This is a genomic window from Piscinibacter sp. PDB5-1, from assembly GCF_056676035.1.
Genome location: NZ_JBWVZL010000001.1, coordinates 166,008 through 223,678, shown reverse-complemented (window position 1 = coordinate 223,678; position 57,671 = coordinate 166,008). Strand labels below are relative to the sequence as shown.

41 protein-coding genes and 2 tRNA genes (2 of these 43 cut by a window edge) are annotated in these 57,671 nt (G+C 67.9%); 14 read left to right on the top strand and 29 right to left on the bottom strand.

Going from position 1 to position 57,671, the window contains the following annotated elements; translation table 11 throughout:
* From AC1KAT_RS01040 to AC1KAT_RS01020, 5 genes are all read right to left on the bottom strand, one after another.
* Positions 1-1,195, bottom strand: the 5' portion of a protein-coding gene (locus tag AC1KAT_RS01040; RefSeq protein WP_480321879.1) for a TolC family protein. Its footprint begins 311 nt before the window's first position; 1,195 of the gene's 1,506 nt are visible here — the first part of the coding sequence; its start codon is at positions 1,193-1,195; its stop codon lies off the left edge, out of view.
* A gap of 133 nt (positions 1,196-1,328) precedes the next feature.
* Positions 1,329-9,761: an Ig-like domain-containing protein gene (locus AC1KAT_RS01035; RefSeq protein WP_480321877.1), complete on the bottom strand. Its 8,433-nt coding sequence runs from the start codon at positions 9,759-9,761 to the stop codon at positions 1,329-1,331.
* A 153-nt stretch (positions 9,762-9,914) separates the two neighbouring features.
* Complete coding sequence (locus AC1KAT_RS01030) at positions 9,915-10,481, bottom strand: phage tail protein (RefSeq protein ID WP_480321875.1); 567 nt, start codon at positions 10,479-10,481, stop codon at positions 9,915-9,917.
* 22 nt (positions 10,482-10,503) lie between these two features.
* A complete protein-coding gene (locus AC1KAT_RS01025; RefSeq protein WP_480321873.1) occupies positions 10,504-10,872 on the bottom strand; it encodes a DUF6916 family protein in 369 nt (122 codons plus the stop codon).
* On the bottom strand, positions 10,869-11,471 hold the full coding sequence (locus AC1KAT_RS01020; protein ID WP_480321871.1) for a GNAT family N-acetyltransferase: 603 nt from the start codon (positions 11,469-11,471) through the stop codon (positions 10,869-10,871). Before AC1KAT_RS01020 ends, AC1KAT_RS01025 begins: the two co-directional genes overlap by 4 nt.
* A 335-nt stretch (positions 11,472-11,806) precedes the next feature.
* Between AC1KAT_RS01020 and AC1KAT_RS01015 the strand changes: the two genes are divergently transcribed.
* Positions 11,807-12,973 (top strand): PA0069 family radical SAM protein, encoded by a 1,167-nt coding sequence (locus tag AC1KAT_RS01015; RefSeq protein WP_480321869.1) that lies wholly within the window; start codon positions 11,807-11,809, stop codon positions 12,971-12,973.
* Between the two features lie 287 nt (positions 12,974-13,260).
* Positions 13,261-13,389, top strand: coding sequence for a hypothetical protein (locus AC1KAT_RS01010; RefSeq protein ID WP_480321867.1), 129 nt, complete (start codon positions 13,261-13,263; stop codon positions 13,387-13,389).
* A gap of 48 nt (positions 13,390-13,437) precedes the next feature.
* Here AC1KAT_RS01010 and AC1KAT_RS01005 read toward each other — a convergent pair whose 3' ends face one another.
* The 7 genes from AC1KAT_RS01005 to hemH form a co-directional block, all read right to left on the bottom strand.
* Positions 13,438-15,183 (bottom strand): tetratricopeptide repeat protein, encoded by a 1,746-nt coding sequence (locus tag AC1KAT_RS01005; protein ID WP_480321865.1) that lies wholly within the window; start codon positions 15,181-15,183, stop codon positions 13,438-13,440.
* Positions 15,184-15,432: 249 nt separating this feature from the next.
* Positions 15,433-17,034, bottom strand: coding sequence for a response regulator (locus AC1KAT_RS01000; RefSeq protein ID WP_480321863.1), 1,602 nt, complete (start codon positions 17,032-17,034; stop codon positions 15,433-15,435).
* Positions 17,035-17,224: 190 nt separating this feature from the next.
* Positions 17,225-18,373: a molecular chaperone DnaJ gene (gene dnaJ / locus AC1KAT_RS00995; RefSeq protein WP_480321861.1), complete on the bottom strand. Its 1,149-nt coding sequence runs from the start codon at positions 18,371-18,373 to the stop codon at positions 17,225-17,227.
* Between the two features lie 119 nt (positions 18,374-18,492).
* A complete protein-coding gene (gene dnaK / locus AC1KAT_RS00990; protein ID WP_480321859.1) occupies positions 18,493-20,448 on the bottom strand; it encodes a molecular chaperone DnaK in 1,956 nt (651 codons plus the stop codon).
* Positions 20,449-20,567: 119 nt separating this feature from the next.
* Positions 20,568-21,101, bottom strand: coding sequence for a nucleotide exchange factor GrpE (gene grpE / locus AC1KAT_RS00985; RefSeq protein WP_480321857.1), 534 nt, complete (start codon positions 21,099-21,101; stop codon positions 20,568-20,570).
* Positions 21,102-21,195: 94 nt separating this feature from the next.
* On the bottom strand, positions 21,196-21,594 hold the full coding sequence (locus tag AC1KAT_RS00980) for an RNA-binding S4 domain-containing protein (protein ID WP_480321855.1): 399 nt from the start codon (positions 21,592-21,594) through the stop codon (positions 21,196-21,198).
* Positions 21,591-22,676 carry a ferrochelatase gene (gene hemH, locus AC1KAT_RS00975; protein WP_480321853.1) on the bottom strand — a complete coding sequence of 362 codons (1,086 nt, stop codon included), beginning with the start codon at positions 22,674-22,676 and terminating at the stop codon, positions 21,591-21,593. The genes AC1KAT_RS00980 and hemH overlap by 4 nt, the downstream gene beginning before the upstream one ends.
* A gap of 80 nt (positions 22,677-22,756) precedes the next feature.
* Here hemH and AC1KAT_RS00970 point away from each other — a divergent pair, with 80 nt between their 5' ends.
* Complete coding sequence (locus AC1KAT_RS00970) at positions 22,757-24,910, top strand: alginate lyase family protein (protein WP_480321851.1); 2,154 nt, start codon at positions 22,757-22,759, stop codon at positions 24,908-24,910.
* Here the strand turns inward: AC1KAT_RS00970 and AC1KAT_RS00965 are convergent.
* From AC1KAT_RS00965 to argA, 7 genes are all read right to left on the bottom strand, one after another.
* The gene (locus AC1KAT_RS00965) at positions 24,885-28,079 is read right to left on the bottom strand and encodes a hybrid sensor histidine kinase/response regulator (protein ID WP_480321849.1); all 3,195 of its coding nucleotides are present in this window, start codon (positions 28,077-28,079) and stop codon (positions 24,885-24,887) included. The genes AC1KAT_RS00970 and AC1KAT_RS00965 overlap by 26 nt on opposite strands.
* A gap of 164 nt (positions 28,080-28,243) precedes the next feature.
* Complete coding sequence (locus tag AC1KAT_RS00960) at positions 28,244-29,200, bottom strand: FHA domain-containing protein (protein WP_480321847.1); 957 nt, start codon at positions 29,198-29,200, stop codon at positions 28,244-28,246.
* A 113-nt stretch (positions 29,201-29,313) separates the two neighbouring features.
* Complete coding sequence (gene rpoD, locus AC1KAT_RS00955; protein ID WP_480321845.1) at positions 29,314-31,524, bottom strand: RNA polymerase sigma factor RpoD; 2,211 nt, start codon at positions 31,522-31,524, stop codon at positions 29,314-29,316.
* Between the two features lie 349 nt (positions 31,525-31,873).
* Positions 31,874-33,718 (bottom strand): DNA primase, encoded by a 1,845-nt coding sequence (dnaG, locus tag AC1KAT_RS00950; protein ID WP_480321843.1) that lies wholly within the window; start codon positions 33,716-33,718, stop codon positions 31,874-31,876.
* A gap of 91 nt (positions 33,719-33,809) precedes the next feature.
* A complete protein-coding gene (locus tag AC1KAT_RS00945; protein WP_480321841.1) occupies positions 33,810-34,115 on the bottom strand; it encodes an H-NS histone family protein in 306 nt (101 codons plus the stop codon).
* 118 nt (positions 34,116-34,233) lie between these two features.
* Complete coding sequence (locus tag AC1KAT_RS00940) at positions 34,234-34,506, bottom strand: oxidative damage protection protein (protein WP_480321839.1); 273 nt, start codon at positions 34,504-34,506, stop codon at positions 34,234-34,236.
* A 45-nt stretch (positions 34,507-34,551) separates the two neighbouring features.
* On the bottom strand, positions 34,552-35,892 hold the full coding sequence (argA, locus tag AC1KAT_RS00935; RefSeq protein ID WP_480321837.1) for an amino-acid N-acetyltransferase: 1,341 nt from the start codon (positions 35,890-35,892) through the stop codon (positions 34,552-34,554).
* Between the two features lie 42 nt (positions 35,893-35,934).
* Here argA and hrpA point away from each other — a divergent pair, with 42 nt between their 5' ends.
* The 3 genes from hrpA (at position 35,935) to AC1KAT_RS00920 (ending at position 40,068) form a co-directional block, all read left to right on the top strand.
* Complete coding sequence (gene hrpA / locus AC1KAT_RS00930) at positions 35,935-39,819, top strand: ATP-dependent RNA helicase HrpA (protein WP_480321835.1); 3,885 nt, start codon at positions 35,935-35,937, stop codon at positions 39,817-39,819.
* A 45-nt stretch (positions 39,820-39,864) separates the two neighbouring features.
* A tRNA-Pro gene (locus tag AC1KAT_RS00925) sits at positions 39,865-39,941 on the top strand.
* Between the two features lie 50 nt (positions 39,942-39,991).
* Positions 39,992-40,068: transfer RNA gene (locus tag AC1KAT_RS00920), tRNA-Arg, on the top strand.
* Between the two features lie 13 nt (positions 40,069-40,081).
* On the opposite strand, the gene AC1KAT_RS00915 is transcribed toward AC1KAT_RS00920, so the two are convergent.
* Together AC1KAT_RS00915 and AC1KAT_RS00910 are read right to left on the bottom strand one after the other, a co-directional pair.
* Positions 40,082-42,037: a serine/threonine protein kinase gene (locus AC1KAT_RS00915; RefSeq protein ID WP_480321833.1), complete on the bottom strand. Its 1,956-nt coding sequence runs from the start codon at positions 42,035-42,037 to the stop codon at positions 40,082-40,084.
* A gap of 154 nt (positions 42,038-42,191) precedes the next feature.
* On the bottom strand, positions 42,192-42,884 hold the full coding sequence (locus AC1KAT_RS00910; RefSeq protein WP_480321831.1) for a glutathione S-transferase N-terminal domain-containing protein: 693 nt from the start codon (positions 42,882-42,884) through the stop codon (positions 42,192-42,194).
* Between the two features lie 63 nt (positions 42,885-42,947).
* Between AC1KAT_RS00910 and AC1KAT_RS00905 the strand changes: the two genes are divergently transcribed.
* Complete coding sequence (locus AC1KAT_RS00905; RefSeq protein WP_480321829.1) at positions 42,948-43,706, top strand: hypothetical protein; 759 nt, start codon at positions 42,948-42,950, stop codon at positions 43,704-43,706.
* Between the two features lie 39 nt (positions 43,707-43,745).
* Here the strand turns inward: AC1KAT_RS00905 and AC1KAT_RS00900 are convergent, their stop codons facing one another.
* Positions 43,746-44,450, bottom strand: coding sequence for a Crp/Fnr family transcriptional regulator (locus AC1KAT_RS00900; protein ID WP_480321827.1), 705 nt, complete (start codon positions 44,448-44,450; stop codon positions 43,746-43,748).
* Positions 44,451-44,530: 80 nt separating this feature from the next.
* On the bottom strand, positions 44,531-45,310 hold the full coding sequence (locus AC1KAT_RS00895) for an oxepin-CoA hydrolase, alternative type (RefSeq protein ID WP_480321825.1): 780 nt from the start codon (positions 45,308-45,310) through the stop codon (positions 44,531-44,533).
* A 165-nt stretch (positions 45,311-45,475) separates the two neighbouring features.
* Between AC1KAT_RS00895 and AC1KAT_RS00890 the strand changes: the two genes are divergently transcribed.
* Entirely contained in the window at positions 45,476-47,326 is a 1,851-nt protein-coding gene (locus tag AC1KAT_RS00890; RefSeq protein WP_480321823.1) for a type IV pilus assembly protein FimV, read from the top strand.
* 10 nt (positions 47,327-47,336) lie between these two features.
* Here AC1KAT_RS00890 and AC1KAT_RS00885 read toward each other — a convergent pair whose 3' ends face one another.
* Genes AC1KAT_RS00885 through lptF form a run of 5 tightly spaced genes read right to left on the bottom strand, consistent with a single transcriptional unit; the run spans position 47,337 to position 52,039 of the window.
* A complete protein-coding gene (locus tag AC1KAT_RS00885; RefSeq protein ID WP_480321821.1) occupies positions 47,337-48,503 on the bottom strand; it encodes a pyridoxal phosphate-dependent aminotransferase in 1,167 nt (388 codons plus the stop codon).
* On the bottom strand, positions 48,503-49,453 hold the full coding sequence (locus AC1KAT_RS00880; protein WP_480321819.1) for a CysB family HTH-type transcriptional regulator: 951 nt from the start codon (positions 49,451-49,453) through the stop codon (positions 48,503-48,505). The genes AC1KAT_RS00885 and AC1KAT_RS00880 overlap by 1 nt, the downstream gene beginning before the upstream one ends.
* A complete protein-coding gene (locus AC1KAT_RS00875; RefSeq protein WP_480321817.1) occupies positions 49,450-49,824 on the bottom strand; it encodes a sirohydrochlorin chelatase in 375 nt (124 codons plus the stop codon). The genes AC1KAT_RS00880 and AC1KAT_RS00875 overlap by 4 nt, the downstream gene beginning before the upstream one ends.
* 11 nt (positions 49,825-49,835) lie before the next feature.
* Positions 49,836-50,945, bottom strand: a complete 1,110-nt coding sequence (gene lptG, locus AC1KAT_RS00870; protein ID WP_480321816.1) for an LPS export ABC transporter permease LptG — start codon at positions 50,943-50,945, stop codon at positions 49,836-49,838.
* On the bottom strand, positions 50,942-52,039 hold the full coding sequence (gene lptF / locus AC1KAT_RS00865; RefSeq protein WP_480321814.1) for an LPS export ABC transporter permease LptF: 1,098 nt from the start codon (positions 52,037-52,039) through the stop codon (positions 50,942-50,944). Before lptF ends, lptG begins: the two co-directional genes overlap by 4 nt.
* A 29-nt stretch (positions 52,040-52,068) precedes the next feature.
* Here lptF and AC1KAT_RS00860 point away from each other — a divergent pair, with 29 nt between their 5' ends.
* The 5 genes from AC1KAT_RS00860 (at position 52,069) to AC1KAT_RS00840 (ending at position 56,139) form a co-directional block, all read left to right on the top strand.
* Complete coding sequence (locus AC1KAT_RS00860; RefSeq protein WP_480321812.1) at positions 52,069-53,529, top strand: leucyl aminopeptidase; 1,461 nt, start codon at positions 52,069-52,071, stop codon at positions 53,527-53,529.
* 29 nt (positions 53,530-53,558) lie between these two features.
* Complete coding sequence (locus AC1KAT_RS00855) at positions 53,559-53,999, top strand: DNA polymerase III subunit chi (RefSeq protein WP_480321810.1); 441 nt, start codon at positions 53,559-53,561, stop codon at positions 53,997-53,999.
* Between the two features lie 8 nt (positions 54,000-54,007).
* Positions 54,008-54,379: a hypothetical protein gene (locus AC1KAT_RS00850; protein WP_480321808.1), complete on the top strand. Its 372-nt coding sequence runs from the start codon at positions 54,008-54,010 to the stop codon at positions 54,377-54,379.
* A gap of 169 nt (positions 54,380-54,548) precedes the next feature.
* A complete protein-coding gene (locus AC1KAT_RS00845; protein WP_480321806.1) occupies positions 54,549-55,748 on the top strand; it encodes a branched-chain amino acid ABC transporter substrate-binding protein in 1,200 nt (399 codons plus the stop codon).
* A gap of 157 nt (positions 55,749-55,905) precedes the next feature.
* Positions 55,906-56,139 carry a hypothetical protein gene (locus tag AC1KAT_RS00840; protein WP_480321804.1) on the top strand — a complete coding sequence of 78 codons (234 nt, stop codon included), beginning with the start codon at positions 55,906-55,908 and terminating at the stop codon, positions 56,137-56,139.
* A 25-nt stretch (positions 56,140-56,164) separates the two neighbouring features.
* On the opposite strand, the gene AC1KAT_RS00835 is transcribed toward AC1KAT_RS00840, so the two are convergent.
* Positions 56,165-57,367 carry an acyltransferase family protein gene (locus AC1KAT_RS00835; protein ID WP_480321802.1) on the bottom strand — a complete coding sequence of 401 codons (1,203 nt, stop codon included), beginning with the start codon at positions 57,365-57,367 and terminating at the stop codon, positions 56,165-56,167.
* Between the two features lie 147 nt (positions 57,368-57,514).
* Between AC1KAT_RS00835 and AC1KAT_RS00830 the strand changes: the two genes are divergently transcribed.
* Positions 57,515-57,671, top strand: the 5' portion of a protein-coding gene (locus AC1KAT_RS00830; protein ID WP_480321800.1) for a hypothetical protein. The gene runs 65 nt beyond the window's last position; the window shows 157 of its 222 coding nt (coding positions 1-157); it begins with the start codon at positions 57,515-57,517; its stop codon lies beyond the right edge, outside the window.

Sequence of the window (57,671 nt, the reverse complement as noted above, 5' to 3'; positions counted from 1 at the left end):
CCTGGTAGTCGAGGTGCGCCACGTGCACCTGCGTCAGCACGGCCATGTTGAGCGCGAGGCGCTGCTGCTTGGCGATCTCGAGCTGCGCGTCGGCCAGGCCGCGAATCTGCTTCGCGTTCAGCACGTTGAGCAGGTTCCAGCTCACGCGCAGGCCGGCGTCCCACCAGCGGTTGTTCACCAGGTACGAGTTGCTGTCGTAGTGGCCGCCCAGGCTCACCTCGACCCCCGGCAGCAGGCGCGCCAGTGCCTTGCGGGTTTCGAGCAGGCCGATGCGTTCGTTGTAGTGCGCCTCGACCAGCTCGGGCCGCTGCATCAGCGCGGTCTCTTCCATGCGCTCGGGCGCCAGGCTGATGCGCGGGGTGTCGAGCGCCTGCGTCGGCGCGACCACGCTGAAGCTGCGGCCGGGCTCCAGGTTCATCAGCGATGCCAGCCGCGGGCGCGCCTGGTGCAGTTCGTCGCGCACGCTTTCGAGCTGGCGGATCAGGTCGAGCAACTGGCGTTGGTAGCTCAGCGCTTCGAGCGGCGAGCGCAGCCGTTCGGTCTCGACCTTGCGGGCGTCTTCGAGCGCCTTCTGCGCCATCTGCAAGACCGGGTCGATGCGCGTTTCGAGCTGCTGCGCGCCCACGGCCTGCCAGTAGGCCTGGCGCGTCTGCTGCATCAACAGGTGCAGCACCTTGCGGCGGCGCTCTTGGGTGATGAGCACGCGGTCGGCGTTCTGCTGGGCCGAGTAGTAGCTGACGCCGAAGTCGAGCACGTTCCACGACAGGCCGAGGTCGTAGGTGGTGCGCTCGCGGTCCGACGAGGTCGACGGCACCAGCGACTCGCGCCCCGTCAGCACGTCACGCGACGACGAGGCCAGCTCGCTGTCGCGGGCGCTGTAGCCGGCCTGCGCCACCAGCTTGGGCAAGAGGTCGGTGCGCGACAGGTCGAGCTGGCGCTGCGACAAGGCCTCTTCCATCAGCTTCAGGCGGTGGTCGAGGTTGTATTTGATGGCGCGCGCCATCGCCTCGTCGAGCGTCACGGCGCCGGCCACCGGCTCTTGCTCGGCAAACATGCGGCTGCGGTCGGCCTGCACGACGGCCTGCCGCTCTTGCGGCGTGAGCGCGCGGGGTTGAACGGCGCAGCCCGTGAACGCGGCGCAGATCAGCGCGGCAAGCAGGGCGCGCTGGGGAAGTTCGTGGCGGGTGGATGACAAGGCAAGCCTCCTGTCGATTGGTTGTGGTTGTGTCGTTGTTGACGGGGTCTTCTTCGGGTGCAGTGCAGCTCACGCGGGACCTCGATACCTCGGTCCGAACGGAGCCGTGCAAGCAGTCTTTGGACGGGTCAGGTCAGCTCGCGCTGCGGGCCAGTGCCTCCAGTTGCACCAGCAGTGCCGCGCGCTCGGCCTGCCGGGCCTTGGCGCCGAACTGGTCGAACTGCACCGACAGCGCCGTGCGGCCTGCGGGTGCCGCCGATTCGTCGGCGCTGGCCTCGCCCTCGGCGGGCACGGCGTCGAGCAGCAGGGCCGCGAGTTCGGGCACCAGCTTCAGGCCGGCCTCGCGCACGTCGCCCCGCTCGAAGAGCTGGGCGCCTGGGCCGCGCTGCGGCACGGTGATGCGCGGCGCGCCGCCCTCGCGTGCGCCGCCCTTGACCTGCACGTCGAGGTGCGTCGTGGCCTGGCGGCCCTGGGCGTCGCGTGCGGTGATCTCGATCGACACCTGCAGGTTCGCGCCCGCAGGCGGCGTGCCCGAGATGACGCCGGTGCTCGGGTCGAAGCGCATCCACGAGGGCAGCGGCTGGCCGTTGGATTGGCGCGCCGACACCGCGACCTGCGCGCCGGCCTCAGAGTGGGTGAAGGTCGAGGCCGGCAGCGCGATGCGCAGCGGCTGGCCCGCGGTGACCGAGAAATCGCCGATGTCAGGCACGGCCCGCAGGCCGGTGCCACCACCGAGTGAGGTCGGGGGCCCGCCCAGCGTCAGGAAGCCGGGAAGGTTGGCGCCCGAGCCGGGACCACGGTCGGCTGGCGGGCCGGGTGGCAAGGCGGGCGGCGCCGCGGGTGGGTCGAAGCGCGGGGGCGGGGTGGGCTCGCCAGCGGACGGCGGGATCGGGTCGATCGTCACCGGTGGAATCACCGGCGGCTGCACGAATGGCGGTGGCGCTGCGGGTGGCGGCTCGGGCACAGGGGCGGGCGGTGGCACCACCGGGATTGGCACCAGCGCGTAAGCCTCGCCGACGAAGCCCGCCGAGGCCTGGTTGCCGGCGACGTCGGTGATGCCGGTGCCCCCCGTATTCAGGTCGAGCCGCACGGCGCCTTCGCCGCCCAGGTCCACCAACTGCACGGTGTAGGTCGTGGCATTGACCTGCGTGACCGCGCCGACGCGGCCGACCGCCGTGTTGCTGGTGAGTAGGGTGAAGTCGCTCGCATCGACGCCCGACACCGGTTCGCTGAAGGTGACGGTGTAGGCGACCGCGCTGTCGGGGGTGGGCGAGGTGTTGATGCGCACGATGCTCACGGCCGTGGGGGGCGCGGTGTCGAGCGCATAGTTGTTCGAGTCGGTCGTGCCCGTGCCCGTGTTGCCGGCCGCATCGGCCACGCCGGTGTTGGCGAGCGTGATGAGGTTGGTGGCGTTGGTCACGCCGGCCGTTGGCGTGAAGGTGGCCGTCCAGGTGACGCCGCCGTCCGACGAACTCACGGCCGAGAGTGAGCCGTTGGCCACGGTGAGGTCGGCGTTGGTGAAGCCGGTGACGGCCTCGCTGAAGGTGATGGTGACGAGCGAGGTCTCGCCCGCCGCCAGGGCCGTGTCGGCCACGACGATGCTGGCCGTGGGGCGCGTGGTCTCGATGGCGAACGCGTTCGAGTCGGTGCTGCCGCTGCCGCTGTTGCCGGCGGTGTCGCTCACGCCGGTGTTGGCCAGCGTGATGAGGTTGGTGGCACTGACGGCAACCGCCGTCGGCGTGAACGTGGCCGTCCAGGTGACCCCGCCGTCGGCGCTGCTGACTGGGCTCAGGCTGCCATTGGCCACGCTCAGGTCGGCGTTGGTGAAGCCGGTGACGGCTTCGCTGAAGGTGATGGTGACGAGCGAGGTTTCGCCCGCGGCGAGGGCCGTGTCGGCCACGACGATGCTGGCTGTGGGCCCGGCGGTGTCGATGGCGTAGTTGTTCGACTCGGTGCTGCCCGCGCCGGCGTTGCCGGCCGCATTGACCACGCCGGTGTTGGCCAGCGTGATGAGGTTGGTGGTGTCGCTGACGCCGGCTGCGGGCGTGAAGGTGGCGGTCCAGGTGACGCCGCCGTCTGACGAACTCAGCGCCGAGAGCGTGCCATTGGCCACGCTCAGGTCGGCGTTGGTGAAGCCGGTGATGGCTTCGCTGAAGGTGATGGTCACCAGCGAGGTTTCGCCTGCGGCGAGGGCCGCGTCGGCGACCACGATACTGGCCGTGGGTCGCACGCTGTTGATCGCGTAGTTGTTCGAGTCGGTGTTGCCGGTGCCGGTGTTGCCTGCGGCATCGCTCACGCCGGTGTTGGCCAGCGTGATGAGGTTGCTGGCGTCGATGACGTCGGCCGCGGGCGTGAAGGTGGCGGTCCAGGTGACGCCGCCGTCCGACGAGCTCACCGACGACAGCGTGCCGTTGGCCACCGTGAGGTCGTCGTTGGTGAAGCCGGTGACGGCCTCGCTGAAGGTGATGGTGACGGCCGAGGTTTCGCCAGCCAGCAGTGCAGCGTCGGCCACGGTGATGCTCGCCGTGGGCCGCAGCGTGTCGATGACGAAGTTGTTGGACGCCGTGCTGCCGGTGCCGGCGTTGCCCGAGCCGTTGGCCACGCCGGTGTTGTCGAGCGTGATGACGTTGGTGCTGTCGCTCAGGGCTGCCGAGGGGGTGAACGTGGCCGTCCACGTGATGCCGCCGTCGCTCGACGACACCGTGCTCAGCGTGCCGTTGGTCACCGCGAGATCGGCGTTGGTGAAGCCGGTGACGGCCTCGCTGAAGGTGATGGTGACTGCTGAGGTTTCGCCGATCGACAGGCTGGTGTCGGTCACGCTGACGGTGGCCGTGGGGATCGACGTATCGACCGCGTAGGGGGTCGAGTTCGAGGTGCCCAGGCCTGCGTTGCCGGCCGCATCCTGGATGCCGGTGTTGTTCAGCGTGATGGTCTGCGGCGTCAGGTCGGTCACGCCGGGCGCGGGCGTGAAGGTGGCCGTCCACGTGATGCCACCGTCGGCGCTGCTGACCGTGCTCAGCGTGCCGTTGCTCACCGTGAGGTCGGCGTTGGTGAAGCCGCTCACCGCTTCGTTGAAGGTGAAGGTGACCAGTGTCGTTTCGCCAGCGGTCAGCAAACCGTCGCTCACCACGATGCTGACGGGGCCGGGCCGCTCGGTGTCGATGGCGTAGTTGTTCGAGTCGGTGGTGCCGGTGCCAACGTTGCCGGCGGCGTCGGTCACGCCGTTGTTGGTGAGGGTGACGACGTTGGTGGCGTCGGCCAGCGGGCTGCTGGGGGTGAGGGTGGCCGTGTAGGTGATGCCGCCGTCCGACGACGACAGGCCGCTGATGCTGCCGTTTTCGACCATCAGGTCGGCGTCGGTGAAGCCGGTGACGGCCTCGCTGAAGGTGATGGTGACGGTCGAGGTTTCGCCGGCGGCCAGGGCGGTGTCGGCCACGACGATGCTGGCCGTGGGTCTTGCGGTGTCGATGCTGAAGTTGTTCGAGTCGGTGCTGCCCGCACCGGCATTGCCGGCCGCATCGGTCACGCCGGTGTTGGCGAGCGTGATGAGGTTGCTGGTGTCGGTGACGCCAGCCGTGGGCGTGAAGGTGGCGTCCCAGGTGATGCCGCCGTCCGAGGAGCTGACTGCCGACAGGCTGCCGTTGGCCACGGTCAGGTCGGAGTTGTCGAAGCCGGTGACGGCCTCGCTGAAGGTGATGGTGACCGAGGAGGCCTCGCCGGCCAGCAGCGCGGTGTCGGCCACGACGATGCTGGCCGTGGGCCGCGCGGTGTCGATGGCGTAGTTGTTCGAGTCGGTGCTGCCGGTGCCGGCGTTGCCCGCCGCATCGGCCACGCCGGTGTTGTCGAGCGTGATGACGTTGGTGGCGTCGGTCCAGGTGGCGGTGGGGGTGAGGGTGGCCGTCCAGGTGATGCCGCCGTCGGATGACGACACCGCGCTGAGCGTGCCGTTGGCCACCGTGAGGTCGTCGTTGGTGAAGCCGCTGACGGCCTCGTTGAAGGTGATGGTGACGAGCGAGGTTTCGCCGGCCGCCAGCGCCGTGTCGGCCACCACGATGCCGACTGTGGGGCGCACGCCGTCGATGACCAGGGCCCGGTTGGCACCCAGCGAGCCAGCGGCACCGGGCGTGGGCAAGGTCAGCGCGGCGTTGATGCTCAGTGCGTCGCGGATGGTGCCGCCGTTCAGTGCCAGTGCGCCGGTGGTGGCGTAGTCGAGGTCGGCGCTGCTGTCGCCCGCCTGCACGGTGTACTCGAAGGTGAGCGTGTTGCTGCCCGAGCCCGACACGTAGCTGGCCGTGCGGTCGGTGCTGCCGGTTTCGAGCGTCAGCGAGGGCGTGCCGCCGGTGGTGTTGACGGTCACCGCGTTGTCGAAGGTGACGGTGACGCTGATCGTGCTGCCGATGGCGTAGGTGCCGTTGGCCGTGGCCGACGACACCCCCGTCACCACGGCCGGCACGGGGGCAGTGAGCGTGATGTCGTTGCCGGTGGCGCCGATGTAGCTCGTGGTGAGCACAGTGCCGTTGCCACCGGCCGTCACGGTGGCGCCTTCGGCCACGCCGCTGAAGCTGCCGGTCACGGCGTCGGCGGCGTCGTTGACGACGATGTTGTAGATGTCGCCGGCACCCGCGGTGTAGCTGTGGGTGGTGGCGAGCGTGGCGCCGCTGACATCGACCGCACCGGTGACGATCACCTGGTCGTAGCCGCTGCCGGCGGTGGCGCCAGCGATCTCGATGGCCAGCGAGCTGCCTGAGGCCATCGTGAGGTCGCCGTTGATCGTGAGCGTGCCGGCCCCGCCCGCGCCAGGCGAGAGCGTGCCGCCGCTGTTGACGGTGGTGTTGCCCGTGATGCTGCCGGTGCCGCCGAGCGTGGCGCCAGAGGCGACCGTCACCCCCGACGTGGCGCCCAGGCTGCCGTTGACGAGCGTGGTGCCGGCATTCAGCGCGGTGGCGCCGCTGTAGGTGTTCGTGCCGCTGAGCGTGAGGGTGCTGCTGCCGGTTTTGGTGAGGCTGTTGCTGCCGCTGATGACGCCCGAGAGCGTAACGGCAGCGGTGTTGTTGACCGTGGCCGCGCCGCTGAGCGCGATGGCGTTGTCGATGGTGGTGGCACCAGTGACGGCCAGTGTGGTGCCGGAGTCCAGCGTGACTGTGCCCGAGCCGAGATTGGCGTCGCTGGCCACGCTCAAGCTGCCAGCGCTCACCGTCATGCCGCCGCTGTGGGTATTGGTGCCCGAGAGCGTGAGGGTGTTGGCTCCCGCCTTCGTGAGCGCGCCGCTGCCACTGACCACGCCTGAGAGGGTCGCGTCCGACGAAGCGCTGATGGTCGCTGCACCGCTGAGGGCGATGGCGTTGTCGATGGTGGTCGCGCCGGTAATGCCAAGCGTGGTACCGCTTCCCAAGGTGACGGTGCCGCTGCCGAGGTGGCTGTCTGAGTTGACGACCAGTGTGCCCGCGCTGATGGTGGTGGCCGCGTAGCTGTTCGTCCCCGAGAGCGCCAAGGTTCCCGCGCCCGCTTTGGTGAAGTCGAACGAGCCGGTGATGTCGCCCGACAAGGTGGCCAAGCTGGAGACAGAAACGGTCGCTGCGCCGCTCAGCGCGATGGCGTTGTCGATCGTGACAGCACCCGTGACGGCCAGCGTGGTGCCGCTGTCCAGCGTGAGCGATCCACTGCCCAGGTTGCTGTCGCTGGCGACGCTCAGGGTGCCAGCGCTGACGGTGGTGGTGCCGCTGTAGGTGTTGCTGCCGCTGAGGGTGAGGGTGCTGCTGCCGGTCTTGGTGAGGCTGTTGCTGCCACTGATCACACCCGAGAGCGTGACGGCGGCGGTGTTGTTGACCGTGGCCGCACCGCTGAGCGCGATGGCGTTGTCGATGGTGGTGGCGCCGGTGATGTTCAGCGTGGCGCCCGCTGCGAGCGTCACGGTGTTGCTGCCGAGGTTGCTGTCGCTGGCCACCGACAGCGTGCCGGTCGACACGGTGGTCGTGCCGCTGTAAGTATTGGTGCCCAACAACGTCAGGGTGCCGCTGCCCTCTTTTACCAAATTGCCCGTGCCGGAGACCACGCCCGAAACATTGGTGGTGGTGTTGTCACCGCCAGCGCTCAGGGTGAAGCTGCCGAGGTTGACTGTGGCAGTCGCGCTGTTGCTACCCAGGCTGCCAACCGTCTGGTCCGACAGCAGTGTGATCACGCTATTGCCATTGGCGCGCAAATAGCTGCTGCTGGAGACAGAGGCATCGCCATTCAGTCTTAGCGAGCCGAAATTCAGCGCAGTCGTGCTGCCGGTGTAGGTGTTGGTACCCGACAGGGTCAGCGCGAAAGTCGCCGCCCCACTCTGGCTGACGCTCAGGCCACCCGTACCGCTGATGCTGCCGGAGAAGGTGGTATCGGCCGTGATGATGCTCGTGAGCGTATTGCCGCCAAGCGTTATGGCTCCGGCACCGGACAGGTTGCCGATGACTTCATTGGTGGACAGCGCCAGCGTCGCGCCGCTGGCTACCGTGACGCTGCTGTTGCCGGAAATGGCATCGCCGCCGCTGACGGTCAGGGTGCCGGCGGAGACCGTCGTGGCGCCGGTCCAGGCGTTGACGGCGGACAAGCTCAGGCCGCCCGCGCCCGCCTTGGTCAGCGCGCCGCTGCCAGTGATGGCGCCGGTGATGGTGGCGGTGTCGCCGCTGCCATTGGTGAAGGTTTGCGTGGTGGCTGCGCCGAGGGTGAGCGTGCCGCTGGTGAGCGACATGCCGCTGGCCGCGTCCATGTCGAACGTGAGGCTTTCGCTGAGGCTCACGCTGTTGAACGTCAGCGCGGTGGCGGCCAGCGTGCTGTTGAACACGATGGTCTGGCTGCCCGTGGCGTCGGCTGCCGCAATCGCTACGGCTTCGCTGAAGCTCACGCCGTTGCTACGGTCGATGGTGGCCGTGTCGGTGGTGTTGGTGACGTAGATCGTGTCGCTCGTCACCGTCACGTCGGCCGTGGCGGCGGCGGCCACGCCGTCGCTCAGCGAGAAGCGCACCGTCGCGTCGCCCGAGGGCGTGTCGTTGCGGTAGGTGATGCGCTGGGCCACGTCGTTCACGAGCGCCGTGGTGGCCGTGGTGGCACTGCTGGTGTAGCTGATGGTCAGCACGCCGCCGGTGTTGGTGAAGGTGGCGAAGGTCTGCCCGCCCGATTGCAGGTCGCTGCCGCTCACCGTGAAGAGCGCACCCGAGGTGTTGAAGCCGAAGGTGTCGGCGCTGATGGCTGTACCCGAGCGTTGCACGGTCAGGCTGCCGCCCGACCAGTTGCCGTTGCCGCTGTTGAGCGCGCCGAAATCGGCGTCGGCCAGCGTCGCGTTCGTGCCGGCGTCGAGCACCACGGTGTTGCCCACGCCGGCCCAAGCGGCGCTGTCGCCGCCGACGTTGCCCAGGGTGGGGGCGCTGTTGGGGACGACGGCTGGGCTGAAGTCGAGGTCGTCGATGTCGACGTCGAGGTCGGCTCCGGTGATGCGTACCTCGTCGATGTATTCCCAGGCGCTGCTCGCGCTGACGTTGAGCGTGGCGGTGCCGCCAGTCACGTCCACCGTGGTCGAGGTGACCTGAACGCTGTTGCGGTACCCCGCGATCGTCAACGTGTTGTCCGAACCGAAGCCGCGATCGACGACGAAGCCGTTGAGTTTGAATTCCGAACCGTCGGTGGTTCTGAACCCGACCTCGGTGGACAGGTTCGGACCGCTGCTGCGGAATCCCAGCGCATGGTCGGCACCGGCCGCGATGAAGCCGTCATTGACGATCGCGATGTTGAAGTTGTGGTTGTTGAAGTAGGTGAGGTCACCGATGACAACCGTGTTGCTGCCCAGGCCGGCGACGCCTTGCGCGTCGAAGTTCTGGTCGGTGGCCAACAGGCCTCGGTAGCCCGCCAGATGAAATGCCGCCGTCTCTACAGCGCCCTGCTGCATTTCGAGGTTCCAGTCGCCGCCTTGGGGCGCTGCGCCTGTGAGGTCGCTCGAAGCAGCGACATCGGCCTGCGTCATCGCTGCCAGCGATTGGACGAACTGGACGCCGGCCGCTTGAGCGCCCACGTTGCAGCCGTAGAGGAGGATGTCGCCATCTGCGGCAAGCGATTGGCCGATGCTCGCCAGCAATGCAGGCTGGGCCGCGATGTCGGTGCTGTCGATCCAGTCGTTGCCGAGCTGTATGCGTCCGGTATCGCCGTGGCTGAGCACATGGATGGCATCGACCCCCGTGCGGCCGGCCAGCGTGTCGGCCATGAGCTGAAGACCGTTCTGCCCGGAATTCACGAGCACGACTTCGATGTTCGGCCCCAAGCCCTCGACCAGCGACGCGTAGTTGCTCACCGAGGTATCGACAAAGGCGATCTCCTGCCGCGTTTGGGGCGGCGGCACGGCAGACGAGACATCGTCAACGGTGGCGGTCTCGGGGGCATCGGCCACAGGAAGCGGTGGCTCGGCGTGGGCCACGTCGATGGCCGTGGCGCCAATGGCCGCGTCGAACATGATGCGCGGCTCCAGGGCCCGCATCATCGCCAGCGGCCGTGTGGCAGGGCTGGGGCGTTGGGACGCTTGGCGGTTCGTGGGCTTTTTCATCCGGCACTCCAGCTGGCTGCATTCACTTCACGGGGCCGGCGTCTCGGTGTCGGGCGCCGGCCCGGGGTCTTGCGTCGCGACACGGCATCCAGCCGCGTCGCATCGGCTCGTGCGGGCGGCGCGCGATCGCGCCCGCCCGCTTCGTTCAGGGCGTCATGGCCGCGAGGGGAAGATGCCTTCCATCGCGATGATGAAGTTGGTGCCGAGGAACGGGTTGCGCAACGGCACCGGTTGGCTGCCGCCTGCGGCGCCCACCGTCACGGGCGGGCTGAAGGGCAACAGTGTCGTGTCGGCCGCATCGGTCGAATACAACGTTCCCGCACGGCCCGCCGCGCCGACCGGCCCCAGCACGCTCGTGGCGCTGGGTGCGCCGGTCACGTTGGTGCTGGCCGCGACCGCCGGAATGGCGACCGTCGCGCTGGCCACGTGCGTGTGCATCGGCATTTGCGTTGACAAGAGGGTCACGTTCTCGGTGCCGGCCACCTCGCCCTGCACGATGGGCGTCAGCCCCGGGCCGTTGCCCATGCCCACCGGGCTGCGGCCCTGGAAGTCGGGCAAGCCGAAGGTGGTCTGCCCGTTGCCGCCGAAGGTCGTGCCCAGCAGCGAAAACAGCGCGGTGTTCTGTGCGATGGACATCTGCTGCCCTTGGCACGACGCCCAGCCGCGCGGCGCGAAGTTGAAACCCACCATCTTGATCTCGCCGAGAAACGGATCGCTCATGTGTTGCCCTCTCCTGGTTGAGTCACTCGCGTGACGATGAAGCGTCGGTGACGCCTGACTCCTCGTGTTCTTGTTTCTTCACATGGAACAGCGCTTCGAGCAGCGGCTCTCCGTCTTCGTCGGGTCCGATGGGGACGAGCAGCAACGCCCATTCGTCGGTGCCCGAACGCACGGCATAGAGCCCCTGGGGGCAGGGCCGCGTCGCTGCCAGTTGCGCGGCATAGCACTCGTAGCGCCGGCTCATCGCCGATGCACGGCGGACGTAGCGCAATTCGGCGCCCAGGGCGGCCTGCCCGTCGAGGGGCACCAACTGGTAGATCTGGCCAAGGTCCGCCTGCAGGCGCGCGAAGCTGGGCACCGCTGATGCGGCGGTGACTTGACGTTCGCTCATGCGCTGCTCGCTTCGAGGGCCACCGACGCAGTGCCAGGCAGGGCATGGCGCCGGTGCATGTGCAGGTACACGCCGTTGTCGGCATGCACGCCGAAGCCCAGCCGGCGGTACAGGCGTCTCGCCGGGTTGTGCGGTTCCACGTGCAGGGCAATGCCGCGTTGATGAGTGTCGGCCCAGGCCGTCAGGTCACGCATCAACGCGCTGCCCAGGCCCTGGCCGCGCCACCCGGGCACGAGGGCGATGTCGATCAGCTTGACCGGGTCTTCGCGTTCGCACCAGTACAGGCGGCCGATGGGCTCGGCCTGGTGACACAGCACCAGGAAGTGGGCGTCCTCGTAGTGCTCGTGGTAGTAGCTGTGCTGGGCGCTGAACTGCTGGGCGAGAAAGGCCGCGCACCGATCTTGTGGCCAGCCGGTCAGGGCCATTTCTTCGGCGCGCGTGTCAGCGTAGAGCGACGCCAGAAACGGCAGGTCCGCATTCGTGGCACGCCGCAGACGCAGATCGCCATGCGCACAGTGCACAAAGGGCTCGGTGCCCAAGGGGCGGGTGAGGGCGGTGTCGGCCCCGACCATTCGCCACTGCTCACAGGGAGGTGTCATCGTTGTGGATGCGAGGCTGCTGAGCCCATGCCTGGGCGCTGGGCGATCCTAGGTGCCGCCTCTGTTTTGAACAACGATGTTTTTTTGGCACGTGCTTGTCTCCGTGAAATGCCAACGAATCCGCGAGGCGGGCGCAAGGAGGCGATGCTCGGCCCGACGCGCCGCCCCTCGCAAGCTGACAAGGTTTGCAGGTTGTCCGCTGGCCGGCTTTCGTGGGTGTGGAAAAGCGGGCTTGCACAGCACTTGTTCGGTATTGCCTTTTTTCTTGCCCTGGGGTGACGCCTGCGTACGCCCGCGCTTGTGTGAAATAACTGTATGGATATACAGTATTCGTCATGAAGCCTCGCTCGCCCCTCGGCGCCCCCCCGACACCCGCCAGCAAGCCGGGTGCGGCGTGTGCGCCACGTCCGCTCGACCCGCTGGCGGCCCTCAAGGGGCGGGGCACGGCGTGGGCCATCGACCATCGGTTCACCACGCGGCAAGGCGAGTCGTTCGATGACGGCTGGGGCTCGCTCGACCAGCACGCCAGCGAAGAACAGCTGCCGCCGGCCACCCAGGTGATCGAAGAAAAGGTCAAGAGCATCCTCACCGGGAACGACTCGCCCGACATCTCGTTCGACCTGTCGATCAATCCCTACCGGGGCTGCGAACACGGCTGCATCTACTGCTTCGCACGCCCGACGCACAGCTACCTCAACATGTCGCCGGGCCTCGACTTCGAAACCCGCATCGTCGCCAAGGTGAATGCCGCCGAGCGGCTGCGCGAGGCTTTCGCCAGTCGCAGCTACGAGCCGCAGTACATCAACATCGGCTCGGCCACCGACGCCTACCAGCCGGTCGAACGCAAGCTGGGCATTACGCGCGGCATTCTTGAAGTGATGAGCGAATGCCGGCACCCGTTTTCGCTGGTCACCAAGTCGTCGGGCATCGAACGCGACCTCGACCTCGTCGGCCCGATGGGGCGCGAGCGGCTGGCGGCGGTGTACGTGTCGGTGACCTCGCTCGACACCGGGCTGTCGCGCATCCTTGAGCCGCGTGCCGCCTCACCGCAGCGGCGGCTCCAGACCATCGAGGCGCTGGCGAAGGCTGGCGTGCCGGTGGGGGTGAGCGTGTCGCCGGTGATTCCCTTCATCAACGAGCCCGAGGTCGAGCGCATTCTCGAAGCGGCCACGGCGGCGGGCGCCACCCGTGCCTTCACGGTGGTGCTGCGTTTGCCCTGGGAGGTGAACCCGCTGTTCCAGCAGTGGCTCGACACCCACTTTCCCGAGCGCGCGGCCCGCGTGATGGCGCGTGTGCGCGAGATGCGTGGCGGCCGCGACTACGACGCCAGCTTCGGCTCCCGCATGCGCGGCGAAGGGGTGTGGGCGCAGTTGTTGTCGCAGCGCTTTCACAAGGCTTGCGCGCGGCTGGGTTTGAACCGCGAGCGCATCGGCCTCGACCTCACGCAGTTTCAGCCGCCGGCGCGACCGCCTGCGCCGAGTGCACAGGCCGAGTTGTTCTGATCCGGCCCAGGCCCTGCGGCAAACGGCCGGCCCGGGCGGATGCCCCAGCTGGGCAGCATTTCACGCAAAAGCGGTTTGCCTTTGCGCGCCGCCCGTCAAGCTGGTGCGGGCACGGGGGCGCGTCACCGAGAATTCGGCCCGCCCCTCATCCACCCTGTTTGCACCGTTCTCAAGCTATGTCGGTTTCAGCGCTGGGCAGTGCGCTTCCTCGATCGCTCGATGCCTTCATCAGCCGCACGGTGGCTCACGGGGCGGCGCCGGTGCCCAATGTGGAGTTGGAGACCCGCGTGCCTGACCTCGGGCCCATCGTGCTCGACATGGGCAATGCGCAGTTCAGCTTCACCGTGTACCCGGGGCCGCGCATGTGGTTCGAGGCGCGCGCGGTCACCGGCACGCAGCTCAACACATCGGCTTGACGCACCACCGCGGGCGCGGGCCCGGCTCGTGCGTTGCCTCGGGGCGGGTCAGGCGGCTTCGAGCCCGCCGCCCTGGCTGGTTCCGGGCAGGGCCGAGGTGCCTTTGCGGAGGAGCGCCGACACATCGCCCAGCGCACTGGGCAGCTTCGGTTCTGCGTTCGCGGGCCGCCCTTCGCGGATGGTCAAGGCCCCGGCCTGCCGGCTGGTGTTGCCCAGGTTGGGCAAGTTGATCGCGGCGCCATAGGTGCTGCGCATGCGCTCGACGCGCAGGGCGAGCTCGGTCGAATCTTCGATCTTGTCGACGTGGCGCTGCAGCGTCAGGCGGGCCAGGTCGATGAGCTTGGCGTTCAGCGTTTCTTCGCCGTGCTGGATGAGCATCTCGACCGCCTTGCGGTGGTAGCCGCGCAGGCCGAAGGTGACCGACTCTTCGGCGAGCTCGCTCACACGCTGGTGGCTGGCACGCACCACGTCGGCAAAGGCTGGAAAGGGCGCTGCGCTTCGCACCAGCAACTCGGTGAGGCTTTTCGAGCAGGCGTGGCGCATCGAGATCGCTTCGATCCAGCCCAACGCTTCTTCGAGCTTGAGCTCGGCCGAGGCCATCAGCGCCAGCAGGGCGACGGCGTTGCACGAGGCCTCGATGTCGAAATCTGCCGCGCGCAGCTCGCTGCCGATCTGCTTGGCCGCCGCGGATGCCGGGCCGATTTGCTTGAGCAGCAGCAGGTTGAGCACGCGCACCACGTCCGTGAAGCGGCGCAGGCGCACGCTCTGCGAGGCCTTCTCGGACGCGTGCGAGAGGTTGTCGAGGCAGCGCTGCAGGCCTTTGCTGTCTTTCTGCAGGAAGCGGCAGAAGCCCAGGATCACCAGCGATTCGTAGTCGAACATCTTCGAGCTGATGCCCAGGCTGGCCGCGCGGTCGAGCATCTTGGAAGCTTCGTCGCGTTCGCCCGAATAGAAGGCCAGCATGCCGAGCTTTTGCAGCCGCGTCAGCGAGCCGGGAGTCATCTGCGTGGCCTGCCGGTAGGTGACCAGCGCCTGTGCGAAATCGCCCTGTTCGACCTGCACACGGCCCATCACGTCGTAGGCATCGACGTAAGTTGGGTGGTCGCCGATCAGGCTTTCGAGTGTGCGGATGGCTTGCTTGGGCTGGTTGGCTTCGATCTGCGCGCGGGCGATGCCCAGCTTGGCCCAGGGCAGCGCGCCGGTTTCGAGCACGGCTTCGTAGAGCTTCTTGGCGGCGTCGTGGTTGCCCTGGCGCAGCAGCAGTTCAGAGCCGATGCGCGCGGCGTACAGCCAGTACTGCTGGCGCGTCGCAAAGCGCTTGAGGCACAGCCGCGCGGCTTCTTCGAAGTCTTGCTCTTCGATGGCGTTGAAGATGTCGGCCAGCGCCTTCTTGCGCGCGCGCGCCTGCAAGATGCGTTCGCCCAGCGCGGTGGCGGTGTGCGGCTTGATCAGGTAGCTGTCGAGCGCCGACTCGGCGGCCTCGGCCACGATGGCGTAGGTGGCGGTGCTGGTGACCATGATGAACACGGTGGCCAGCGGCAGCATCTGGTTGCGGCGCAGGTCGTCGAGCAGGTTCTGCCCCGAGTAGCCGCCTTCGTTGAACTCGTGCTCGCACAGCACCAGGTCGAACGTGCGCGTTTCGAGCTGGCGGCGGGCGTCGGCGATCTTGCTGCACTGCACGACCTGCGCGACACCGAAGTCGCGCAGCTGGTTGGCGAGGATGCTGCGCGATGTCGGGTTGGCGTCGATCACCATCGCCTGGCAGTCTTGAATGTCTCGGTCGAGCAGGCGCACGGCGGCTCCCTCTGCGAAATTGCCGGCTCGGGCCCAACTGCGTCATCGGGCCGGCATGGTCGTTTCGATGGCAGTGCAGACCCCAACAGAAGGCCCGCCTGAGTGCCTTATCGGCGCGAGGGCGCACCACTTGAGTACACGGCGTGGTACGGCGCGGTTTCCGGGCGCCTTTTGCCGTGAAACCCGCGCCAATGCGAGAGATTCGCCCGGAAGGGTCGTGGCCGGGCCGGCGTGGCAGGGGGCTCCTTTTCAGTGCTGCACGCCCTTGCCCAGCCGCACCTGCGTGCCATAGCTGCAGAAGCGGTCGCGCAGGCGGATGGCGCGCAGCTTCATGGCCGCCTCGTCCCGGATCTCGGGACGATGAAGTTCGAGCGTGTGCAGGGCCAGGTCCACCAGCTTGGCGTTGAGTGTCTGTTCGGCAGCCGTCAGCAGCAGTTCGACGGCCTCGCCCGGTTGGCCGCTGAGCGTGTGAGAGACGGCGTCTTCGGCCTGCCCGGTGATTTCTGCGTAGGCCGTGTGGATCACCAGGGTCGCCTCGGGCCGCGACCCGGCCGCGCGGCACAGCAGTTCGGTGGTCGTCTTCGACACGGCGAAGCGCAGGGTGAGGGTCCGCAGGTGCTCGGGTGCTTCGTCGAGGCGCACCTCGTGGGCTTGCAGGCGCGCCATCAGCATCAGCGTGTTGGTGGCGGCCTCGAACTCGAAGCTGGGCTCCTTGGCTTCGGACAGCAGGTCGCGCAGCGCCTGCACGGCGTCGCCCAGGCGCTTTTCGCGCAGCGCCGAAAGCGCCAGGCCGATGGACTCGAAGCGGCGCAACCGGTCGCTGTCGGGCGCGTTCTCGCGTGCGTTCGTGATGAGCCGGCGCGTGCGAACGACCCCGCGCGAGTCGGCCGCATCGAATTGCAGCAGGCACAGCAGCACGAGGCTTTGCAGGTCGAAGGCGCGAGAGTTGAGGCCCAGCACCGAGGCGCGTTCCAAGGCTTGCAGCGCGTCCTGATGCTCGCCCTCGAAGAAGGCCAGCATGCCGAGCTTTTGCATCCGCCCGACGCTGCCGGGCGTGAGCGCGCTGCCGCGTTTCATTGCTTCGAGCGCCTTCGGAAAATCGCCCTGCTCGACGAGCACGCGCGCCATCACGTCGTAGGCGTCCGCGTAGCCCGGCTGGTCGGTCAGCAGGCTTTCGAGCGTGCGCCGCGACTGCATCACCATGCCGGCGACGTACTGCGAGCGCGCGATGCCGAGCTTGGCCCAGGGCAGGGCGCCCGCTTCGAGAATCGCTTCGAACAGCGTCTGCGCCTGCGCGGGCTTGTCCAGCCGCAGATAGCACTCTGCGCCGATGCGCGCGGCCGTGAGCCAGCTCTTGTCGCGCGCGTCGAAGATCTTCTGGCAGACGGCAGCCGCCCCGGCAATGTCGCGCAGTTCCAGCAGCTTGGTGATCTCAAGCAGCGCGTGCTTGCGCTCGCGGGCGCGCTTGAGCCGTTCGCGCAGCGCCTGCTCGGTGTGCGGGCGCAAGAGGTAGCCGTCGAGCGCCGACTCGCAGGCCTCGGCCACCCGCGCGTACCCGGCCTCGGTCGTGATCATCACGAACACCGTGGACAGTGGCAGCAACTGCGCAAGCCGCAGGTCGTCCACCATGTCCTGCCCCGTCATGGCCTCGTCGGGGAAGTAGTAGTCGCACAGCACGACGTCGAAGTGCTGGCTCTCCATCAGCCGGCGCGCTTCCTTGACGCGGCTGGTCTGCACGATGTCGCCGAGGCCGAAGTTGCGCAGCATGCCCGCGAGCATGCTGCGAGAGCTGGGGTTGGCATCGACGATCAGCGCCTTGGCGCGGGTGATCTCGGCATCGAGGAGTTGCATGGGGCCTCCGCTGCAGGCGCGGTGGCAGTTCCCTGCACGCCCGCCGGCGCGCGCCCGGGAAGGGCCCACGCCGTTGGCCGACTATGTGCCGCCAGATCACGCCCATGCAAATAACAACGACGCCGCAAGGGCGTCGTTGTGTGCAGTTGTGGCGGACTTTGCGACCGCGTGGCGAGCTACGCGGGCCGGGTCACTTGAAGAGGTCCTTCACGCGGTTCGTCCAGCTCTTCGCATTGGGCGAATGCCGGTCGGACGACTTGGCGAACGACTCGTCCAGCTCTTTGAGCAGCTTGCGCTGGTGCTCGGTGATCTTGACCGGCGTCTCGACCGACACGTGGCAGTACAGGTCGCCCGGATAGCTCGAGCGCACGCCCTTGATGCCCTTGCCGCGCAGGCGGAAGGTCTTGCCGTGCTGCGTGCCCTCGGGTAGCTCGATCTCGGCCTTGCCGCCCAGCGTGGGCACCTCGATGCTGCCGCCCAGCGCCGCCGTGGTCAGGCCGATCGGTACCGTGCAGTGCAGGTCGTCGCCGTCGCGCTCGAAGATCTCGTGCTGCTTGATGCGGATCTCGATGTACAGGTCACCCGGCGGGCCGCCGTTGGTGCCCGGCTCGCCGTTGCCGGCCGAGCGGATGCGCATGCCTTCGTTGATGCCGGCGGGGATCTTCACCTCCAGCGTCTTGTTCTTCTTGACCTTGCCCTGCCCGTGGCAGGTCGTGCACGGGTCGGGGATCACCTTGCCCGTGCCGTGGCAGTGCGGGCAGGTCTGCTGGATGCTGAAGAAGCCCTGGCGCATGTGCACCGTGCCCGAGCCATTGCAGCTCGAACAGGTCTTGGCGCTGGTGCCGGGCTTGGCGCCGGTGCCGCTGCAGGTGGTGCACTCGTCCCAGCTCGGGATGCGGATCTGCGTCTCTTTGCCCTTGGCCGCCTCTTCGAGCGAGATCTCCATCGCGTAGCTCAGGTCGCTGCCGCGGTAGACCTGCTGGCCCCCGCGCCGACCGCCCTGGCCGCCACCGCTGAAGATGTCGCCGAAGATGTCGCCAAAGGCCTCGGCGAACCCGCCGAAGCCCTCGGCCCCCGGGCCGCCGGGGCGGAAGCCGCCCACGTTCGGGTCCACGCCCGCATGCCCGTACTGGTCGTAGGCGGCCCGCTTTTGCGCGTCCGAGAGCATCTCGTAGGCCTCTTTGACCTCCTTGAACTGCTCTTCGGCCACCTTCGCACCCTCGCCCTGGTTGCGGTCGGGGTGGTACTTCATGGCCAGCTTGCGGTAGGCCTTCTTGATGTCGTCGTCGGAGGCGTTCTTCGCCACGCCGAGGACTTCGTAGTAGTCACGCTTTGCCATGTCGCTTGCGCTTCAAAAAATGGAAAGCCCCCGGGGGCTGGGCCCACGGGGGTCGAGTCGCCGAGCCGAGAGCAACGGCGCCGCTTTCTGCAGGTGGGCAGACGTCCCGGGACCGGGGCTTACTTGTTGTCCTTCACTTCCTTGAAGTCGGCATCGACGACGTTGTCGTCGGCCGGCTTGCTCGATGCCGATTGCGCACCGCCCGAGGTCTGGGCCGATTCCGGCTGTGCGCCGGCCGCTGCGGCCGCCGCTTGCGCGTCGGCGTAGACCTTCTCGCCCAGCTTCTGGCTGGCGCTGATCAGGGCTTCGCTCTTGGCGTCGATGGCGGCCTTGTCTTCGCCCTTCAAGGCTTCTTCGGCTTCGGTCAGCGCGGCTTCGATCTTCTCTTTCTCGCCGGCATCGAGCTTCTCGGCATGCTCGGTCAGCGACTTGCGCACGCTGTGCACCAAGGCGTCGAGCTGGTTGCGCGACTGCACGAGTTCGAGCTTCTTCTTGTCCTCGGCCGCGTTCAGTTCGGCGTCCTTCACCATCTTCTGGATCTCTTCTTCCGAGAGGCCCGAGTTCGCCTTGATGGTGATCTTGTTCTCTTTGCCGGTGCCCTTGTCCTTGGCGCTCACGTGCAGGATGCCGTTGGCGTCGATGTCGAAGGTGACCTCGATCTGCGGCGTGCCGCGTTGCGAGGGCGGGATGCCTTCCAGGTTGAACTCGCCCAGGCTCTTGTTGCCCGAAGCCATTTCGCGTTCGCCCTGGTAGACCTTGATGGTCACGGCCGGCTGGTTGTCCTCGGCGGTCGAGAAGGTCTGCGCGAACTTGGTCGGGATGGTCGTGTTCTTCTGGATCATCTTGGTCATCACGCCGCCCAGGGTCTCGATGCCCAGGCTCAGCGGGGTGACGTCGAGCAGCAGCACGTCCTTGCGGTCGCCGGCCAGCACTTGGCCCTGGATGGCGGCGCCGACGGCCACGGCTTCGTCAGGGTTGACGTCCTTGCGCGGCTCTTTGCCGAAGAATTCTTTGACCTTGTCCTGCACCTTGGGCATGCGGGTCATGCCACCGACCAGGATCACGTCGTCGATCTGGCTGACCTGCACGCCGGCGTCCTTGATGGCCGTGCGGCACGGCGCGATGGTGCGCTCGATCAGCTCTTCGACCAGCGATTCGAGCTTGGCGCGCGTGAGCTTGATGTTCAGGTGCTTCGGGCCCGAGGCATCGGCCGTGATGTACGGCAGGTTGATGTCGGTCTGCGCGCTGTTGCTCAGTTCGATCTTGGCCTTCTCGGCGGCTTCTTTCAGGCGCTGCAGGGCCAGCACGTCCTTCGACAGGTCCACGCCTTGTTCCTTTTTGAACTCGGCAATGATGTAGTCGATGATGCGTTGGTCGAAGTCTTCGCCACCCAGGAAGGTGTCGCCGTTGGTCGAGAGCACTTCGAACTGCTTCTCGCCATCGACGTCGGCGATCTCGATGATCGAGATGTCGAAGGTGCCGCCACCCAGGTCGTACACGGCGATCTTGCGGTCACCCTTGCCGGCCTTGTCGAGGCCGAAGGCCAGCGCCGCGGCGGTCGGCTCGTTGATGATGCGCTTGACGTCGAGGCCGGCGATGCGGCCGGCGTCCTTCGTGGCCTGGCGCTGCGCGTCGTTGAAGTACGCGGGCACCGTGATCACGGCTTCGGTGACCGTCTCGCCCAGGTAGTCCTCGGCGGTCTTCTTCATCTTGCGCAGCACTTCGGCGCTGATCTGCGGCGGCGCCAGCTTCTGGCCACGCACTTCGACCCACGCGTCGCCGTTGTCGGCTTGCGCAATGGTGTAGGGCATCAGGTCGATGTCCTTCTGCACTTCTTTCTCGGTGAACTTGCGGCCGATCAGGCGCTTCACCGCGTACAGCGTGTTGCGCGGGTTCGTGACGGCCTGGCGCTTGGCCGAAGCGCCGACGAGGATCTCGCCGTCTTCCTGGTAGGCAATGATCGACGGCGTGGTGCGCGCACCTTCGCTGTTCTCGATCACCTTGGTGGTGTTGCCTTCCATGATGGCCACGCACGAGTTCGTGGTGCCCAAGTCGATGCCGATGATTTTTGCCATTTGAGTTCTCCTGAAAGCCTGAAATCTGGATGTGTTCGAGTTGTGGACAAGTGCGGGCTTTTCAATGGGCCGGCGCTTGTGGATGAGTGTGTTGCTTGATCTGCCTCAGCGGGGTGGCCTCACTTCGGCGCCGAGACCGTGACCAGCGCCGGGCGCAGCACACGTTCGGCGATGAGGTAGCCCTTCTGCAAGACGGTGACCACCGTGTTGGCCTCTTGCTCGGCCGGAATCACGCTGATCGCCTGGTGCTGGTGCGGGTCGAACTTCGTGCCCGCGCCGGGGTTGATCTCGATGACCTTGTTGCGCTCAAGCGCCTGGGCCAGCTGGCGCAGCGTGGCGTGCACGCCTTCGAGCAATTGCTCGGGTGTCGCGGCCTGGATGGCGATGGCGGCCTCCAGGCTGTCTTTCACCGGCAGCAGGCTGTCGGCAAAGCCCTCGACGGCAAACTTGCGCGCCTTCGACACTTCTTCTTCGGCGCGGCGGCGGGTGTTCTCGGCCTCGGCCTTGGCACGCAAGTAGGCGTCGGACATCTCGGCCAGGCGGCCTTCCAAATCTTTCACCGGGTCGGCCAACGCGGCGCCCAAATTTGAAGTTTCAGTTTCGGAAGTTGCCGTAGCTTGTTGATCTGGTTGCATGTTTTCGGGGTTTTGCATGTCGTGAAGCCTTTCCGGTTGGCCGGCACATGGGGCCGGCGCGGAACAATTCAAGGCCCGATCGACTCTCGGGCCATCCGCTCGGTGACGGGGGTCAAGTGGAGGTGTCGTCGATCGACGCGCTCCAGCGGTTCCAGTCCGCCAGCTCGCGCCGGTTGCGTTTGGTGGGCCGGCCCTGCGCGATGCTGCTGGCCGGCTCGGGCGCGAGCTTGCGTTGCGCGGCTGCCTGTTCGCGCTGCGCGATGCTCTCGGGCGTCTCTTCGTACAAGGCCTGGGCCACCGGCGCCGGCCCGCGCACCTGGCTCAGGCCGCGCACGAGCACCGTGCGGCGCGCCGGGCCTTGCGGCAGCTCGACGGTGTCGCCCAGGTGCAGCTCGCGTGAGGCCTTGGCGGTCTGGCCGTTGACCTCGACGCGGCCCTTGCCGATCTCGTCGGCCGCGAGGCTGCGCGTCTTGTAGAAGCGCGCGGCCCACAGCCACTTGTCCAGCCTCATTGCGCGGCCCCGCGTTCGAGCGCGCGGCGGCGCGACGCCTCCAGCGCGGCGGCGTCGGGCGCCGTCGGCCAGCCGGCCATGTGGCGCAGGGCGATGTCGGCCAGTGCGGCCATCCACGCCGGGCTGTCGTTCAGGCAGGGCAGGTAGTGGAAGTCCTGCCCGCCGGCTTTGAGGAAAGCCTCGCGGGCTTCCATGTTGATTTCTTCGAGTGTTTCCAGGCAGTCGGCGGTGAAGCCGGGGCACATCACGTCCACCCGCTTCGCACCTTGCTTGGCCAGCTCGACCAGGGTCGGCTCGGTGTAGGGCTGCAGCCATTCGGCCTTGCCGAAGCGGCTCTGGAAGGTCACGACGATCTCGCCCGGCTTCAGGCCCAGGCGTTCGCCGACCAGGCGCGCGGTCTTCAGGCATTCGCAGTGGTACGGGTCGCCCAACAGCAGCGTGCGCTTGGGCATGCCGTGGAAGCTCATTACCAGCTTGTCGGGGCGGCCGTGGCGCATCCAGTGGTCGGTGACGCTCTTGGCCAGCGCGTTGACGTAGCCGGCGTCGTCGCCATAGCGCGCCACGAAGCGCAGCTCGGGCACGGTGCGCACGCGCTGCGCCCACCCGTGCACCATGTCGCCCACGCTGGCGGTGGTCGCGCCGCAGTACTGCGGGTAGAGCGGCAGCACCAGCACGCGGTCGGCGCCGGCGGCCTTCAGCTCGTCGAGCACCTGCGGGATGGCGGGCGAGCCATAGCGCATGGCGTGCCGCACCATCACCGGGTGGCCGCGTTCGCCCAGGTAGCCGGCGAGCAGCTTGGCCTGCTTCTCGGTCCACACCGCGAGCGGCGCGCCCTCGGGCATCCACACGCTGGCGTACTTGGCGGCCGACTTGGCCGGCCGCACGCGCAGGATGATCCCGTGCAGGATGGGCCACCACGCGAGCTTCGGGATCTCGATGACGCGCGGGTCGCTCAGAAACTGCGCCAGGTAGCGCCGCACCGCCGAGGGCGTCGCCGCGTCGGGCGTGCCCAGGTTGCACAACAGGATCGCCGTGCGCGATGGCTGGCCGTGGGGGCGGGCGGGCTCGCGTTGAAAGGGCATGACGGGCGTCGGCACAGGCGGGACAGGGTGGGGCGGCGATTATCGGCCGTGCCCAAGCCCCTCGGCACAATCGCCCCGACATGACCGCCACACCTGCTTCTGCCGACGACACGCAGCGCCCGCTGGAGTTCGCGCTCTACCGCATCCTCGGCAACAGCCTGCCGCCGCGCCACGGGCCGGGCGACACGCTGGCGCTGCTGCGCTTCACGCTCGAACACGAACCCGCGCTCGACGGTTGCCGCAAGCACTGGGTGCTCAACCGCATCGCCGACCCGCAGCTCGAAGCGGCCTGCATCGCGCTGATCGAGGCCGCGCAGCTGCCCTACATCCGCCTGCCTTTCGAGCTGCACCGCTACGCGCGCCGCTTCAACGACATCTCGGATCTGCCCGCCGGCTACGAACGCCTCGACCCCGCGCACAGCGACGCGGCCTTCAGCGCATCGACCTTCGCCCTCGAATGGAAGCTGCGCCACAAGAGCCTCTACGCCATCGGCCTGAACGAAGCGCGCAACGCCGCGCTCGACGCCGGCCGGGCCATCGCCCGCTGGACGCTGCCCTGGGACGGCGCCTGCTTCCTCACCGCCGAGGCCTGGCAGCACGTGCGCGAGGGCGCGCGCCAGGCCGACGCGGCGGCGCTGCACCTCGTCGTGCCGCTGGCCCGCGTGCGCGATGGCTCGGCGCTCTTGAAGCCCGGCTTTCGTGCCGAAGGCCTGACCGAACCGCAACTCGGCTTTCGCTTCGACAGCCGCGAACGCTTCGACGAACACCTGCGCTACGGCAACCTCAACAAGGCGGCCTTGCTGCAGCGCCTGGGTGTGCCCGGGCCCTGGCAGAACTGGCGCGGCGCCGGGTGGGACACCGTCTCGGCCGAGGCCCTGCAGCGCCCAAGCCCCGAGCGCCAGCGCTTCGTGTCGGTGGGCTGGGTGGCGCGGCTTCCGTCCGGTGGCGACGAGCGCATCGAAGCCCACGAGCGGCTGCGCTGGCGGGCGCGCTTCCTCGGCGTCGAAGGTCTGTGCCGCAAACTCGATGCCCGCGTCGTGGCGGCCAACATCGGCCCCGGGCGCTTGCTGTGCCACGACGAATCGGCCCTGGCGGCCGCCACGCACGGCCCCTGGGCCACCGCGCTTCTCGCCCGCGTGCGGGCCGCCGCCCAGGATGCGCCGCCCTCGGTGCGCGACAAAACCGGCTGCGCGTCCAGCGGCGATGCGGCGGACTATTTCAGCGTCGCGCCCTACTTCCATGCCGACGCGGGCACGGCGACGGTTCAGCTGCGCGACGGTGTTCGCAGCGAGGCCGCCACGGCGGGTACTGCCGCCAGCCAGGCCACCGACCGCCCCGCGCTCGACCGCTTCGTGCGCGGGGTGTGCACCGCCGCGCTGGCCGGGCGGCTGAGCGACGACGCCCAGGCCTTTGCGCAGGCCGCGCGCTGGCTGCGCGCCTGGTTCATCGACCCGGCCACGCGCATGAACCCGCACCGGCGCCACGCGCAGGTCGTGCCCGGAGCCACGGCTGGCCAAGTCTGGGGCGTGGTGGAGTTTCGCGGCCTCGTGCCCGTGCTCGATGCCATCACGCTCACGCATCGGGCTGGCGCTTTGAGCGATGCCGATCTGGCCGCCATCCACGCGTGGTGGGCCGAGTTTTCAGCCGACCTCGCCCGCAGCCGCGCGGGCCAGGAGCCGAACAACATCGCCGTCTGGCACGACCTGCTCGCAGCGGCCGTGGCGGCCTTTCTCGGCGACCCCGCCGGCGCGGCGCGGGTGCTGTCCGACGTGCCGCTGCACCTGGCCACGCAGCTCGGCCCCTTCGGCGCGCCCGTGCACGAGCTGCGCCGCACGCGGCCGCTGCACTACGGGCTGTTTCTCGCGCACGCGCTGGCGGCCACGGCCTGGCTCGGCCGCCGCTTGGGCATCGACCTGTGGCAATGCGCGGCTTCTCAGCACCGCAGCCCCGCGATGCTGGTGCGCTTTCTTGCGCTGAACGGCCGGCTGCTCGGCGACCACGCCGACGACCCGGCTGGCTTTGCGCGCCGCGTCGCGCAACTGCGTGCGCTGGTGCCGGCCGATGCGGTGCATGCCGAGGCCTTGCCCGACCTCGCGCTGCCGCTGCCCGCGCCGCAAGCCGGCGCAGACGACCTGGCCCGCGACCTCACCGAAGGCCTGCTGCCCTTCTTCGCAGCGTTCGGCGTGCCCGCTACGGGCGCCGCCGACCTCAGCCGGGCGGCGGCGAGCGGCTGATCAGGGCTTCGATCTCGGCCAGCACGGCGGCGATGTCCACCGGCTTCGTCCAGTAGCCGATGAAGCCGGCCTCGTAGGCCCGCTGCACGTCGTCGGGCATCGCGTCGGCCGAGCACATGTAGGCCGGCGTCGTGGCCAGTCCGGGCAGGGCGCGCAGCTCGCGCAGCACGTCGAAGCCCGACATGCCGGGCAGGTGCGCGTCGAGCACCAGCACCTCGGGCAGCCACTCGCGCACCAGTTCGAGCGCCTCTTCGCCGTCTTCGGCGATGCGCAGCTCGATGCGATGGCTGTGCACGCGCAGCGCCTCTTCGAACAGCAGGGCGTTGATGCGGTTGTCTTCGACGTAGAGCATGCGCAGCGGCGCGCGCGGGGCCGCTGCCTCGGTGGGGATGACGTCGGGTGGGGGCATGGTGTCCGGGGTCGATGTGGGCAGCGCGTCGCGTTGCAAGACGATGCGCACGCGGGTGCCGCGCTTGGGCTGGCTGCTCACTTCGAGCCGGCCCCCGATCGCCTGCGTGAGGCTGCGCGCGATGATGAGCCCCAGGCCCGTGCCCTCGACGCCCGAGGTCTCGTAGCCCAGCCGCTCGAAGGGCTGAAAGAGCCGGCTCATCTGCTCGGCGGTCATGCCCACGCCGGTGTCTTCGATGTTCAGGGCGATGCGGCTCTTGCCGATGGCTTCGCTCTCGATGCGCACCTTGCCGCCAGTTCGGTTGTATTTGATGGCGTTCGAAATGATGTTGAGCAGCACCTGGCGCAGGCGCTGGGCATCGGCCCGCACCCAGGCGTTGCTGGGCAGGCGGATGTCGAATTGCACCTCGTGCTCGCGCGCCATCGGCGTGATCAGCTCGACCGCGCCGGCCACCGCTTCGTCGAGCGCGAGCGGCCGCATGTCAAGCGCGAAGGCGCCTTCTTCGACCTTCTGCAGGTCGAGCACGTCGTTGATCAGGGCCAGCAGGTGCTGCCCGGCGGTCAGCACGTGGTCGGCATAGGCGCGCAGCTTGTCGGGTTCGATGTGGTTCGCGTCCAGGCGCAGCAGCTGCGAAAAGCCGATCACCGCGTTCAAGGGCGTGCGCATCTCGTGGCTCATGCGTGAAAGAAATTCGCTCTTGGCCTGGCTGGCGAGTTCGGCCGCCTGCTTGTCACGCAGCACCTGTTCGGCCTGGCGGTCGTGCGTGATGTCGGTGCGCGTGCCCACCAGCCGCAAGGGCATGCCCTGCGGGTCGCGCTCGACCACCTTGCCGCGGTCGAGCACCCACAGGTCGTGCCCGTCGCGGTGGCGCAGCCGGTGTTCGGATTGGTAGAACGGCGTTTCACCCCGCAGGTGACGGCGCAGCTCGCTCATCACGCGCTCGATGTCGTCGGGGTGGACGCGCGAGGTCCACTCTTCGATCGAGCTGCCGATCTCGTCGTCGCTGCAGCCGATCATCTGCTTCCAGCGCGGCGAGTAGAACATGGTGTTCGTGCGCGCGTCCCAGTCCCACACGCCGTCGCCCGAGCCCTCGAGCGCGAAGTTCCAGCGCTCTTCAGCCAGTTTCAGGGCCTGCTCGGCGGCGCGCTGCTGGCTGATGTCGCGCGTGACGTAAAGCACCCGCTTGCCGGGCATCGGCGAGATGCGCGCCTCGAACGAGCGGTTGACCCCGTCGAGCGTGGTCAGCGCGTATTCGATGCGCTGCACCTCGTCTTCTTTCAGCGCACGGGCGATGGCGGGCAGCGCGAGGTCGGCCACGTACTGCGGCACACCCGCGGTGAAGGGCTGGCCCTTCACGTCGTGCCAGTGGTGGGCCAGCAGGGGGTGGTGGTCGTCGCTGCATTCGAGGTACACGCCCTCGGCGTCGAACACGAACCACAGGTCGGGCACCGCCTCCACCACCGCGCTCAGCTTGGCCTGCCACTCGCGCAGCTGCGCCTGCCGCTCGGCGAGGGTCAACTCGGCGCGCTTGCGCGCGGTGATGTCCACCGACAGGTGCACGACGCTGCCATCGGGCAGGCGCCGCGCGCTCACCAGCACCCAGCGGTCGCGCCAGCGCACTTCGTGCTGCTCGCCGGCCGTCGAGACGATCCCCAGCCGCCAGGCGATGAATTCTTCTTCGCGGCCCTTGGCGTCCGGGTAGTCGCCTGCGTAGACCATCTGGCGGACCATCTCGCGCCAGTTGGCCTGCCCAGGCAGACGGCGCAGGCTCGCGCGCCAGATGGCGTTCGAGCGCAGCACGCGGTCGTCGCGGTCACTGATCATCACGCCTGCGCTCAGGCTTTCGAGCGCGTCGCTCAGCAGTTGCTCGGCGCGCTGGGCCGCACTTTGCGCCTTGAGTTGTTCGGTGATGTTGGTGGTGGCGCCGCGGTAGCCGCGAAACGCGCCGCGGCTGTCGAACACCGGCACGCCGCTGATGCGCGTGGCGACCACGCCCTTGGGCGTGGTGCGTTCGGTGATCAGGTCGCGGAAGGGCTCCTGCTTGGCGCGCCGTTCCATGAAGTGGTCCCACGAGCGCGACGGGTCGGCATCGCTCGGGCGGTTGATCTCGGGCATGGTCAGCCCGATGTCGGCCGAGGGCGGCCGGCCGGTGTGGGCCTCGATGCTGTCCGACACCCAGGTGACGCGGCCATGCTCATTCGTTTCCCAGAGCCAGTCGCTGCTCGACAGGCTGGCGGTGCGCAGTCGTGCGTTTTGCAGCCGCAGGCGGCGCTCGCGCAGGCGCGCTTCGAGCAGCCCGCTGGTTATGCGGGCGAGTTCTTGGAGCGACTTGATCTGCGCTTCGCCCAGGCGCTGGGCCGCCAACCCGGCCACGGCAAGGCCGCCCACGCGGTGGCCTTCGGCCTCGACCGGCAGCCCCAGGTAATAGCGCAAGCCCGGCGCGCCAGTTACGAGCGGCATCGACGCAAAGCGTGGGTCGTCGCGGCAGTCGGGCACCTCGAGCACGTCGGCCACGTGCAGCGTGTGGTTGCACAGCGCCAGGCCGCGCGGCACTTCGGTGGCCTCGAGGCCGCTCTTGGCGACCAGCCACACGTGGGCGTCGTCCACCAGAGCGAGCCAGGCCATCGGCAGACCGGCTTGCTGAGCTGCCAGTCGGGTCACGGCCTCGAAGGCCTCGGGCGTTTCGCCGCCGACGAGGTGCAACTCGTCCACGACACGCAGGCGTTCCGATTCGTCGGACGGTGCAGTGGTGTCGTTCATGAACGGCGGGGGGTGAACAGAGCCCATCAGGGCGCCGAATGTATCGGAGGGCCTTGGGGCGATCTCTTGGCGCTTGCCCTCGGTTGTTTCACGTGCAAGCCGCAAATGTGTGAAACCTAACGCGGTGCTGCTTCAGTGGCGCAAAAGGGGAGCTGCCAGAAGGGTCAGGCGAGGATGTCCAGCGGCGACTGCGGCTGCGTGTCCGAGAACTTCAGCACCTCGAAGCGCACGCACGGGGCCGTCGGGTCGAGCAGCGAGGCACCCAGCCCGAGCGAGCCGCTGCCGTGCAGCGTGCAGGTGCCCCGGCGCAGCACGACGATTTCGGAGTCGTTGTCGAAGCGCACGTAGGTGCCGTTGAAGCTGAGGTCGGTGAGCTGGAAGGTGCCGCCGTGCCAGTCGATGCGTGCATGCGAGCGCGACACGCGCGAGTCGTCGATGCAATAGGTCGCCTGCGGGCTGCGGCCCAGCACCACCGGCAGGCTCGGGCCGGCGAAGATGCGGTTGATGTCCAGCCACACGAGGCGCACGCCTTCGGGCTCGGCCGTGGGCACAAGGTCGCCGTACGCGGTGGCGGCGGTGTCGCCGAAGCGCCGGCTCTCGATGAGAAACACGTGCACCGGTTCAACGCGGCCACGCAGCTGCATGCGGTCCAGGCTGCGAAAGCGCGAGCGCGTGTCTTCGTCCTGCTCGCCGAGCACGCTGACGGTGGCCAGCGTTTCGTTGTCGCCCGCGTGGTCGAGCAGGCGGGCAGCCACGTTGACGGCGTCGCCGAAGCAATCGCCGGCCATTTCGATCACCTCGCCCTGGGCGATGCCGACCTGCAGCTTGAGCACTGGTGCTCGCGTCAGCGCGACCGGCTCGTTGCCGCTGCCGATGCGGTCGAGCGAGTCGTGCATCTCGTCGGCGGCGGCCACGGCCTGGGCGGCGTTCGCGAACACCGCCATCAGGCCGTCGCCCAGCGTCTTGACGACCACGCCGCCATGCGCCACGACGATCTGCCCGACCAGGGCCACGCTGCGGGTGACGACCGTGGTCGCCTCGGTGTTGCCGAGCGTCTCGTACAGCGAGGTGCTGCCGCGCAGGTCCGCAAACAGGACGGTGCGCTGAAGAATCTGCGTCATGCGTTCGAGTCTATCGCCGTGAAACGTGAAAAAGCCCCGGTATTGCTACCGGGGCTTGGCGTCAGCATCTTGTCAGGCTTGAGGGGGGCAGCCGAAGACTGCCCTGAAGCCAATCAAAGATTGTCGAGATAGGTCCTCAGCTTGTCCGAACGGCTCGGGTGCTTGAGCTTGCGGATGGCCTTGGCTTCGATCTGGCGAATCCGCTCGCGCGTCACGTCGAACTGCTTGCCGACTTCTTCGAGCGTGTGGTCCGTGCTCATCTCGATGCCGAAGCGCATGCGCAGCACCTTGGCTTCGCGCGGGGTCAGCGAGTCGAGGATGTCCTTCACCACGTCGCGCAGGCCGGCCTGCATGGCCGCTTCGATCGGCGCGGTGTTGTTGGTGTCCTCGATGAAGTCGCCCAGGTGCGAATCGTCGTCGTCCCCGATGGGCGTTTCCATCGAGATCGGCTCCTTCGCGATCTTCATGATCTTGCGGATCTTGTCCTCGGGGATCTCCATCTTCGCGGCCAGCGTCGGGGCGTCCGGCTCGAAGCCGAACTCCTGCAAGTGCTGGCGGCTCAGGCGGTTCATCTTGTTGATCGTCTCGATCATGTGAACCGGTATGCGGATCGTGCGCGCCTGGTCGGCGATCGAGCGCGTGATGGCCTGGCGGATCCACCACGTGGCATACGTCGAGAACTTGTAGCCGCGGCGGTATTCGAATTTGTCCACCGCCTTCATCAGGCCGATGTTGCCTTCTTGAATCAGGTCGAGGAACTGCAGGCCGCGGTTGGTGTACTTCTTCGCGATCGAGATCACCAGGCGCAGGTTGGCCTCGATCATTTCCTTCTTGGCGTCGCGCGAGGCCTTTTCGCCCTCGTTCATGCGCTTGTTGATGCCCTTCAGGTCTTCGAGCGGCACCACGGCGCGCGCCTGCTGGTCGATCAGCTTCTTCTGCAGCTCCTGGATCGGCGGCAGGTTGCGTTGCAGAACGGCAGCGTAAGGCTTGCCCGACGCAACTTCCTTCTCGGCCCACTTCAGGTTGAGGATGTTGGGCGGGAAGTTCTTGATGAAGTGTTCCTGCGGCATGCCGCACTTGTCCACGATGATCTTGCGCAACTCGCGTTCGTAGCGGCGCACATCGTCCACCTGCGAACGCAGGATGCCGCACAGCTTCTCGATGGTCTTCACCGTGAAGCGGATCGTCATCAGCTCGGCGCTGATCGCCTCTTGTGCCTTGCTGTACGAGGGCGACTGGTAGCCGTCTTTCTCGAAGGCCTTGCGCATCTTGTCGAAGTTGGTGCGCAGGTTGTCGAACTTGGCCAGCGCCGCGGTCTTCAGCTCTTCGAGCTTCTTGGTCAGCGCCTTGCTGCCACCCTGGCCATCGTCGTCGTCTTCGTCGTCGAAGAAGTCCACGTCTTCTTCGGCCACGTAGTCGTCGGCTTCGCCTTCCGACACAAAGCCATCGACGACTTCAGAGATCTGCATCTCACCGGCGCCAATGCGGTCGGCGTAGGTCAGGATTTCGGCGATGGTCGTCGGCGATGCGCTGATCGCCAGCATCATGGCCTGCAGCCCGCCTTCGATGCGCTTGGCGATTTCGATTTCGCCTTCGCGCGTCAGCAGTTCGACCGTGCCCATTTCGCGCATGTACATGCGCACCGGGTCGGTCGTGCGGCCGAATTCCGAGTCCACCGTCGAGAGCGCGGCTTCGGCGGCTTCTTCGGCTTCTTCTTCGGTCGCCGTCGTCGTGTTGCCACCGGCGATCAGCAGCGTGGCGGCGTCGGGCGCCTGTTCGTAGACCGCGATGCCCATGTCGTTGAGCATCGACACGATGGCTTCGAGGATTTCCGCGTCGACCAGCTTTTCAGGCAAGTGGTCGTTGATTTCCTGATGCGTCAAGAAGCCACGCGTCTTGCCCATCTTGATGAGCGTCTTCAGCTCCTGGCGGCGCTTGGCGACTTCTTCTTCTGTCAGCGCCGTTTCGTCCAGGCCGAATTCGCGCATCAGCGCGCGTTCTTTGGCGCGCGACACCTTCATGCGCAGCGGTTTGGCCTTGACCTGCTTGTCGTCGGTGGCCGCATCGACCTCGGGCTCTGCTTCACCTTCGAGCTCGGCTTCGACGTCAGAGAAGTCTTCTTCGACGATCTCTTCCTTCTTGTCGGCACCCGCCTTCGGCTTGCGGCCGGGCTTGCCCTTCGCCTCAGGTGCCGCCGTCTTGGCCGCAGCCTTGCCAGCCTTGGCGGCGGGCTTCTTCTGTTCGTCCAGCTCAGCCTTCGTGGCCTTGGCCGTCTTGGCCGGGGTGGCGGCGGTCTTGGCAGGAGCGGTCTTCTTTGCGGTCATGCAAATCCTCGGATGGTGGAAGTCAGGGCGGCTTTGCGAGGCGTAGGCGGCAAAGATGGGGCCTGAACGGCTGCGCTCAATGACGAGCGCAAACCATTCCGGCGCAACTTGGCGGCGTGCGGAAACAAAGCGAGCCGACCACGCCGGCGGTTCACCGGAGTCGGGTCAGCAAGTGCGGGCAAGGTTCGCGTGACCATCGTGGAGTGCAGTCCTTGCGGGGAAGGTTGGCCGATTTGACCCTGGTCGAGGGTGGCCGGGGCCCGGAGGTGCTGCTGTCACTCTTGCCGCAACAAACCGGAAATTATCGTCGAAGGATGTAATTTCGTCAAAACCTGTCCGAGCACGCGCTTTACAGGGCGTTCGGAGGCGTTTCGGCGGCCTTCATGCGCAACTTGCGCTGGTCGTCCAGTTCGCGCCAGCGGCGCAGGGCGTTCGGGTCTTGGCTGGCCTGCAGCAGAACCCGTTCCTGCTCAGCGGCGATCTGTCGCACCCACAGGCCGTCGAGCACGCGCCGCAGGTCGGCGAAGTGCATGTCGTCTTCGAGCGCGCTGGGCGGCACCAGTCGGCCGACGACCTCGGCCCATTCGGTTTGGGCCAGGGCCGTGGCTAGCACGGCCCACGGCGTCGGGCCTTGGTCGAGCAGGTGGCGTTCGAGCCAGGTGCTCAGTTCGCCGTGGGGCGCGGGCAGGTGGTGCAGCAGGTCGTGGTCGTCGGCGTCGAGGCGGTCCCACCAGTCGCTGTGCAGCAGCAGCATGCGCAGCGCGTGGTCGGCCGGCCCGGGCGGCGCGGCGCGGTTGGGGCGTCGACTGGGGGCCGGCGAGCCACCTTCGCGGGGCGGGCGCGGTGGGCGGGGGACGGACGGTTGCTCGGCCGAGCGGCGAGGCGGGGCCGAGCCACCACCCCACAGCTCGGTCAGCTGGGCCGGATCGAGGCCGCCGGTGCGGGCCAGTTCGCCGAGCAACTGGCGCTTGAGCGCGCCGTCGGGCAGGGCCGACCACATCGGCTTGGCATTCGCCAGAAAGTGCGCGCGGCCTTCGGCTGAGGCGAGGTCGCAGCCCTCGCGGGCGTTTTCGATCAGTTGACGTGACAGCGGCACGGCTTCGGCCACGCATTGCTCGAAGGCTTCGGCGCCCAGTTCGCGCACGTAGGAGTCGGGGTCGTGCTCGGTCGGTAGAAACAGGAAGCGGACGCTGCGCGTGTCGGTCGCATGCGGCAGTGAAGCTTCGAGCGCGCGGCCTGCCGCGCGCCGACCGGCGGCATCGCCGTCGAAGCTGAACACCACGGCATCGGTGAAGCGAAAGAGCTTCTGCACATGCTCGGCGGTGCAGGCCGTGCCGAGCGTGGCGACCGCATTGCCGAACCCCGACTGGGCGAGCGCGACGACGTCCATGTAGCCCTCGACGACCAGCGCATAGCCGCGCTGGCGCAGCGCCGTGCGGGCCTCGTGCAGTCCGTACAGCTCGCGTCCCTTGACGAACACCGGCGTCTCGGGCGAGTTGAGGTATTTGGGCTCGCCCTTGTCGAGCACGCGGCCGCCGAAGCCGATCACCTCGCCCTGCACGGAGCGGATGGGAAACATGATCCGATCGCGGAAACGGTCGTATCGCTTCTTGTCGGCCTCGTCGTCGCCCTGCGCAATCACGAGGCCCGACTCTTCGAGCAGCGGGTCGTCGTAGCTCGGGAAGACGCTCGCCAGCCCGCGCCAGCCTTCGGGTGCGTAGCCCAGGCCGAAGCGCAGGGCGATCTCGCCGGTGAGGCCGCGGCCCTTCAGGTAGTCCTTCGCGCGCTCGTTGCGCTTGAGTTGCTTGCGGTAGTGGTCGGCCGCCTTGGAGAGCACATCGGTCAGGGTGGACTGGCGTTCTTTCAGTTCGGCGGCGCGTTCGCGCTCCTGGGGCGAGCGCTCGTCTTCGGGCACGACGAGGCCGGCTTCACCGGCCAGTTCTTTCACCGCGTCGATGAAGCCCATCGCCGAGTGCTCCATCAAGAAGCCGATGGCGTTGCCGTGCACGCCGCAGCCGAAGCAGTGGTAGGTCTGGCGGCTTGGGCTGACGGTGAAGCTGGGCGACTTTTCACCGTGGAAGGGGCACAGCCCCTTGTGGTTGATGCCCGCCTTCTTGAGTTGCACGTGCCGGCCGACGACTTCGACGATGTCGATGCGCGAAAGCAGCTCTTGGACGAAGGACGGTGGGATCACGGGGGGAGTCTAGCGAGCGGGTCGGCCGGGGCCGGCCCCAAAACAAAACCGCCACCTGAACGGTGGCGGTTTCAGTGCTGTCAGCGGCAACTCAGACCGCGAAATCTTCGAGTTTCTTGCCCGAGGCCAAAGCCGCCTTGAGCCATTTGGGTTGCAGGCCGCGGCCGCTCCAGGTATCGCCGGTGGCGGTGTTTCGATACTTGGCGGCCACTTTTCCGCCTTTGCCGCTGGACGCCTTGGGCGAGCTTCTGCCCGAGATGTCGGCGGCGGTGAGGCCATATTCGGCCATCAGCGACTTCACCTTGGAAATCGCTTCCTGGCGCTCACGCTTTTGCGTGGCCTCGATTTCCTGTTCGAGGGCGGCCTTCTTGGCGAGCAAATCTTGCAGGGTTGTCATGGTTGGTTTCCTTCAGTGCTCACGGGCTGGAATCGCCCGCTGCCGGGGATTCTATCCAGCCTCGAATTCCGCACGCTGAGGGAAGATACTGGGCCAACCCCGCTGGTCAAACCCGGTATCAGGCCGAGGGCGGGACGTAGCCGGCCGGCTGCTCGGCGCCTTCACCGAAGAAAAAGCGTTCCATTTGGCGGGCGAGATACTGCCGGGCGCGCTGATCGGCCAGGTTGAGTCGGTTTTCGTTGACCAGCATGGTCTGGTGTTTCATCCACGCGGCCCAGGCCTCTTTGCTGATCTCGTTGTAGATGCGTTTGCCGAGTTCGCCGGGATAAGGGGCGAAATCGAGGCCTTCGCCTTCCTTCTTCAAATAGGTGCATTGAACGGTTCGTGCCATGGGAATCTCCGCAGGTTGGTTTTCAGTCGCGCGGGGCGGCTGGAATCAGGTCAGTTTCTTGACCAGCACTTGCGAGCGCCGGTCCCAGTTGTATTTGCGCTTGCGCGCTTCGGGCAGCCAATCCGGGTCCACGGGGGCGAAACCCCGTTTGATGAACCAGTGCATGGTTTGCGTCGTGAGCACGAAGAGGGTATCGAGCCCCATTGCCTTGGCGCGCTGCTCGACGCGCTTGAGGATGCGTTCGCCGTCGCCCTGGCTTTGCACCTGCGGCGAGATGGTCAGCGCGGCCATCTCCGCGGTGCTGGCTTCGGGGTAAGGGTAGAGCGCCGCGCAGCCGAAGATCACGCCGTCGTGCTCGATCACCGTGTAGTGGCCGATGTCGCGCTCGATCTCGGTGCGGTCGCGCTTGACGAGAGTGCCGTTGCGCTCGAAGGGCTCGATCAGCTGCAGGATGCCGCCGATGTCGTCGGCCGTGGCCTCGCGCAGGCTCTCGAGCTTTTCGTCCACGATCATGGTGCCCACGCCGTCGTGGGTGAACGACTCGATCAGCACCGAGCCATCGACCGCCATCGGGATGATGCTGACCCGCTCGACGCCCGATTCGCAGGCCTTCACCGCGTGCTGCAAATAGAACGCCGTGTCGGTGGGTTGCACCGGGTTGGGCAGGTTGGCGAGCAGCTTCTTCGCGTCGGCCAGGGCGAGTTCGGAGTCGATCTCGCTTTGCGGGTCTTGCGGGTCGAGCGGGATGCCCTTGACCTCGGTGACGTAGATCAGCTTGTCGGCCTGCAGGGCGATGGCGGCGCTCGCGGCGACGTCTTCCATGCTCAGGTTGAAGGCCTCGCCGGTGGGCGAAAAACCGAAGGGCGACAGCATCACCAGCGAGCCGATGTCCACTGCACGGCGAATGCCCGTCGCGTCGATCTTGCGCACGAGGCCGGTGTGCTGAAAGTCCACGCCATCGACGATGCCCACGGGGCGCGCGGTGATGAAGTTGCCCGAGACGACGCGGATCTGGCTGTGCGCCATCGGCGTGTTGGGCAGGCCTTGCGAAAACGCGGCTTCGATCTCGTAGCGCATCTGGCCGGCGGCCTCTTGGGCGCAATCGAGCGCCACCGCGTCGGTGATGCGCATGCCGTGGCTGAAGCGCGAGGTGTGGCCCTTGGCCTTCAACTGCTCTTCGACCTGCGGGCGAAAGCCGTGCACCAGCACGACCTTGATGCCCATGGCGTAGAGGATGGCGAGGTCTTGCGCGAAGGTCGAAAGCCGGCCGGCCGCGACCAGTTCACCCGCGATGGCGACGACGAAAGTCTTGCCCCGGTGCGCGTGGATGTACGGGGCCACCGAACGGAACCACGGAACGAAGGTGTGGGGAAAGACGAGGTCCATGCAGGCGCTTTGAAATAATGGACGATTTTGCACGAAGGACCGATGGCTTCTTCCCCGCGTGGCGGTGCCCAGACCGAGGCACGAACGGCCGCGAAACCCGCGGCGAATCCCATTCCGCCGATCAGCTTTCCCGAGGCCCTGCCGGTCAGTGCGCGCCGCGATGAAATCGCGCGGGCGATCGCTGCGCACCCGGTGGTCATCGTCTCGGGCGAGACCGGCTCGGGCAAGACCACGCAGTTGCCGAAGATCCTGCTGTCGATGGGCCGTGGCCGCGGCGCGGGTGGCAAGGGGCTGATCGGCCACACGCAGCCGCGGCGCATTGCCGCATCGAGCGTGGCCAAGCGCATCGCGCAAGAGCTGAACACGCCCCTCGGCGAGCACGTCGGCTTCAAGGTGCGCTTTCAAGACAAGCTCTCGCCGGGCGCCAGCGTCAAGCTGATGACCGACGGCATCTTGCTGGCCGAAACGCAGACCGACCCGCTGCTCAAGGCCTACGACACGATCATCATCGACGAGGCCCACGAGCGCAGCCTGAACATCGACTTCTTGTTGGGCTATCTGCGGCAGATCCTGCCGCGTCGGCCCGACCTGAAGGTCATCGTCACCTCGGCCACGATCGACGCCGACCGTTTCGCGCAGCACTTCGCCAGCATCCACGGGCCGGCGCCGGTGATTGCGGTGTCGGGGCGGCTTTTTCCCGTCGAGCAGCGCTGGCGGCCGTTCGAAGAGTCGCGCGAGTACGGGCTGAATGACGCCATCGGCGATGCGGTCGATGAGTTGTGGCGCGAGGGCTCGGGCGACGTGCTGGTCTTCCTGCCGGGTGAACGCGAAATCCGCGAAGCCGCCGAGCATTTGCGCAAGCACCACCCGCCGGGTGTCGAGGTCGTGCCGCTTTTCGCGCGCCTGAGCCAGCAAGAGCAAGACCGCGTGTTCGAGCCGCACAGCGCGCCACGCGTGGTGCTGGCCACCAATGTGGCCGAGACCTCGCTCACGGTGCCGGGCATTCGCTACGTGATCGACGCGGGCACGGCGCGCGTCAAGCGCTACAGCTACCGCAACAAGGTCGAGCAGTTGCAGATCGAGGCCGTAAGCCGCGCCGCCGCCAACCAGCGTGCCGGGCGCTGCGGGCGCGTGAGCAACGGCATCTGCATCCGGCTGTACGACGAGAAAGACTTCGCTGCACGCACGGCCTTCACCGACCCTGAAATTTTGCGTTCGTCGCTGGCGGGTGTGATTCTCCGGATGAAGTCGCTGGGCCTGGGGCTGGTCGAAGACTTTCCGTTTCTCGAACCACCGCCGAAGCGGGCGGTGGCCGACGGCTACCAGCTGCTCGCCGAGCTGGGCGCGGTCGATGAGCAGAACGAGCTGACCGCCATCGGCAAAGAACTGGCCAGGCTGCCGCTTGACCCGCGGGTCGGCCGCATGATCCTGGAGGCGCGAAACCGCCAGGCGCTGACCGAGGTGCTGGTGATCGCATCGAGCCTGAGCGTGCAAGACGTGCGCGACCGGCCACTCGAACAACAGCAGGCGGCCGATGCCGCGCACAAGAAGTTCGACGACGACAAGTCTGAATTCGTCGGCACGCTGAAGTTGTGGAAGTGGCTCGAAGACGCCAAAGGCGGCCAGGGCGAACACAAGCTCTCGCACCGCAAGCAAGAACAACTGCTGCGCGAGAACTTCATCTCGCCGCGCCGCGTGCGCGAGTGGCGCGACATCCATTCGCAGCTGCACACCGTCATCGCCGAACACGGCTGGCGGCTCAATGGCTCACCCGCCACCTACGAGCAACTGCACCTGTCGATGCTGGCCGGCCTGCTGGGCAACATCGGCTGCAAGAGCGATGACGACGACTGGTACCTCGGCGCGCGCGGCATCAAGTTCTACAAACACCCGGGCGCCAACCTCGCCAAGAAGCCGGGGCGATGGATCGTCGCGGCCGAGCTGGTCGAGACCACGCGGCTCTTCGGCCGCGGCATCGCCAACATCGAACCGCAGTGGCTGCCGGGCATCGCTGGCCACCTGATCAAGACGCAACTGCTGGAGCCGCACTGGGAGAAGAAGGCCGCCGAGGTGATCGCGCTGGAGCGCGCCACGCTCTACGGCATCGTCATCTACAACAACCGGCGCGTGAACTTCGGCAATCTCGACCCGAAGGCCGCGCGCGAGATCTTCATCCGCGAGGCGCTGGTCAACGGCGAGTGGGACAGCCGGCTGCCGTTTCTCGCGGCCAATCGCAAGCTGATCGCGCAGGTCGAAGAACTCGAACACAAGTCGCGCCGGCAAGACGTGCTGGTGGACGACGAGCTGATCTTCGGCTTCTACGACGCGCAACTGCCGGCCGAGGTGTGCAGCGGTGCATCGCTCGAACGCTGGTACCGCGAGGCGAGCAAGGCAGAGCCCAAGCTGCTGCACCTGACGCGCGACGAACTGATGCGGCACGAGGCCGCAGGCATCACGAGTTCGGCCTTCCCGAAGACGATCCGCCTCGGGGGCATCGACTGCTCGGCGACCTACCTGCACGACCCGGGCGACGCGAAAGACGGCGTCACCGTCAGCGTGCCCTTGTATGCGCTGAACCAGGTCAACGAAGACCGTTGCGACTGGCTCGTGCCCGGCATGCTGCGCGACAAGGTGCTGGCGCTCGTCAAGAGCCTGCACCAGCGCCCGCGCTCACGCCTGGTGCCGCTGCCCGACTACGCGGCCGAGTTCTGCGAGCTGGTGCCTTTTGCGCAAGGCAACCTGATCGACGTGCTGCTGAAGGCGGTGCGCGATCGCACGCAGCTGGCCATCCAGCGCAACGACTTCAAGCTCGAACAGGTGCCGCCGCACCTGTTCATGAACTTCCGCGTGGTCGATGAACACGGCCGACAACTCGGCATGGGCCGCAACCTCGCGGCACTGAAGGCCGAGTGGGGCGGTCAGGCGCGCTCGGCCTTCCAGGCGCTGGCGTCGCTGCGCACGTCTGCCCCGGCGGCGCCCGAGCCGGCCCCTGTCGCGGCGACCACCGCCGCGCCGGGTGTGCGGGTCGTGAAGGCCGATGCGGCCCCCGCGCCGGCCGCATCGGCGGCGCCCGCGGCCGAGCCCGAATACACCGACTGGACCTTCGGCGAACTGCCCGAGCTGATGGAGGTGCGCAAGGGCAACCAGACGCTGGTGGGCTTTCCCGCCTTGATCGACAAGGGCTCGCACGTGGTCATCGAGGTCTTCGACGAGCCCGACGTGGCGGCGGCCAAGCACCGCGCCGGCCTGCGCCGGCTGGTCGCGCTGCAGATCAAGGACGCGCTCAAGTACCTGGAGAAGAACATCCCCGACCTGCAGAAGATGGCCGCGCTCTACATGCCGCTCGGCACGCAGGACGAACTGCGCGCGCAGATCATCGACGTGGCGCTCGACCGTGCCTTCCTCGGTGACCCGCTGCCCACCGACACGATGGGCTTTCGCCGACGCATCGACGAAGGCCGGGGCCGCCTGACCCTGATCGCCAGCGAGATCGCCCGCAGCGCCTCGGCCGTGATGCAGGAGTACGCCACCGCCGCCCGCAAGCTCAAGGACTCGAAGCCGCCGAAGGACGTGGCAGACGACGTGCAGGCGCAACTGGCGCGCCTGATGCCCAAGCGCTTCTTGGCGAACACGCCCTGGGCGCAACTCGCGCACCTGCCGCGCTACCTGAAGGCCGTCACCTTGCGGCTCGACAAGCTGCGGGCCGACCCGGCACGCGACGCCACGCGTCTGGCGGAGCTGCGCCCGATGGAGCAGCGCTACGTGCGCCTGCTGGCCGACCGCAAGGGCCAGCACGATGCGCGGCTGGATGAATTTCGCTGGTTGCTGGAGGAATTGCGCGTCAGCTTCTTCGCGCAAGAGCTGCGCACGCCGCAGCCGGTGAGTGTGAAGCGCCTTGAAAAGGCCTGGCAGCAACTGTCTCAGTGAGACGGCGCAAGGAAGGTCGCGGGTGCTGGGTACAATGCGCCGCTTCGGGGTGTAGCGCAGCCTGGTAGCGCAACTGGTTTGGGACCAGTGGGTCGGATGTTCGAATCATCTCACCCCGACCATCTTCTTCTCTCGCTTGAATGGCCGTCGTCGCTCGACGACATCGCCCTCGCTGCCCGTAGCTCAACTGGATAGAGCAGCTGCCTTCTAAGCAGCAGGTCGGGGGTTCGAGTCCCTCCGGGCAGGCCAACGCTTCACCACTTCACCCGCCAAGATCCCCGCTGCTTTTGAATCGCAGGCAGCTCGGGTGCTTGCTCCATTGCGCGCGAGCGCATTGCACCTCCATGCACCGGTACAGCGAAAACTGCGTGCGGTTGCCGCAGGCGTCGCGCGGGTTCTTCACCGTGGGCTGCTGAGCGCGGGTGCGTCGCTGTTTCGGCGTTGCGGGCTCTTCGTCGGCAACAGCAGCGGCGGGGCCCGCGGCGGTTGGCTCGGACGGCAGCGAGACCTCGGCGACGCTGCGGCTGCTCGGCAAGGCCGATGGCGGTGTGACGGCTGTTGGTGGGGTGGCGCCGGCTTGCGGCGTGATCGCCTCAGCCACCGGTGGCGGGGCGGGCGCGACGGCGGCCGTGGGCGCATTCAGCGCGGGCGAGGGGAAGGGCTGGGTTGGCAGCGCGCCTGCAGCGACGTCGGCACTGGGCACCGACGCCGCCGGGCCGAATTGCGGAGGTGGCGCGTTCTTGGCGAGGTCCACCAGCAAGCGGTCGTAGTGCTGCTGTTCTTGCATCTGCCAGACCGCGAGCACCGCCAGGCCGATCACGCCGAGCGCGACGCCCCAGGGCATCAGGCGCGAAGGCTTGGGTCTGACTGGCGCGCTGCGAGGGCGGCGCGCATCGCCCAGTACCGAGTGGCCGTCGTGCAGCGCAGGGTCGCCGAAGTCGCTGTCGAAGCGCGAATGACCTTGCGACGGCCTGAACGCCGAAGACTGGAACTGAGACGACTGGAATTGAGAGGGCCGGGCCGTCGAAGGCTCACGCTGCGCCCCGGCGGCGCGGGCACGGCCCGAACGGCTGCTGGGCCGCGGTGGCACCGGCGCATCGATGCCCGGCCGCTGGCCAAAGCCGGGAAAGAACTCGATGCGCGCGTCGTCTTCACCCGTCGCATCGGACGGTTGCGAGGCGAGAGGCTCTGCTGCACGCCGGCCGGTGGCGGGCACTTCTCGCGCAGCGGCGGGATCGGTGGGCCGAGCCTCGGGCGCCGGGCTTGCGGCCCGCGCTTCTGTGCGCAACCAATCACGGAATTCGGCCACGCTTTGTGGCCATTGCTCAGGGGCGGGATGCAGGGCGCGGTCCACGGCCTGCACCAGTTCGCGGCTGTAGTGCACCGGTGCCGGCCCGGTATGCAGGCGCGTGAGCACCTGTTCGAGCGAATCGCGCCGCGCTGTGTCGGCGCCCTTCAACGAAGGCGGCTGGCCCGTGACGCAGAAATGCACCGTCGCGGCCAGCGCGTGCAGGTCGCTCGCGGCCGTTTGCGGCAGGTCGGGGGTGGGCGACTCCAATGCGAGCGCGGGGTCGATGGCCGCCATCAAAGACTGGGTCTTGTCGCTCATCAGCGCGTGGCGCACGGCATCGAAGTCCATCAGCACCGGGCGGCCGTCTGTTCGCACGACGATGTTGCCCGGCAGGACGCGGCGGTGCACATAGCCAGCGTTGTGCACGGCATCCAGCGCCCCGAGCAGGTCGTCGATCATGGCCCGCAGCCAGGCTTCGTCGGGCGGCGCGCTCATCGCATGGCGCATGGCCAGCAGCGAGCGGCCGGTGTACAGCGGCATCACGCGGTACGCCGTGCCGTGGCTTTGCCACAGGCGTGTCACGCGCACGAGCGCCGGGTGATCGCAGCGCGCAAGCATCTGCGCTTCTTGCATGAACGCGCGCTTGCCTTGTTCGAATGCGGGAGCATGCGCGGCCGAGCGGGCAACCAGCCGGTGCTCGTCGCGCCGCGCGATCGCCGTGGGCATGTACTCCTTGAGCGCCACCGCGCATTCGAGTGCCAGGTCGCGCGCCTGGTACACAACCGAAAAGCCGCTGCTGGCGATGACGCGGTCGATCTGAAAGCCGTCAAGCCGCGTGCCAATGCCGAGCGCATCGCTCGGGGTGTGGGCTGGCGATTCTCGGGTCAGTGCATCGTCGGTCGGTTCGCGAGAAGACGGTGGGCTCATGGGGCGCAGTTGGGCAAAGGACGGCTGGTGCAACCAGCAATGCGCCCAAGTCTGAACGCCTTCCCGACCCCTCGGCTTGTGGTGTTTTGTGCGCCCCCAACGCGAGCCGGGTCTTGAGACTCCTCTCGCGGAAGATCAGAGGCCGATGACCGCGTCAGCGGCGCTGGTATTGCGTGGCGCCGAAGAGAACCTCGCGCTGCTTGTCACCGGTGATGGGCTTGCGCAAGTGTTCGAAGGTGTCGACGGCGCGCTGCACGGCCGGGCGGGCACTGATCTCGTCGAACCAGCCTTTGAGGTGGGGGTAGTCGTTCCAGTCGATGCCCTGGTTCTTCCATGAACGCAGCCACGGGAAGATGGCCATGTCGGCGATGCTGTAGTCGTGACCACCGATGTAGCGCGAGGCCGCGAGCCGCTTGTTCATCACGCCATAGAGGCGCTTGGCCTCGTTGGTGTAGCGTTCGATGGCATAGGAGATCTTCTCGGGGGCGTAGAGCCTGAAGTGGTGGGCCTGTCCGAGCATCGGCCCGACGCCTCCCATCTGGAACATCAGCCACTGCAGCACTTCGTAGCGTTCACGCGTGGACTCGGGCAGGAAACGCCCGGTCTTGCCTGCCAGATACAGCAGGATCGCCCCGGACTCGAACAGCGAGATGGGCTTGCCGTCGGGGCCATCGGGATCAACGATGGCGGGGATCTTGTTGTTGGGGCTGATCGACAGGAACTCTGGCTTGAACTGCTCGCCTTCGCCGATGTTGACGGGGATCATGCGATGCGGCAGTCCGCACTCGGCCAGCATGATGTGAACTTTGTGCCCATTCGGCGTGGCCCACGAATACACTTCGATCATCGTCCTGTCTCCTGGCGAGCGCACCACGCGCCGCTCGGCGACTCTAGTGGAAGCCTCCATTCCATGCTTGACGCGCTGAAACGATTGATGGGGTCCAAGGCACCCGCGCCGCAATGGCCGGCGGTGGCCGACTGGGCCGACAAGAACAAGCTGCGGTTCAAGCGCACCCGTGAAGAAGACGGCTTCGTCATCGACGGGGGTGGCACCGAGGGCAAGCCCTGGCGGCTCGAATGGGGCCCGCCGCAGCGCTCGTACATCCACGGCCATGAACTGCGCCTGCGCATGGACCTCGGCCTGCCGGGCGACTGGCAGTTCATGCTGCTGTCGCAACCGCTGCTCGAAATGCTCGAACGCCAGACCTTCGAGCGTTTCACCGAGAGCACGCAAACGGTCATCGATGCCAACACGCCCGAAGAGATGCGCTGGCTGGCCATGTATCCCAAGGTCAGCTACCAGGCGCCCAAACCGCTGCGCGCGCGCTTCGGCCTGGTGGCCAACGCGGGACCGATGGCGATCTCATGGGTCGATGGCGCGCTGGTCCGTCAGCTCGAACAGACCTCGGCGCGTGCTCTCGAACATCAGCCGCCATTCGTGCTGATGATCCTGCGGGGCAAGGTCTACTTGCGCACGCAGATGCCCGACCCCGACGTGCAGGCCATCGCGCAGTTGATCGCCTTGTTCGAGACCGCCGTGCTGCAAGCGGTGCGGGTGGCGGGTACCGGCGGTGGCGACAAGCCTTCGGGCTGGGGCAGCACGTCGAGTTCGACGGCCTGGCAGACGATGGAGCCCGAAGAGCCCACCGAAGATCCGCCCCGGCATTGAGTTCAGCGCACTGAGATTCAGTGCCCTGCGACTCAGGGCTCAGCGTTCAGAGATCGCCAGCAGCTTCTCTTTCGACACCACCACCAGGCGCGTCGGCTCGATGCGTACCGCGCCTTCGCGCTCGAAGCCTTTGAGCTCCTGGTTCACGCGCTGACGTGATGCACCCAGCATCTGCGCCAAGTCTTCTTGCGCCAATTGCAGACCGATGCGGATTTCTTGGCCTTGCTCGACGCCGTAGCTGCGGGCCAGCAGCAGGATCTGCTTGGCCAGGCGTGCCCCGAGCGGGCGCGTGTTGAGGTCTTCGATCACGTCGAACATCAGGCGCAGGCGGCGGCAATTCAGCCGCAGCAGGGCCTCGTACAGCTCGACGTGCTGCGACAGCAGCTCCTTGAAGTCGGGCTTGCGCACGATCAGCAAGGTGGTTTCGCCATGCGCGTTCGAGTCGTGCGTGCGCGGCAGGCCGTCGAAGAGCGAGATGTCGCCGAACCACACGCCCGGCTCCACGTAGGTCAGCGTGACCTGCTTGCCCGACAGCGACACCGAGCTGACACGCACCGCGCCCTTGGCCACGCCGCACCAGCTTTCGGCTTGCTCGCCACGCGCGCTGAAGAGCCCGCCATCGGTCATGCGGCGCACGGTGGCACGCGAAAGAATGGCTTCGCGCAAAGGTTGGGACAGCTTTGAAAACCAGGCGCCGCCTTCGATGTTGGCGCGTTCTTCGGCGGTGAGAACAGAGGTGTTCATGGGGATCTCGATCTGGCGGTGCGAGGAGCGTCGGCCGCTAAAGGGGGCGATGTGGCTTGGCTCGTCGTTGCGCCCGGCGGTCACTGAAAGCGCGCCCCGCGCTTGTCCAGGAAGGCTTGCACGCCCTCGCCGCAGTTGGGGTGGAACAGGTTGCTGAGAAAGTGTTCGCGCTCGGCCTGCAACTGCTCGGTGAGCGTGCGGTGCGGCGCTTGCTGCACGAGGTCTTTGACGCTCGCCAGCGCGTTGGGGGCGCCTTGCGCGAGCCGGTTGGCCAGCGCCAGGGCTTGCGTGAGGGCTTGGCCACTCGGGGCGACCTGCGCCACGAGGCCGACGTGGGCCAGTTCATCCACCGGCACCGGCTCGGCGAGCCACAGCCACTGCAGGACGCGCTGCCGGGGCAGGGCCTGCATCAGGTGCCAGGTGGCGCCGCCATCGGGCGACAGGCCGATGCGGCTGTACGACAGCACGAACTTCGCATCGGTCGCGGCCACGATCAGGTCGCAGGCCAGCGCAATCGAGAAACCGCCGCCGGCTGCGGCGCCTTCGACGGCCGCGATCACCGGCTTGGGATGGGCGCGCAGCGCTTCGACGAAGCCGGCGAAGTGGTCGAGCATCTGGCCCTGCACCTCGGGCTCGGCTTCGCGGTTGCGCTGCAAGCGCTGCAGGTTGCCGCCCCCGCAGAAGTGGGCGCCGTCGCCTTGCAGAACGATGCAGCGCACCTCGGGGTCGGACTCGGCCACGTTCAACGCCTCGATGCCGGCAGTGAAGACCTGCGCTGACAGGCTGTTGCGTGAGGCCGGGTCGCTGATCGTCAGAACGAGGGCTGAGCCACGGCGTTCGGTGCGAAGTTCAGAGGGCATGGGAGGCGAGGGCAGAGGGGGCAAAGCCGTGCGAAAACACGCAGCCGGCATTGTGTCACGCACCCTGCAAGCACGTGCTTTCCCCAGCAAATTCGCGCCTCCGCGAGGGGCAGAGGGCCAAAAGCTTCATGCTAGAGTGCCGCGATCCATGGACTGCGCCGCCGAATGCAGAGACTTCTGACCCTCGCCGTGCTGGCCCTCGCGATTGCTCTGCAAGCGAACCCAGCGTCGGCCTTGGGATTCGGCAGGGTCATCGGCGGAGCCACCCTGGGCCAGCCGCTCGACCTGAGCGTGGTGTTGCGGCTTGATGCCGGTGAAAGCATCGATGGCGACTGCATCCAGGCGGCGGTCACCTCGGGTGACCGGCGGCTCCCCAGCGGTGCGGTGCGCACCCGGGTCGATGTGTCGGGCAACGGCGAACGCCGCTTGCGCATCGCCACCACGCTGTCCATCGACGAGCCCATCGTCGCCCTCGACCTCACGGCCGGTTGCCCCCCCAAGCTGTCGCGGCAGTTCGTGGTCTTCGCCGACCCGCCCGGCGCGGTGGCAGTCGAGCCGGCCCCCCTGTCGCCCCCTGTCGCGCGGGCCGCCGCGATGCCGGCCGCATCGGTCCCCGCGCCCGCACGCGAAGTGGCGCCTCGCCGGGCTCGGCGCGAGCGCGCGAGCCCAACGCCGACGGCGTCTTCGACCGGCGCAGAGCCCGCCGTGTCGGCGCGCAGTGCCCCTCGGCAAGCGTCACGTCGCTCGGCCGCGGCCCCTGCGCGAGCCGGCGGCCCGGTGCTGCGTCTCGACCCGATCGAAGAAGAGGCCCTGGCTGTGCCGCTGCTGCGCATGGCGACCGAACTCGCGGCGCTGCCGACCTCCGGCGCGAGCCGCCCCGCGCTGGCCGACCCCGAGGCCGAGGCGGCGCGCCAGGACCGCGAGCGCATGGCCGCACTCGAAGCCACGCTCAAGCGCCTGCAAGACATCGAGCAACAACGCGCCGGCAGCCTGGCACAAGCCGAGGCCCGCTTGCGCGAGGCGCGGGCCGAACGCTATGCGAACCCGCTGGTGTACGGGTTGATTGCCGTGGCGGTGCTCTTGCTGCTGGCCCTCGTGTGGCTGGCTTCGCGGATGCGTCATGCGCGCCAGCAGGCCGCGTGGTGGCAGGCCGCCTCGGCCCTGCCCGAAGCAACGCCAGGGCCGCAGCCGGAAGTCAGCTCCTCGCCCGAGCCGCTGGCCGCACCGGCGCCGCCGGTGCTGGTGGACGAAGCCACCTGGGACCAAGGCACCGTGCGCCTCGCCCCTGCGCCGCATGAGCCCCCGGCGCCTGCACCCTCGGCCAGGGTCGAGCGACCCTCGCGTGCGAGCGAAGAGCTCGAACCGCGCCGCCCCATGTCGGCCGAAGAGTTGATCGACCTGGAGCAGCAGGCCGAATTCTTCGTGGTGCTGGGGCAAGACGACGCGGCCATCGACCTGCTGATGAGCCACCTGCGCAGCACCGGCGGTGTGAGCCCGGTGCCCTACCTGAAGCTGCTTGAGATCTATCGCCGACGCGGTGAGCAGGATTCGCACGAGCGCATCCGCGAGCGCTTCAACCGGCGCTTCAACGCCTATGCCCCCGAGTGGCATGTGGACCCGGATTCCGGTCAGTCGCTCGAAAACTACCCCGAGGTCTTGGCCCGCCTGCAAGCGGCCTGGAGCTCGTCGCCCGCGTTCGCGATGGAACTGCTCGACTCGGCGCTCTTCCGCCGCGACAACGGGCCGACCTTCGACGTGCCGGCCTACCGCGAGCTGCTGTTTCTGTACAGCGTGGCGCGCGACCTGGCCGAGCGCGCGATCGAATCCGACGGGGTGGACTTTCTGCTGCCGCTCGACGAGCCCGGCGCGCCGGCCGTGTCGGTGGCGACCGCGTCGCCCACCGTGCCCGGCCCCGCGTCGCCGCCCCGGTTGGACGACATGCTCTCGCTCGACCTCGATGTGACGCTCGACGAGACGCCGCCGGCCCCGCAAGACCGCCGCCCGGGCGGCACCTGAGCGCCGCGCCTCAGAGGCGCACCAGCCGCTCCAGCGCGCGGTTCAGCGTCTCGTCGCGCTTGGCGAAGCAAAAGCGCGCGAGGCGCTGCTCTCGGCCATCGGCATAAAAGGCCGACAGCGGGATCGCCGCCACGCCGACCTCGGCCGTGAGCCAGCGGCAGAAGGCTTCTTCGCCGAGTTCGCTGACCTCGCTGTAATCCACGCACTGAAAGTAGCTGCCCGTGGTGCGCAGCGGCTTCAGGCGCGTCTGGCTCAGGCCCGCGAGAAAGAGGTCGCGCTTGCGTTGGTAGAAGGCCGGCAGGTCGAGGTAGGGCGTGGGGTCGGCCATGTAGTCAGCCAGGCCCTGCTGCACCGGCGTGTTGACCGCGAACACGTTGAACTGGTGCACCTTGCGAAACTCGTCCATCAAGGCCTTCGGGGCCGCCACGTGGCCGACCTTCCAGCCGGTCACGTGGTAGGTCTTGCCGAAGCTCGACACGACGAAGCTGCGCGCGGCCAGCTCGGCGTGGCGCGACACGCTCTGGTGCGGCGTGCCGTCGAACACCATGTGCTCGTAGACCTCGTCGGCGATCACGACCACGTCGGTCGGGCGCAGCAGCTCGGCCAGGCGCTGCATGTCGGCGTCGGTCCAGACCGTGGCGCTGGGGTTGTGCGGCGTGTTGACGACGATGGCACGCGTGCGCGGCGACAGGGCCCGCGCGATGCGCTCGAAGTCGGGCGCGAACGTGCGCGGGGTGAGCGGCACGTGCACCGCCGTTGCGCCGGCCAGGGCGATGTTGGGCTCGTAGCTGTCGTAGCAGGGGTCGAGCACGATGACCTCGTCGCCCGGGTGCACGACCGCGAGGATGGCCGTCAGCAGCCCCTGCGTGGCGCCGGCGGTGATGGTGACTTCGCTGCCCGGGTCGTACGCATGGCCGTACAGCGTGGCGATCTTGGCCGCGATGGCCTCGCGCAGCGCGGGCAGCCCGGCCATCGGCGCGTACTGGTTCTGGCCGCGCCGCATGGCGGCATTCACCGCGTCGAGCAGGCGCGGGTCGCAGTCGAAATCGGGAAAGCCCTGGCCGAGGTTGACCGCCCCGTGCTGCTGCGCGAGCGCCGACATCACGGTGAAGATGGTGGTGCCGACCTGCGGCAGGCGGCTCGTGAGGGCCGGGGTGCGTGGCGGGTGGAGCGGCATCACAGCTGGTAGTCCTGCTCGCCGGTGTCGCCTTCCATGGCGCGGGTGATGAGCGCACGGCTCAGCCGGTCGGACAGGCTCTCGGCGAACGCGAACACGAAGTTGCGCAGGTACGCGCCGCGCTTGAACGCGACGCGGGTGACGTTCTGGCCGAACAGGTGGCCCACCGGGCGCGAGACCAGGTCGCCGCCGGGCGGGTCGTCGCGCACCGCGGTCTCGGCCAGGATGCCCACGCCCAGCCCGAGCCGCACGTAGGTCTTGATGACATCGGCGTCGATCGCTTCGAGCACGATGTCGGGCTTGAGCTTGCGCGCGGCGAAGGCCTGGTCCACCCGCGTGCGGCCGCTGAACGAGGGGTGGTACGACACCAGCGGCTCGATCGCCAGGTCTTCGAGCGAGATGCGCTCGACCTGCGCGAGCGGGTGGTGCGAGGGCATCACCACCGCGTGCTGCCACTCGTAGCAGGGCAGCGAGACGAGGCCATCGACATCGGCCAACGCCTCGGTGGCGATGCCGATGTCGGCCACCTCTTCGAGCACCATCTGCGCCACCTGCGCCGGCGAGCCCTGGTGCAGCACGATGTGCACCTTCGGGAAGCGCTTGCGCAATTGCGCCACCGGCTCGGGCAGGAAGTAGCGCGCCTGCGTGTGCGTGGTGGCAATCGACAGCGTGCCCGCGTCCTGCATCGAGAACTCTTCGCCGATGCGCTTGAGGTTGCCGACCTCGCGCATGATCACCTCGATGGCCTTGAGCACCTGCTGCCCCGGCTCGGTGACGCGGCGCAGCCGCTTGCCGTGGCGCACGAAGATGTCCACGCCCAGTTCGTCTTCGAGCTCGAGGATGGCCTTCGAGATGCCCGGCTGCGAGGTGAACAGCGCCTTGGCGGTCTCGGTGAGGTTGAGGTTGCGGCGCACCGCCTCCTGCACGAAGCGGAACTGGTGGAGGTTCATGGGCTTGGAGTCAGCAGGTGCAAGGCCGCCGACGCCATCGCCGCGACCACGGAATCCATCTCGCCGACGGCCGGCTGCAGGCGCCATTCGACCGCCGGGTGCCGCGCGGCCAGTTGTGCCAGCAACGCGGGCAGGTCCTTGCGCACATGGCCGCCCGCGCCCAGGAAGAGCGGCAGCACCAGCACCTCGGTGCAGCCCTGCGCGGCCAGGCGCTCGCCGCCTGCGATGAGGTCGGGCGCCATGAATTCGAGGAAGGCCAGCTCGACCGGCGTGCCGGGGCGCTGCGCGCGCACGCGCTCGGCGACGTCGTTGAAGGGCAGGGCCCAGCGCGGGTCGCGCGCGCCGTGGGCGAAGAGCATCAGACCTTGCATGTGCGGTGCCTTCAGCGGTATCGGACGAGCCAGCTGAAGGCGGCCATCGACATCAGCAGGTAGATGACGCTCGGCGTGGCGGCCACGATCCAGGGCGTCCAGTTGTGCAGCAGGCCCAGGTGGCCGGCCACGTTGTTGAGCAGCACGAAGCTGATGCCCAGCATGATGCCGCCGAACACCTTCAGGCTCACGCCGCCGGCGCGGCCGTGCAGGTAGGCGAAGGGCAGGGCCAGGCCGACCATCACCAGGCAGGCCAGCGGGTAGAGCGCACGCTTCCAGAAGCGGATCTCGTAGCGCTGCGCGGTCTGTTCGTTCTCGGACAGGTGGCCGATGTAGGTCAGCAGTTCGAGCGTGGACATCGAACTCTCAGGCAGTACCGCCGACGACACCACGCTGGCCGGCAGTGTGCTCGGCCACACGTACATGGCGAGCTGCTGTTGCCGAACGCCGGGCGCCGCGGCATCGCCGGCCGGTGCCCAGTCGGTCAGCACCACCTGCGACAGCATCCAGTTGGCGGCGTCGTCCACCCGCCCGGTCTCGGCGGCGATGCGCTTGAGCAGGCGGCCGTCGGCGTCGAACTCGAAGATGCGGATGTCGAGCAGTTCGCCATCGGCCGTGGCATTGCGCACGTTGATCGAGTACGAGCGCTCGCCCTCGCTGGTGGGGCGGCGGTCTTTCATCCACGCGCCCGAGGCGCCCAGCTTGAGCCCGCGCCCGGCCTCGACGCGCACCCGCGCGGCGGCCCGCTCGCTCAGCGGCGCGAGGTAGTCGCCGACCAGGAAGGTCAGCACGCCGAAGAAGACGCCCAGCCCGGCCAGCAGCGACAGCGCCCGGCCCGGCCCCAGCCCGCCGGTGCGCAAGATGGTGAACTCGGACGACTGCGCCAGCCGCGCCAGCGCGTAGATGCCGCCGATCAGCACGGCGATCGGCATCAGCTCGTACAGGTGGCCCGGCAGTTCGAGCACGGCGTAGAGCCCGGCGTGCAGCACGGTGTAGTCCTTGCCCACGTCGGCCAGCTCGTCCACGAAGTCGATGAAGAAGAACAGCGACAGAAAGGCCACCGCGACGAAGAGCACGGCCGAGGCGATGTCGGCGTACAGCAGCCGGCGAACGGTTCTCATGCCGTGCTCGCTTTCATGCGCAGCATCGCCAGCGCCACCGCGCCCCGATCGCGCCACCACAGCAGCACCATTGCCAGCACGAAGGCCATGCCGTGGGTCGCGGCGAGCGAGGTGCCGATGGACATCTTGCCGCCGGCCACCCAGGCCTGGCTCAGGTTGATGAGGTTGAAATACACGACGAAGGCCAGCAGCGCGAACAGCAGGTTCCAGTTGGTGGCGCGGCGCGGCTGTGTGGCCGACAGGCCGATGCCCAGCAGCAGCAGGTTGGTCGCGCCGAGCACGAGGCCCAGCCTCCATGCCAGTTCGCCCTGGTGCTTGGCGCTCGGGTCGCGGATCAGGTCGATGGTCTGGCGCGCCTTCGGCGGCAGGTCGTCGGTGCTGCGCAGCACGCGCTCGCCGGCCAGCACGCGGTAGCTCTCGTAGCGCGACAGCGTCTTCTCGCCGGTGATGATGTCCTGTTCGTTGCGCTGGCCCTTGTCGAGCACCAGGAAGCGGTCGCCGTTGCTCATCTCGATGTGCCCGCTGCGCGCCGAAGTGACCGACTCTTTGGCGCCTTGCTGCGACAGGATGAACACGTTGCGCCCGGTGACGCCGTCGTCGCTGTCGCGTTCGATGAAGAACACGCGCTGGCCGTCGCGCGAGGTTTGAAATTGCCCCGGTGCCACGCGCGAGAGGTCTGAGCGCTGCTCGAAGCGGGCGCGCAACTCGCTGCCTTGTTCGTTGACCCAGGGCCAGGCAAACAGCGCCAGCAGCGCGATCACCGCGAGCACCGGCCAGCTGGTGCGCAGTACCGGGCGCACGAAGCGCGCGAGGCCAATGCCGCTGGCGAACCAGATCGCCATTTCGCTGTCGCGGTACATGCGCCCGAGCGTGGCGACAACCGACACAAAGAGCGACAGGCTCAGCATCGTTGGCAGGTGCCCGAGCGAGGTGTAGCCCAGCAGCAGCACCACGTCTTGCGGCGACACCCGGCCCAGCGCCGCCTGGCCCAAGGTGCGGATCAGCATCATCGTCAGCACGATGGTCAGGATGACCACGAGCGTCGCGCCGAATGACCGCGCCAGGTCTTTGCGCAAGGAGGAATCGAATAACATCGTTGGCTTCTTCTACGGGCCGGCGCATTATGGACTTCAGACATCAGATTTCGTCCCTTGGCAACCTGGGTGCATTGGGTGCAGACGCCCTGGTGCTGCTGGTCGCTGGCGACGCGGTCGATGCCGGTCTCGACGCCCGCCTGGCCGACCCGATCAAAGACGCCATCGCGCACGGCGACCTGCAGCTGAAGTCGGGCCGCACGCTCTACATGCACCGCCTGGCCGGCGTCAAAGCGCCGCGCGTCGTGGTCGTCGTGGCATCGGCCACCACCGCCAAGGCCTTCAAGACCGCTGCCCACGCGGGCCTGTCGCAACTCAAGAACCTGGGCGCGCGCCACGTGGCCGTCGCCTGGGGCGGCACCGCCGAGCTGGGCGATGCCCAGGCCGAAGCGCTGGTCGCGGCGGCGGCCGACGTGACCTACACCTACCGCCACACCAAGCCCAGCGCGCAGCCCGCGCCGGTGATCGAGAAGATCACGCTGGTGTGCGACAAGTCGAACGCCAAGGCCGTGCAACTGGGCCTCGTGCGCGGGCAGGCCATCGCCGCCGGCGTGACGCTGGCGCGCGACTGCGCGAACCGCCCGCCGAACTACTGCACGCCGACCTTCCTGGGCGAACAGGCCAAGGCGCTCGGTAAGTCGCACGGCCTGAAGGTCGAGGTGTTCGACCGCAAAGAGATCGAGAAGATCGGCATGGGCTCCTTCCTGGCCGTGGCGCAGGGCTCGGCCGAGCCGCCGCGCTTCATCGTCATTCGCTACCAGGGCGCGGCCAAGACCGAGGCGCCGCTCGTGCTGGTCGGCAAGGGCATCACCTTCGACACCGGCGGCATCTCGATCAAGCCCGCCGGCGAGATGGACGAGATGAAGTTCGACATGGGCGGCGCGGCCAGCGTGCTGGGCACCCTGCGTGCGCTGGCCGAACTGAAGCCGCGCATCAACGTGGTCGGCCTCATCCCCACCTGCGAAAACATGCCCGACGGCCGCGCCTTCAAGCCCGGCGACGTGCTCACCAGCCTGTCGGGCCAGACCATCGAGGTGTTGAACACCGATGCCGAGGGGCGGTTGATCCTTTGCGACGCGCTGACCTACGCCGAGCGCTTCAAGCCGCAGGTGGTGGTCGATGTGGCCACGCTCACCGGCGCTTGCGTGGTGGCCCTGGGCCATCACCACAGCGGGCTTTTCACCGCCGACGACGAATTGGCCGGCGACCTGCTCGCGGCCAGCCAGAAGGCGCAAGACCCTTGCTGGCGCATGCCGATGGACGAAGAGTACGGCGAGGGCCTGAAGAGCAGCTTCGCCGACATGGCCAACGTCGGCGCGCGGCCTGGCAGTTCGAGCAGCGCGGCGCTGTTCCTCGCCAAATTCACCGGCAAGTACCGCTGGGCCCACCTCGACGTGGCCGGCACCGCCTGGAAGTCGGGCGCGGCCAAGGGCGGCACCGGCCGGCCGGTGGCCTTGCTGACGCACTTCGTGCTGGCCAAGGCCTCGTAGGCCGGGGCGCGCAGCGCGGGTTCGCATCGATGACCGAGGTCAGCTTCCATTTCAACGTGCCCGACCGCCTGGGCTATGCCTGCCGCCTGTTGCGCAAGGCCGTGCGGCGCGGGGCGCGTGTGGTGGTGGCCGGGCCGGCGCCGACCTTGACGCAGTTCGACCGGCAGCTGTGGGTGTTCGAGCCGCTCGACTTCGTGCCCCATGTGCACGCCAAGACCGGCCAGGCCGTGGCGCCCCGTTTGCGTGACACGCCCGTGTGGCTGACCGAATCGGTGCACGAGGCTCCGCACCAGGAGGTGTTGCTGAACCTGGGCGACGAACTCGTCCCGGGCTTCGAGAGCTTCCAGCGCGTGATCGAACTCGTCTCGCGTGATGGCGACGACCGCAGCGCCGGCCGCGCCCGCTGGAAGCACTACGCCGACCGCGGGTATCCGATCTCTCGCCACGACGTGGCCCAAGAAGGCGCTTGAAGGCCCCGATGTCCCCTGCGCCCCCGCCCAATCGCCTGCCCGTGCTCACCGAGGTGGTGCTCGTGCCGGGTGCCGCCACCCCGGCGGTTCAGCCGCTGGCGGCTGCCGCGGCGCCCGCTCTCGGCCCGACCACGCCGGCCGTCCCGAGCGGCGCCGAGGTGATGCCGGGCGAACAGGAGATCGTCGAGCGCGTGTTGCACGACCTGCACCGCCAGATCGACCTGATGTTCGAGCAGCGGCTGCGCGAGAAGCTGTCGCCTGCGCTGGCACGCATCGCCGACATGATGGTGCGCGAGGTGCGCGCCGAGCTTGGCTCGACGGTGCGTGAAATGGTCGAGCGCGCCGTGGCCCTCGAAATCGCCCGCCACCGGCGCGCCTGACGCCGCGGTGGGACCAACCGGCTATGGCGGCGATGCGACGGTCGTCCGGCCTCGGTTCGTGACCGGTTGATTTCTGTCCCGCCATTCGTGATCATCGCGAGTGCTCCAAGCAGCGGGCGTGGCGCTGTTCTTGCACACGATCCGTGTCCCAACCCAAGAGGAACCATCCATGAAAAGATCCGTGTTTGCGCTGTCCAGCGTTGCTGCCGTGGCGCTGATGTTGTCCGCCTGCGGCAAGAAAGAAGACCCGGCGGCTGCGGCCACGCCGGCTTCCGCCCCGCCTGCTGCCGAAGCGGCCACGGTCGTCAAGATCGGTCACGTGGGCCCGACCAGCGGCGCCATCGCCCACTTGGGCAAGGACAACGAGTACGGCGCTCGCATGGCGATCGACGAGCTCAACGCCAAGGGCGTGATGATCGACGGCAAGAAGGTCACCTTCGAGCTGCTGGCCGAAGACGACGGCGCCGACCCGAAGCAAGGCACGGCCGTCGCGCAGAAGCTGGTCGATTCGAAGGTCAACGGCGTGGTCGGCCACCTGAATTCGGGCACCACCATCCCGGCGTCCAAGATCTACAGCGATGCGGGCATTCCGCAAATCTCGCCTTCGGCCACCAACCCGCTCTACACCCGCCAGGGTTTCAAGACGACCTTTCGCGTGGTGGCTGACGACGTGCACCTGGGCGGCACGCTCGGCAAGTACGCCGTCAACGACGTGAAGGGCAAGACCATTGCCGTGATCGACGACCGCACGGCCTACGGCCAAGGCGTCGCCGACGAGTTCGAGAAGGGCGTCACCGCCGCCGGCGGCAAGATCGCCACGCGCCAGTTCACCAACGACAAGGCCACCGACTTCACCGCCATCCTGACGGCCGTGAAAGCGACCAAGCCCGACGTGATCTTCTACGGCGGCATGGACGCGGTCGGCGGCCCGATGGTCCGCCAGATGAAGCAACTCGGCCTGAAGAGCAAGTTCATGGGCGGCGACGGCATCTGCACCAGCGAGTTCCCGAAGCTGTCGGGCGGCTCGGTGGCTGACGAGCAGGTCGTCTGCGCCGAGGCCGGTGGCGTCGAGGGTGAATACAAGACCTCGATGGAAGAGTTCAAGACCAAGTTCAAGGCCAAGTTCAACACCGACGTGAAGCTGTACGCGCCCTACGTGTACGACGCCGTGAACGTGATGGTGGCCGCGATGGTCAAGGCCAACTCGGCCGACCCGGCGAAGTACCTGCCCGAGCTGGCCAAGACGACCGATTTCAAGGGCGTCACGGGCACCATCTCGTTCGACGAGAAGGGCGACGTGAAGAACGGCGCGCTGACGCTCTACACCTACAAGGGCGGCAACCGCGAGCAGATCGCCGTCGTGCGCTGATCGACCCGGCGCATCCACTGCGCAGCAGGCCAGGGCACCTTCGGGTGCCCTTTTTGCTTTTCAGGGGGCCGCGGGGCGGGGCTTCCTTGACGGCGGGCACGGGGCAGGCCACCCAAGCTGCTACGCTGCGCGCCTTTCAGACGGAGTGTGTTCCCCGATGGCGATGAAGACCCACCAGATCGAAGTGCAGCGACTGAAGTCGGCCACGTCCACGCACCACGGCGAAGTGGTGTTCCGCGTCGACGCGATCGTGTCGGCGCTGCCGGCGCGCGACGAAGGCGAGCCTTCGACCGTGCTGCGCATGGACGAAGCCACCGCGCGCGTGCTTCAGGCGCTGCTGAAGACGCAACTGCTGGAGTTCGACAAGCGCAAGGCCCGCAGCCAGCGCTGATCACGGCAACCGCCGCGTGCCTGCCTCAGGCCGTGGCCGGCATCGAACGGCTGCGCCGCCGAGCATGCACCCAGGCGGTCACGCGGGGGGCAAGGTCGATGAACGGGCGCTCGACCCAGCGGTAGGTTGCATAGCACCACAGCAGCAGCACCGGCGTGAGGGCAGCCGTGGCCAGCCAGTGCTGGCTGGCGTTGAGCGCCGTGGCGCTCGGCAGGCCCAGCTTGAACACGAAGTACAGCGCGACGCCGTGCCAGAGGTACAGGCCGTAGGTCAGCTCGCCCAGCGTGCGCGAGCTCGGCAGCACGAGCAACCCGAAAAGCGTGTTGCCGCACACCGGCGGAATGAAAGCGAGCGTCAGCAAGGCCGCCACCGGCAGGCGGTATGCATTGTCGAAGGCGACGACGGCGACGGCCACCGCGCCCAGCGTCAGTGCGCTGCCGAGCCGGCCGCGCAAGCGTGAGGCGATGGCTTCGCGCTCGACGCACAGCGCGGCGACGATCCCGCCGATGAAGAAGCTCAGCTTGGTCAGGTGAAACATCGGGATCGTGCTGGCCAGTACGCCACAGCCGACGACGCTCGCCACCAGCAGCCACGGCTTGCGTTCGCCGCGCAGCACCAGGGCCAGCAGCGGCAGGGCGATGTAGAAGAGCCACTCGTAGGGCAGGGTCCAGGTCACGCTGGCGACGATCTTCGACGTGCCGGCGAACGCGTTCACGTCGGGGTTGCCGTTGAACGTGAAGAGCAGCCAGCTGGCCAGGTGTGACAACAGATCGCCCAGGGGCTCTTTCAACTGTGCGCCGCCCAGCACCAGCACGGTCAGCAAGGCCACCGCCACGACCAGCAGGTACAGCGGCGACAGGCGCAGCACGCGGCCGATGTACAGGCCCGTCCAATCGACGGGCTGATGCCGGCGCTGCAGGATCTTTCTCGTGAACAGCAGTGCCGTGATCATGAAGAACAGGCCCACCGCGCTTTGCCCGAGGTGGCGAAACAGATTCGACGGCGGCAGGCTCCACTCGCCGGTCCGCGGGTAGTGGTACCAGATCGCTGCGTGCTGGATGAACACCCCCAGCGCCAGAAAGCCGCGCAAACCATCGATGGCGGCGAAGCGGCCGCTCTGCGCCGGGGCGCCGAACACGCGGGCGAGCACCGCGCTGGTGCCCAGGGCGATGGCCAGCATGCCCAGCACGAAGATCGGATTCAGCAGGTCGAGGTGGGGCCAGGTCATCGAAGCGGTGAAAGTTCGGCCCACTGTGCCACGCGGGCCCCAAGCCCAATGCGCATGGGGGATTGCCGCAGCGCAAGCCCGATGCGCGAGCCCGCCACTACCATGACCTTTTCTCGGCACTGCCACCGGTCAGGTGAAGGAGACGCCATGAGCACCGAGCACAGCTTCATCTACAAGGGTTTCTCGCTGCATTGCGACCCGGTGCAGCACACCGACGGCCGTTTCGGCGCCGAGCTGGTGGTCGGCAAAGGCATCGGCTACACGGTGTTCGAGCAGCGCTTTCCGGCGCTTGACCACTTCGGCA

Bases quoted from the DNA above. Each gene is read 5' to 3' on its own strand.
- AC1KAT_RS01035 (WP_480321877.1), bottom strand. From the start codon at position 9,761: ATGAAAAAGCCCACGAACCGCCAAGCGTCCCAACGCCCCAGCCCTGCC.
- AC1KAT_RS01030 (WP_480321875.1), bottom strand. From the start codon at position 10,481: ATGAGCGATCCGTTTCTCGGCGAGATCAAGATGGTGGGTTTCAACTTC.
- AC1KAT_RS01025 (WP_480321873.1), bottom strand. From the start codon at position 10,872: ATGAGCGAACGTCAAGTCACCGCCGCATCAGCGGTGCCCAGCTTCGCG.
- AC1KAT_RS01020 (WP_480321871.1), bottom strand. From the start codon at position 11,471: ATGACACCTCCCTGTGAGCAGTGGCGAATGGTCGGGGCCGACACCGCC.
- AC1KAT_RS01015 (WP_480321869.1), top strand. From the start codon at position 11,807: ATGAAGCCTCGCTCGCCCCTCGGCGCCCCCCCGACACCCGCCAGCAAG.
- AC1KAT_RS01000 (WP_480321863.1), bottom strand. From the start codon at position 17,034: ATGCAACTCCTCGATGCCGAGATCACCCGCGCCAAGGCGCTGATCGTC.
- dnaJ (WP_480321861.1), bottom strand. From the start codon at position 18,373: ATGGCAAAGCGTGACTACTACGAAGTCCTCGGCGTGGCGAAGAACGCC.
- dnaK (WP_480321859.1), bottom strand. From the start codon at position 20,448: ATGGCAAAAATCATCGGCATCGACTTGGGCACCACGAACTCGTGCGTG.
- grpE (WP_480321857.1), bottom strand. From the start codon at position 21,101: ATGCAAAACCCCGAAAACATGCAACCAGATCAACAAGCTACGGCAACT.
- AC1KAT_RS00980 (WP_480321855.1), bottom strand. From the start codon at position 21,594: ATGAGGCTGGACAAGTGGCTGTGGGCCGCGCGCTTCTACAAGACGCGC.
- hemH (WP_480321853.1), bottom strand. From the start codon at position 22,676: ATGCCCTTTCAACGCGAGCCCGCCCGCCCCCACGGCCAGCCATCGCGC.
- AC1KAT_RS00970 (WP_480321851.1), top strand. From the start codon at position 22,757: ATGACCGCCACACCTGCTTCTGCCGACGACACGCAGCGCCCGCTGGAG.
- AC1KAT_RS00965 (WP_480321849.1), bottom strand. From the start codon at position 28,079: ATGAACGACACCACTGCACCGTCCGACGAATCGGAACGCCTGCGTGTC.
- AC1KAT_RS00960 (WP_480321847.1), bottom strand. From the start codon at position 29,200: ATGACGCAGATTCTTCAGCGCACCGTCCTGTTTGCGGACCTGCGCGGC.
- rpoD (WP_480321845.1), bottom strand. From the start codon at position 31,524: ATGACCGCAAAGAAGACCGCTCCTGCCAAGACCGCCGCCACCCCGGCC.
- AC1KAT_RS00945 (WP_480321841.1), bottom strand. From the start codon at position 34,115: ATGACAACCCTGCAAGATTTGCTCGCCAAGAAGGCCGCCCTCGAACAG.
- AC1KAT_RS00940 (WP_480321839.1), bottom strand. From the start codon at position 34,506: ATGGCACGAACCGTTCAATGCACCTATTTGAAGAAGGAAGGCGAAGGC.
- argA (WP_480321837.1), bottom strand. From the start codon at position 35,892: ATGGACCTCGTCTTTCCCCACACCTTCGTTCCGTGGTTCCGTTCGGTG.
- hrpA (WP_480321835.1), top strand. From the start codon at position 35,935: ATGGCTTCTTCCCCGCGTGGCGGTGCCCAGACCGAGGCACGAACGGCC.
- AC1KAT_RS00915 (WP_480321833.1), bottom strand. From the start codon at position 42,037: ATGAGCCCACCGTCTTCTCGCGAACCGACCGACGATGCACTGACCCGA.
- AC1KAT_RS00910 (WP_480321831.1), bottom strand. From the start codon at position 42,884: ATGATCGAAGTGTATTCGTGGGCCACGCCGAATGGGCACAAAGTTCAC.
- AC1KAT_RS00905 (WP_480321829.1), top strand. From the start codon at position 42,948: ATGCTTGACGCGCTGAAACGATTGATGGGGTCCAAGGCACCCGCGCCG.
- AC1KAT_RS00900 (WP_480321827.1), bottom strand. From the start codon at position 44,450: ATGAACACCTCTGTTCTCACCGCCGAAGAACGCGCCAACATCGAAGGC.
- AC1KAT_RS00895 (WP_480321825.1), bottom strand. From the start codon at position 45,310: ATGCCCTCTGAACTTCGCACCGAACGCCGTGGCTCAGCCCTCGTTCTG.
- AC1KAT_RS00890 (WP_480321823.1), top strand. From the start codon at position 45,476: ATGCAGAGACTTCTGACCCTCGCCGTGCTGGCCCTCGCGATTGCTCTG.
- AC1KAT_RS00885 (WP_480321821.1), bottom strand. From the start codon at position 48,503: ATGCCGCTCCACCCGCCACGCACCCCGGCCCTCACGAGCCGCCTGCCG.
- AC1KAT_RS00880 (WP_480321819.1), bottom strand. From the start codon at position 49,453: ATGAACCTCCACCAGTTCCGCTTCGTGCAGGAGGCGGTGCGCCGCAAC.
- AC1KAT_RS00875 (WP_480321817.1), bottom strand. From the start codon at position 49,824: ATGCAAGGTCTGATGCTCTTCGCCCACGGCGCGCGCGACCCGCGCTGG.
- lptG (WP_480321816.1), bottom strand. From the start codon at position 50,945: ATGAGAACCGTTCGCCGGCTGCTGTACGCCGACATCGCCTCGGCCGTG.
- lptF (WP_480321814.1), bottom strand. From the start codon at position 52,039: ATGTTATTCGATTCCTCCTTGCGCAAAGACCTGGCGCGGTCATTCGGC.
- AC1KAT_RS00860 (WP_480321812.1), top strand. From the start codon at position 52,069: ATGGACTTCAGACATCAGATTTCGTCCCTTGGCAACCTGGGTGCATTG.
- AC1KAT_RS00855 (WP_480321810.1), top strand. From the start codon at position 53,559: ATGACCGAGGTCAGCTTCCATTTCAACGTGCCCGACCGCCTGGGCTAT.
- AC1KAT_RS00850 (WP_480321808.1), top strand. From the start codon at position 54,008: ATGTCCCCTGCGCCCCCGCCCAATCGCCTGCCCGTGCTCACCGAGGTG.
- AC1KAT_RS00845 (WP_480321806.1), top strand. From the start codon at position 54,549: ATGAAAAGATCCGTGTTTGCGCTGTCCAGCGTTGCTGCCGTGGCGCTG.
- AC1KAT_RS00840 (WP_480321804.1), top strand. From the start codon at position 55,906: ATGGCGATGAAGACCCACCAGATCGAAGTGCAGCGACTGAAGTCGGCC.
- AC1KAT_RS00835 (WP_480321802.1), bottom strand. From the start codon at position 57,367: ATGACCTGGCCCCACCTCGACCTGCTGAATCCGATCTTCGTGCTGGGC.